The sequence below is a fragment of the Curtobacterium sp. PhB137 genome, from assembly GCF_003814955.1.
GTDB lineage: Bacteria > Actinomycetota > Actinomycetes > Actinomycetales > Microbacteriaceae > Curtobacterium.
Genome location: NZ_RKQO01000005.1, coordinates 345,560 through 403,230, shown reverse-complemented (window position 1 = coordinate 403,230; position 57,671 = coordinate 345,560). Strand labels below are relative to the sequence as shown.

The 57,671-nt window shown below is 70.3% G+C and carries 51 protein-coding genes (1 of these 51 cut by a window edge); 22 read left to right on the top strand and 29 right to left on the bottom strand.

The genetic code is table 11. The features are described 5' to 3' along the window. The 4 genes in view from EDF28_RS08470 to EDF28_RS08455 are tightly spaced (at most 50 nt apart) and all read right to left on the bottom strand, a layout consistent with a single transcriptional unit that may run on beyond the window. Positions 1–1,051, bottom strand: the 5' portion of a protein-coding gene (locus tag EDF28_RS08470; RefSeq protein ID WP_123937882.1) for a serine hydrolase. The gene continues 332 nt to the left of window position 1, outside the view; only the first 1,051 of its 1,383 coding nucleotides appear in the window; its start codon is at positions 1,049–1,051; its stop codon lies beyond the left edge, outside the window. Between the two features lie 50 nt (positions 1,052–1,101). Then, positions 1,102–2,331, bottom strand: a complete 1,230-nt coding sequence (locus EDF28_RS08465; protein WP_123294391.1) for a D-alanyl-D-alanine carboxypeptidase family protein — start codon at positions 2,329–2,331, stop codon at positions 1,102–1,104. Between the two features lie 25 nt (positions 2,332–2,356). Further along, positions 2,357–2,935: a DUF1097 domain-containing protein gene (locus EDF28_RS08460; protein ID WP_260154732.1), complete on the bottom strand. Its 579-nt coding sequence runs from the start codon at positions 2,933–2,935 to the stop codon at positions 2,357–2,359. After that, complete coding sequence (locus tag EDF28_RS08455; RefSeq protein ID WP_123937879.1) at positions 2,928–4,259, bottom strand: amidohydrolase family protein; 1,332 nt, start codon at positions 4,257–4,259, stop codon at positions 2,928–2,930. The genes EDF28_RS08460 and EDF28_RS08455 overlap by 8 nt, the downstream gene beginning before the upstream one ends. A 145-nt stretch (positions 4,260–4,404) precedes the next feature. Between EDF28_RS08455 and EDF28_RS08450 the strand changes: the two genes are divergently transcribed. Genes EDF28_RS08450 through EDF28_RS08440 form a run of 3 tightly spaced genes read left to right on the top strand, consistent with a single transcriptional unit; the run spans position 4,405 to position 7,780 of the window. Further along, positions 4,405–5,097: a FadR/GntR family transcriptional regulator gene (locus EDF28_RS08450; RefSeq protein WP_123937876.1), complete on the top strand. Its 693-nt coding sequence runs from the start codon at positions 4,405–4,407 to the stop codon at positions 5,095–5,097. Continuing rightward, positions 5,097–6,197, top strand: a complete 1,101-nt coding sequence (locus EDF28_RS08445) for an acetamidase/formamidase family protein (RefSeq protein ID WP_123937874.1) — start codon at positions 5,097–5,099, stop codon at positions 6,195–6,197. The genes EDF28_RS08450 and EDF28_RS08445 overlap by 1 nt, the downstream gene beginning before the upstream one ends. Next, the gene (locus EDF28_RS08440; protein ID WP_123937871.1) at positions 6,194–7,780 is read left to right on the top strand and encodes an AtzH-like domain-containing protein; all 1,587 of its coding nucleotides are present in this window, start codon (positions 6,194–6,196) and stop codon (positions 7,778–7,780) included. The genes EDF28_RS08445 and EDF28_RS08440 overlap by 4 nt, the downstream gene beginning before the upstream one ends. A gap of 35 nt (positions 7,781–7,815) precedes the next feature. Here the strand turns inward: EDF28_RS08440 and EDF28_RS08435 are convergent, their stop codons facing one another. Continuing rightward, positions 7,816–8,634 carry an RNA methyltransferase gene (locus EDF28_RS08435; protein WP_111083984.1) on the bottom strand — a complete coding sequence of 273 codons (819 nt, stop codon included), beginning with the start codon at positions 8,632–8,634 and terminating at the stop codon, positions 7,816–7,818. Positions 8,635–8,854: 220 nt separating this feature from the next. Between EDF28_RS08435 and EDF28_RS08430 the strand changes: the two genes are divergently transcribed. From EDF28_RS08430 to EDF28_RS08420, 3 genes are read left to right on the top strand one after another with little or no spacing between them, the layout of a single operon-like run. Beyond that, positions 8,855–9,700: a Sir2 family NAD-dependent protein deacetylase gene (locus EDF28_RS08430; protein ID WP_123938113.1), complete on the top strand. Its 846-nt coding sequence runs from the start codon at positions 8,855–8,857 to the stop codon at positions 9,698–9,700. Then, a complete protein-coding gene (locus EDF28_RS08425) occupies positions 9,697–10,335 on the top strand; it encodes a histidine phosphatase family protein (protein WP_123294384.1) in 639 nt (212 codons plus the stop codon). The genes EDF28_RS08430 and EDF28_RS08425 overlap by 4 nt, the downstream gene beginning before the upstream one ends. A gap of 57 nt (positions 10,336–10,392) precedes the next feature. Beyond that, entirely contained in the window at positions 10,393–11,133 is a 741-nt protein-coding gene (locus EDF28_RS08420) for a hypothetical protein (protein ID WP_123937868.1), read from the top strand. A gap of 104 nt (positions 11,134–11,237) precedes the next feature. Here EDF28_RS08420 and EDF28_RS08415 read toward each other — a convergent pair whose 3' ends face one another. Both EDF28_RS08415 and EDF28_RS08410 read right to left on the bottom strand, forming a co-directional pair. Continuing rightward, complete coding sequence (locus EDF28_RS08415; RefSeq protein ID WP_123938112.1) at positions 11,238–12,311, bottom strand: glycosyltransferase family 1 protein; 1,074 nt, start codon at positions 12,309–12,311, stop codon at positions 11,238–11,240. 5 nt (positions 12,312–12,316) lie between these two features. Beyond that, the gene (locus EDF28_RS08410) at positions 12,317–13,318 is read right to left on the bottom strand and encodes an alpha/beta fold hydrolase (RefSeq protein ID WP_260154730.1); all 1,002 of its coding nucleotides are present in this window, start codon (positions 13,316–13,318) and stop codon (positions 12,317–12,319) included. A 113-nt stretch (positions 13,319–13,431) separates the two neighbouring features. Here EDF28_RS08410 and treS point away from each other — a divergent pair, with 113 nt between their 5' ends. Continuing rightward, positions 13,432–15,141 carry a maltose alpha-D-glucosyltransferase gene (gene treS, locus EDF28_RS08405; RefSeq protein ID WP_111084171.1) on the top strand — a complete coding sequence of 570 codons (1,710 nt, stop codon included), beginning with the start codon at positions 13,432–13,434 and terminating at the stop codon, positions 15,139–15,141. 58 nt (positions 15,142–15,199) lie between these two features. Further along, the gene (locus EDF28_RS08400; protein WP_123339893.1) at positions 15,200–15,943 is read left to right on the top strand and encodes a 3'-5' exonuclease; all 744 of its coding nucleotides are present in this window, start codon (positions 15,200–15,202) and stop codon (positions 15,941–15,943) included. A 79-nt stretch (positions 15,944–16,022) separates the two neighbouring features. On the opposite strand, the gene EDF28_RS08395 is transcribed toward EDF28_RS08400, so the two are convergent. The 3 genes from EDF28_RS08395 to glgA form a co-directional block, all read right to left on the bottom strand. Beyond that, positions 16,023–16,271 carry a type B 50S ribosomal protein L31 gene (locus EDF28_RS08395; protein ID WP_017887280.1) on the bottom strand — a complete coding sequence of 83 codons (249 nt, stop codon included), beginning with the start codon at positions 16,269–16,271 and terminating at the stop codon, positions 16,023–16,025. 108 nt (positions 16,272–16,379) lie between these two features. Further along, positions 16,380–17,162, bottom strand: a complete 783-nt coding sequence (locus EDF28_RS08390) for an ABC transporter ATP-binding protein (protein ID WP_111083979.1) — start codon at positions 17,160–17,162, stop codon at positions 16,380–16,382. Positions 17,163–17,171: 9 nt separating this feature from the next. Beyond that, on the bottom strand, positions 17,172–18,371 hold the full coding sequence (gene glgA, locus EDF28_RS08385) for a glycogen synthase (protein WP_123937866.1): 1,200 nt from the start codon (positions 18,369–18,371) through the stop codon (positions 17,172–17,174). A gap of 47 nt (positions 18,372–18,418) precedes the next feature. Between glgA and glgC the strand changes: the two genes are divergently transcribed. Then, positions 18,419–19,660, top strand: coding sequence for a glucose-1-phosphate adenylyltransferase (gene glgC / locus EDF28_RS08380; RefSeq protein WP_123294454.1), 1,242 nt, complete (start codon positions 18,419–18,421; stop codon positions 19,658–19,660). Between the two features lie 89 nt (positions 19,661–19,749). Beyond that, the gene (gene serB, locus EDF28_RS08375) at positions 19,750–20,388 is read left to right on the top strand and encodes a phosphoserine phosphatase SerB (RefSeq protein ID WP_123937863.1); all 639 of its coding nucleotides are present in this window, start codon (positions 19,750–19,752) and stop codon (positions 20,386–20,388) included. Between the two features lie 92 nt (positions 20,389–20,480). Here the strand turns inward: serB and fabG are convergent, their stop codons facing one another. After that, the gene (gene fabG / locus EDF28_RS08370) at positions 20,481–21,194 is read right to left on the bottom strand and encodes a 3-oxoacyl-ACP reductase FabG (RefSeq protein ID WP_027465673.1); all 714 of its coding nucleotides are present in this window, start codon (positions 21,192–21,194) and stop codon (positions 20,481–20,483) included. A 165-nt stretch (positions 21,195–21,359) separates the two neighbouring features. On the opposite strand from fabG, the gene EDF28_RS08365 reads away from it, so the two are divergent. The 3 genes from EDF28_RS08365 to EDF28_RS08355 are packed head-to-tail and all read left to right on the top strand — an operon-like array spanning position 21,360 to position 23,067. Beyond that, on the top strand, positions 21,360–21,782 hold the full coding sequence (locus tag EDF28_RS08365; protein ID WP_123294380.1) for a DUF3099 domain-containing protein: 423 nt from the start codon (positions 21,360–21,362) through the stop codon (positions 21,780–21,782). After that, the gene (locus tag EDF28_RS08360) at positions 21,782–22,090 is read left to right on the top strand and encodes a hypothetical protein (protein WP_374114431.1); all 309 of its coding nucleotides are present in this window, start codon (positions 21,782–21,784) and stop codon (positions 22,088–22,090) included. Before EDF28_RS08365 ends, EDF28_RS08360 begins: the two co-directional genes overlap by 1 nt. Further along, on the top strand, positions 22,087–23,067 hold the full coding sequence (locus tag EDF28_RS08355; RefSeq protein ID WP_123937861.1) for an SURF1 family protein: 981 nt from the start codon (positions 22,087–22,089) through the stop codon (positions 23,065–23,067). The genes EDF28_RS08360 and EDF28_RS08355 overlap by 4 nt, the downstream gene beginning before the upstream one ends. Positions 23,068–23,396: 329 nt before the next feature. Here the strand turns inward: EDF28_RS08355 and EDF28_RS08350 are convergent, their stop codons facing one another. Then, positions 23,397–24,995: an ABC-F family ATP-binding cassette domain-containing protein gene (locus EDF28_RS08350; RefSeq protein WP_123294378.1), complete on the bottom strand. Its 1,599-nt coding sequence runs from the start codon at positions 24,993–24,995 to the stop codon at positions 23,397–23,399. Between the two features lie 115 nt (positions 24,996–25,110). On the opposite strand from EDF28_RS08350, the gene EDF28_RS08345 reads away from it, so the two are divergent. Beyond that, the gene (locus tag EDF28_RS08345; RefSeq protein WP_123937858.1) at positions 25,111–25,710 is read left to right on the top strand and encodes a biotin transporter BioY; all 600 of its coding nucleotides are present in this window, start codon (positions 25,111–25,113) and stop codon (positions 25,708–25,710) included. Between the two features lie 287 nt (positions 25,711–25,997). Here EDF28_RS08345 and EDF28_RS08340 read toward each other — a convergent pair whose 3' ends face one another. The 5 genes from EDF28_RS08340 to sufB all read right to left on the bottom strand — a co-directional run bounded on the left by EDF28_RS08340 (position 25,998) and on the right by sufB (position 30,191). Then, on the bottom strand, positions 25,998–26,327 hold the full coding sequence (locus EDF28_RS08340) for a metal-sulfur cluster assembly factor (protein WP_111083972.1): 330 nt from the start codon (positions 26,325–26,327) through the stop codon (positions 25,998–26,000). Continuing rightward, the gene (gene sufC / locus EDF28_RS08335; protein WP_111083971.1) at positions 26,327–27,109 is read right to left on the bottom strand and encodes a Fe-S cluster assembly ATPase SufC; all 783 of its coding nucleotides are present in this window, start codon (positions 27,107–27,109) and stop codon (positions 26,327–26,329) included. Before sufC ends, EDF28_RS08340 begins: the two co-directional genes overlap by 1 nt. Before the next feature lie 71 nt (positions 27,110–27,180). Then, a complete protein-coding gene (locus tag EDF28_RS08330) occupies positions 27,181–27,507 on the bottom strand; it encodes a non-heme iron oxygenase ferredoxin subunit (protein ID WP_123937855.1) in 327 nt (108 codons plus the stop codon). Continuing rightward, on the bottom strand, positions 27,507–28,772 hold the full coding sequence (gene sufD / locus EDF28_RS08325) for a Fe-S cluster assembly protein SufD (protein ID WP_123937853.1): 1,266 nt from the start codon (positions 28,770–28,772) through the stop codon (positions 27,507–27,509). Before sufD ends, EDF28_RS08330 begins: the two co-directional genes overlap by 1 nt. Further along, on the bottom strand, positions 28,773–30,191 hold the full coding sequence (sufB, locus tag EDF28_RS08320; protein WP_111083968.1) for a Fe-S cluster assembly protein SufB: 1,419 nt from the start codon (positions 30,189–30,191) through the stop codon (positions 28,773–28,775). A gap of 252 nt (positions 30,192–30,443) precedes the next feature. Here sufB and EDF28_RS08315 point away from each other — a divergent pair, with 252 nt between their 5' ends. Further along, positions 30,444–31,421, top strand: coding sequence for a heme A synthase (locus EDF28_RS08315; protein ID WP_111083967.1), 978 nt, complete (start codon positions 30,444–30,446; stop codon positions 31,419–31,421). Positions 31,422–31,781: 360 nt separating this feature from the next. Here EDF28_RS08315 and EDF28_RS08310 read toward each other — a convergent pair whose 3' ends face one another. Beyond that, the gene (locus tag EDF28_RS08310; protein WP_111083966.1) at positions 31,782–32,708 is read right to left on the bottom strand and encodes a heme o synthase; all 927 of its coding nucleotides are present in this window, start codon (positions 32,706–32,708) and stop codon (positions 31,782–31,784) included. 445 nt (positions 32,709–33,153) lie between these two features. Between EDF28_RS08310 and tkt the strand changes: the two genes are divergently transcribed. The 6 genes from tkt to pgl all read left to right on the top strand — a co-directional run bounded on the left by tkt (position 33,154) and on the right by pgl (position 41,456). Further along, positions 33,154–35,247: a transketolase gene (tkt, locus tag EDF28_RS08305; protein WP_123937851.1), complete on the top strand. Its 2,094-nt coding sequence runs from the start codon at positions 33,154–33,156 to the stop codon at positions 35,245–35,247. A 127-nt stretch (positions 35,248–35,374) separates the two neighbouring features. Continuing rightward, the gene (gene tal / locus EDF28_RS08300; RefSeq protein WP_123937848.1) at positions 35,375–36,487 is read left to right on the top strand and encodes a transaldolase; all 1,113 of its coding nucleotides are present in this window, start codon (positions 35,375–35,377) and stop codon (positions 36,485–36,487) included. Further along, the gene (locus EDF28_RS08295) at positions 36,487–38,085 is read left to right on the top strand and encodes a glucose-6-phosphate isomerase (protein ID WP_123937845.1); all 1,599 of its coding nucleotides are present in this window, start codon (positions 36,487–36,489) and stop codon (positions 38,083–38,085) included. Before tal ends, EDF28_RS08295 begins: the two co-directional genes overlap by 1 nt. A 22-nt stretch (positions 38,086–38,107) precedes the next feature. Then, a complete protein-coding gene (zwf, locus tag EDF28_RS08290; RefSeq protein ID WP_111083962.1) occupies positions 38,108–39,646 on the top strand; it encodes a glucose-6-phosphate dehydrogenase in 1,539 nt (512 codons plus the stop codon). Next, positions 39,643–40,587 carry a glucose-6-phosphate dehydrogenase assembly protein OpcA gene (locus tag EDF28_RS08285; protein ID WP_111083961.1) on the top strand — a complete coding sequence of 315 codons (945 nt, stop codon included), beginning with the start codon at positions 39,643–39,645 and terminating at the stop codon, positions 40,585–40,587. The genes zwf and EDF28_RS08285 overlap by 4 nt, the downstream gene beginning before the upstream one ends. Positions 40,588–40,685: 98 nt before the next feature. Further along, on the top strand, positions 40,686–41,456 hold the full coding sequence (gene pgl, locus EDF28_RS08280) for a 6-phosphogluconolactonase (RefSeq protein ID WP_111083960.1): 771 nt from the start codon (positions 40,686–40,688) through the stop codon (positions 41,454–41,456). Between the two features lie 444 nt (positions 41,457–41,900). On the opposite strand, the gene EDF28_RS08275 is transcribed toward pgl, so the two are convergent. The 11 genes from EDF28_RS08275 to uvrB all read right to left on the bottom strand — a co-directional run bounded on the left by EDF28_RS08275 (position 41,901) and on the right by uvrB (position 56,114). Continuing rightward, positions 41,901–42,269, bottom strand: coding sequence for an RNA polymerase-binding protein RbpA (locus tag EDF28_RS08275; protein ID WP_027465686.1), 369 nt, complete (start codon positions 42,267–42,269; stop codon positions 41,901–41,903). A 3-nt stretch (positions 42,270–42,272) separates the two neighbouring features. Beyond that, positions 42,273–42,524 carry a preprotein translocase subunit SecG gene (gene secG, locus EDF28_RS08270; RefSeq protein ID WP_017887256.1) on the bottom strand — a complete coding sequence of 84 codons (252 nt, stop codon included), beginning with the start codon at positions 42,522–42,524 and terminating at the stop codon, positions 42,273–42,275. A 108-nt stretch (positions 42,525–42,632) separates the two neighbouring features. Then, positions 42,633–43,412 (bottom strand): triose-phosphate isomerase, encoded by a 780-nt coding sequence (tpiA, locus tag EDF28_RS08265; RefSeq protein WP_123937842.1) that lies wholly within the window; start codon positions 43,410–43,412, stop codon positions 42,633–42,635. Then, the gene (locus EDF28_RS08260) at positions 43,409–44,626 is read right to left on the bottom strand and encodes a phosphoglycerate kinase (RefSeq protein ID WP_123294371.1); all 1,218 of its coding nucleotides are present in this window, start codon (positions 44,624–44,626) and stop codon (positions 43,409–43,411) included. The genes tpiA and EDF28_RS08260 overlap by 4 nt, the downstream gene beginning before the upstream one ends. Before the next feature lie 3 nt (positions 44,627–44,629). Next, on the bottom strand, positions 44,630–45,634 hold the full coding sequence (gene gap / locus EDF28_RS08255; protein ID WP_111083958.1) for a type I glyceraldehyde-3-phosphate dehydrogenase: 1,005 nt from the start codon (positions 45,632–45,634) through the stop codon (positions 44,630–44,632). A gap of 280 nt (positions 45,635–45,914) precedes the next feature. Next, positions 45,915–46,895 carry a DNA-binding protein WhiA gene (whiA, locus tag EDF28_RS08250; protein WP_123937839.1) on the bottom strand — a complete coding sequence of 327 codons (981 nt, stop codon included), beginning with the start codon at positions 46,893–46,895 and terminating at the stop codon, positions 45,915–45,917. A 75-nt stretch (positions 46,896–46,970) separates the two neighbouring features. Further along, the gene (gene rapZ / locus EDF28_RS08245; RefSeq protein ID WP_111083956.1) at positions 46,971–47,870 is read right to left on the bottom strand and encodes an RNase adapter RapZ; all 900 of its coding nucleotides are present in this window, start codon (positions 47,868–47,870) and stop codon (positions 46,971–46,973) included. Between the two features lie 103 nt (positions 47,871–47,973). Then, positions 47,974–50,058, bottom strand: coding sequence for an excinuclease ABC subunit UvrC (gene uvrC, locus EDF28_RS08240; RefSeq protein WP_123937836.1), 2,085 nt, complete (start codon positions 50,056–50,058; stop codon positions 47,974–47,976). Continuing rightward, complete coding sequence (gene uvrA / locus EDF28_RS08235; protein ID WP_228505224.1) at positions 50,059–53,085, bottom strand: excinuclease ABC subunit UvrA; 3,027 nt, start codon at positions 53,083–53,085, stop codon at positions 50,059–50,061. It abuts the gene before it with no gap. 49 nt (positions 53,086–53,134) lie between these two features. After that, positions 53,135–54,052, bottom strand: a complete 918-nt coding sequence (locus tag EDF28_RS08230; protein ID WP_123937834.1) for an SDR family NAD(P)-dependent oxidoreductase — start codon at positions 54,050–54,052, stop codon at positions 53,135–53,137. Continuing rightward, positions 54,042–56,114 carry an excinuclease ABC subunit UvrB gene (gene uvrB / locus EDF28_RS08225; protein ID WP_111084166.1) on the bottom strand — a complete coding sequence of 691 codons (2,073 nt, stop codon included), beginning with the start codon at positions 56,112–56,114 and terminating at the stop codon, positions 54,042–54,044. The genes EDF28_RS08230 and uvrB overlap by 11 nt, the downstream gene beginning before the upstream one ends. A 193-nt stretch (positions 56,115–56,307) precedes the next feature. Here uvrB and EDF28_RS08220 point away from each other — a divergent pair, with 193 nt between their 5' ends. Next, the gene (locus EDF28_RS08220; RefSeq protein ID WP_123937832.1) at positions 56,308–57,636 is read left to right on the top strand and encodes an MFS transporter; all 1,329 of its coding nucleotides are present in this window, start codon (positions 56,308–56,310) and stop codon (positions 57,634–57,636) included. Positions 57,637–57,671 lie beyond the last annotated feature (35 nt).

Genomic DNA, 57,671 nt, shown 5'->3' with positions numbered 1-57,671 from the left:
GCTCGGAGACCGCGGCGCCACTCACCGCGGGCAGCCCCAGGGAGGTGAGGCGGGCCTCCAGGGCGGTGTCCGAACCCGTGTCGGACGGCCGGTCGACGGCGGGCAGCAGGTGCTGCCAGGCCGCGTCGAGGACCGCCTGCATGTCGAGGCTCTGTCCGGTGATCGCGAGGACGACGTCGTGCTCCGGCAGGACGACGCAGAACTGGCCGTAGGCGCCGTCGCCGCGGAAGCCGTGGCGGGCCATCCAGAACTGGAAGCCGTAGCCCTGCGACCAGTCCGGGTTCTCCTCGTCGAGGTTGTCGATCTGCTTGCGCGTGGCGGCCGCGACCCAGTCCTCGTCGAGGATCCGCTCGCCCTCCCAGACGCCGCGCTGCAGGTACAGCTGCCCGAGCGCGGCGACCGCCGACGTCGTGGTGTAGCAGCCGCTGAAGCCGAGCTCACCGCCGGACTCGTCGCGGCGCCAGGCGAGGTCGTCGATGCCGAGCGGGTCGAGCAGCCGGGGACGCAGGTAGTCGACCAGCGAATCGCCGCTGACCCGCCGGACGATCGCGGCGAGCGTGTACGTGCACGGCTGGTTGTAGGTGAAGAGCGAGCCGGGTTCCTCGTCCGGCGGCAGGAGCAGGAAGCCACGCACGACGTCCATGCGGTCGGCCTCACGGGCCCGGTCGATGGCGTCCTCGCGGTGCCCGCTCGCCATCGCGAGCAGGTGCCGGACCCGGATGCGACGGCTGCGTTCGTCCGTGATCTCGTCGTCGAGTTCGGGGAAGTACGACAGCGCGGTCGCGTCGAGGTCGATCAGTCCCTCGCGCACGGCGATGCCGACCGCCGCTGCGGTGAAGCTCTTGCTGAGCGAGTAGAGCAGGTGCACCCGGTCGGCCGCGTACGGCTGCCACCACCCCTCGGCAGCGACCTGGCCGTGGCGGAGCAGCATCAGGCTGTGCGGCTCGACGCCGGGGGTCGACTCGAGGGCGTCGACGAACGCGAGCACACCGCGGGCGTCGATGTCGAGGGCGGAGGGGGTGGTCCGGGGGAACGTCTTCGTCGTCGTCACCCGTCCGACAGTACGGACTCCGGGTGGTGCGCGTCAGCGCACGAGCACCGTCAGCCCTGGAACGGGTTCGTCCAGCGCCACCAGACGCCGGGGTCGTCGATCGTCCGCTCGAGCACGAGCGGCACCGACACCGGGTCGTGGTTCGTGACCGTGAAGCGGACCTTCCCGACCCGCTCGCCCTTCGTCCCGAGGGTGACCTCGTCGAGGTGCGCCTTCGCCCGGACCTTCGTCTTCCCCCAGACCAGGACCTCGGCCGCCTTCGCGGTGACGGCGTCGGCTTCGTCCTGCCAGGGGGTGGAGAACGTGCCGAAGGTCTGGCCGGCGTGGGTCAGGGGCACGACCTGGAAGTTGTCCGCGACCGACCGGAGCAGCCGTTGCACGTCGACGTCGAGCGAGTCGTGGTCGACCCCGCCGAGCATCACGCCGATGACGGTGACGTCGCGGCCGCCGCGCTCGTAGGTCGCGGCGAACAGCAGGCAGGCGCCGGCCTCGTCGAGGGTGCCGGTCTTGATGCCCTCGATGCCGTCCAGGCCGAGCAGCTTGTTCGAGTTCTCGATCTCGCCGACCGTCGGGATCGTGACGTCCTTGGTGCCGACGATCTCCTTGACGACCGGGTTCGCGAGGGCGAGCTGCCCGAGGTCGACCAGGTCGGTCGCGGTCGAGGTGTTCTGCGGGTCGAGACCGGTCGGCTCGTGGATCGTGGTGTCGTCGAGGTCGTGCTCCTCGAGCCACTTCGTCGCCGCCTGCTCGTACTCGGCGATCGACCCGAAGGCCCAGATGGCGAGGGCGCCGGCGTAGTTGTTCGCCGACTTCATGAGCATCACCTGGAACGCCTGGTGCTCGGTGAGCTTCAGGCCGGCGGGCATCGGCGCGACCTCGCCGTTCATCGCCGCGTACTTGGCGTAGAGCGACTCCATCTTCGGCGTGAAGGTGATCGCCGGGCCGGACTCCCCCGCCGCCATCGGCTTCTCGTCGAGGACCACGAGCGCCGTGACGATCTTGGTGATGCTCGCGATGGACCGGGGCTTCGTGTCACCGCTGGTGCGCAGGCTCTCCGGGAAGTCGGTGGCCTCGACCGCGGTGGCGCCGTAGCCCGGGAAGCTCAGCGCCGGCACGCTCGACGTCGGGGCCGAGTACGTGGTGGTCGCGGCGCTCGCCGGACCGAACGGCACGACGGCGGCGGCCACGAGGTACCCGGCGACGAGCACCAGGACCGCGACGACGGAGATCGTCACGGGCCTCCGGACGGCGGAGCGGGGGCGACGGACGACTCGTGACACGGGAACCGAGCGTACCGGTCGGTGCCTAGACCCTGGCTGCGACCGGCTGCTCGACGGCGGGGGTCGTCGTGGGCGTGTCCGTCGTCGCGCCGGGCTGGGTCGGCCGCGCGAACGTCAGCCGCCGGGACAGGTACGCGAACACCGGACCGAGCGCGTTCATCACGACGACCGACGCCCATGCCGCCCACGCGTTGCCCGGATCGAACCCGAAGCCGCCGAAGCACGTGGCGAAGAAGGACGCGAACCCGAGGAACATGCCGGGCACGAGCCCGAACAGCCGCGTCCGACCCGTGTACATCAGCGCGCAGTTGACGACCAGGATGAGCAGCGCGAGCACGGTGTTCTGCGCGGCCTGCCCATCGCCGAGCACCGTGCCGAACCGCTGGTCGAGCAGCACGATCACGAGGCCGAAGGCCGACCCGATCGGCATCGCCGCCCAGAGCCGGGTGGCGTTCCGGAGCGTGGGCTTCGCCCCGAGCAGGAACATCCCCGCCCAGCTGATGAAGATCGCCCAGGTGGGCAGGTGCAGCGCGTTGCCGCCGATGAACGCCGTGGTGCCGGCGAGGACCGAGGCGACGATCTCGTGCGGGATCCGTTCACGCATGGGTGAGCTCCTTCGATCGAGTGGTGGGTCCGGTGGTGAGTCGGGTGGTCCTGGTGGTCTCCGCGACGACGCGGCCGCGCTTGACCACGAGGTTCCGGTCGGGGCGGTCGAGCAGGACGCCCGCGGGGTCGGTCGTCGACAGGACGACGAGGTCGGCGGCGGCTCCGGGCCGGATGCCGTGGGTGTCCGAGACCCCGACGACGCGGGCCGCGGACGACGTGGCCATCTCGAGCACGCGCCCGAGGTCGGCCGGGCCGGACAGGTGTCCCACCTGCGCGAGCAGCAACCCGATGTCGAGCAGGTCCGCGTTGCCGAACGGCGTGAACGCGTTGCGGACGTTGTTCGACGAGTAGGCGCTCGTGACGCCGGCGTCCCAGAGCTCGCGCACCGGGACGACCCCTCGGCGGACGTCTCGGTCGTCCGAGCGACCGCCGAGGTGCAGGTCCGTGGCGGGCAGCGGCACCACCGCGACACCCGCTGCGGCGAGTTTCGCGAGCACGGCGCTGCGCGAGACCGGCGGCAGACTGGCGAGCGAGGTCACGTGTCCGAGGGCGACCCGGTCCCGCAGCCCGCGAGCGGCGACACGGTCGGCGATGTGTCCGGCGAGGGCGAACCGCGGGTCGGACGTGTCGTCGGCGAAGTCGGCGTGCAGGTCGGCCGGCACGTCGAACTCCTCGGCGAGGTCGAGGACGGTCTCGACGTGCTCGTGGCAGGCGGCCAGGGTCGCCTCGTTGTAGGTGCAGCCACCGATCACGTCGGCCCCGGCGGCGAGCGCCTGGCGGAGCAGGGCGAGCGTGCCCGGCGCCTTCGCGATCCCCTCCTGCGGGAACGCGACGATCTGCAGGTCCAGGGCGTCGCGGTACTCGTCGCGCAGGGCGAGGAGCACCTCGACGCCGGTCAGTCCGACGACGGGGTCGACGTCGGGGTGCGCCCGGACGAGTGTGGTGCCGTTGGCGATCGCCTGGTCGAGCAGGGTCCGGGCGCGGTCGCGGACGGAGTCGTGGGTGAAGCCGCGTTTGAGCTCCCCCGTCACCGCGATCGCGCCGGCGAGGGTGCCGTCGGGGTTCGGTCGTTCGCGGTCGAGCAGTGCCTTGTCGACGTGCAGGTGGGACTCGATGAGCCCGGGGATCACGACGCGACCGGCACAGTCCACGACGCGCGCCGCCTCGGTCGGCTCGACCTCCGTGCCCGCTTCGGCGACCTCCGTGCCCGCTTCGGCGACCTCTGTGCCCGCCTCGGCGACCCGGACGATCGTGCCGTCGGCGACGTGGACGTCGACCAGGCGGCCGTCGGTCAGGCGGGCCGTGCGCAGGATCAGGTCCATGGTGGGGTCTTCCTCGGATCGGATGGATCGGACGTGACCCACCCTTCGCCCGCCGTGTTTCCGACTCGGACGCCACGTGTGACGAGCGTGTAAAAGTTGGTCGTACCAATGAACCAAGCGGACCAATGACCCTAGGCTCCTGTCCATGCAGAGAGGCCGCACCCTGAGCGCCGCGACCGCCGCGCACCTGGCCCGCCTGGTGCTCGAGGACCTGGCACCCGGCGACAAGCTCCCGCCGGAACGGGCCCTGGCCGAGGACCTCGCCGTGTCCCGCACCACGGTGCGTGAGGCCATGCAGGAGCTCGAGCGCCGCAGACTCGTCTCCCGGACACCCGGCCGTGGCACCGTCGTGCTGCCGCGCTCCGAGGAGGCGACCGCCCTGCTCGAACAGCAGACGGGCGCAGCGCACGGCGACGACCTGGCACGGCGGGCCGAGCACGTCGCCGAGTTCCGCACGGTGGTCGAACCCCGGGTCGCCGGTCTCGCCGCCGTCCGTGCCGGCGAAGCGGACCTGCTCGCCCTCGAACGCATCCTCGCCGCCACGCACGCGGGACTCAGTCCCGAGGAGTCGCTGGCACAGGACGTCGCCTTCCACGTGCAGGTCGCGCGCACCTCCGGCAACCCGTTGCTGGTGTCCCTGTGCGAGCTCAGCAGCGGGTGGGTGCAGGACGTCCGTGCCCGGTCGCACAGCACCAGCGAAGGTCGCCGCTCGTCGTTCGTCTGGCACGAACGGATCCTCGACTGCATCCGACGGCACGACGAGGACGGCGCCCGTGACGCGATGACCGCCCACCTCGCCGACGTCGCCCACCTCGTCGAACGGAAGGCCGACCGATGATGACCACACACACCCCCGCGATCCCGACCCTGCAGCCCGGCGCCGGCCCGATCCGGTCCGGCCACTACCTGCCCGTCGACCCGGACACGCTCCTGTGGGGTCGGCTGCCGAACGCCGACGACCGCCCGGTCATCACGATCGCGTCCGGTGAGGACGTCACGATCGACACCGTCAGCCACGAGGGGATCCTGCCCGACCAGGGCAGTGACCCCCGCGCGTACTTCGCGTCGCACGGCGTCGCCGGGGAGCACGTGCTGGACGACGCCGTCGCGATCGCCAGGAGCTGCCACCGGGACCCTGCCACCGACGGCCCGCACGTCGTCTCCGGTCCGATCGCCATCGCGGGCGCCGAGCCGGGCGACGTCCTGACCATGACGGTGCTCGAGACGCTGCCACGGGTGCACTACGGCGTCGTGTCGAACCGGCACGGCCGCGGCGCCCTGCACGGCGAGTACCCGGTCGACGGCACCACGGTGAGCGTCTTCGCCGACGTGGTCGAGACGGCCGCGGGTCAGCGGGGCCGCATCCCCCTGACCGGCGCCCGCGACCGCTTCGCGCACTTCCCGCTCGCCCCCTTCCTCGGGATCATGGGCGTCGCCACCCCCGGCGAACGGCTGCACTCGGTGCCGCCGGGCCGGCACGGCGGCAACGTCGACGTGAACCTGCTGCAGGTCGGCGCGCAGCTGCACCTGCCGGTCCTGGTCCCCGGGGCGCTCGCGTACGTCGGTGACCCGCACTTCGCGCAGGGGGACGGCGAGGTCGCACTCACCGCGATGGAGGCGTCGCTCCGCGCGACCGTCCGGTTCGACGTGACACCCGCCGCCGAGGCAGCGCAGCAGTTCGGCGACCTGGTCTGGCCGCTCGTCGAGACCCACGAGTTCCTCGTGCCGACGGGCATGGACCCGGACCTCGACGAGGCCGTCCGCGCCTGTGTCCGGCACGCGGTCGCGATCCTCGGTGCCCGCTGGGGCATGGAGCCGCACCTGGCGTACGCCTACCTGTCGGCGGCGACGGACTTCAACATCTCGCAGGTGGTCGACCTGGTCACCGGCGCGCACGCCCGCATCCGCAAGGCCGACTTCGAGGAGCCCGCACGATGAGCCCGCACGAGACGAGCACGCACGAGACGAGCACCGCGGCACCGGAGGGCTTGCTCGAGGCGCTCGACGCGTACGAGGCCGCCCTCGCCGCGAACGACCTCGATGCGCTCGACGCCGCATTCGTCGACGCCCCCGGCACGATGCGCGGTGACGACCGCGGCCTGCTCGTCGGGCACGACGCGATCAGCGCGTTCCGCGGGGCACGGGGTGGGGTCCAGGCCCGGTCGCTCACGCGCGTCGAGGTCCGCCCCCTGGCCGAGGGACTCGCCCTCGTCGTGTCGGTGTCCGCGTTCGCGGCGGGCGGGCAGGGCCTCCAGACGCAGCTGTGGCGACGCGACAGCAACAGCAACAGCGACCACGGCGACGCCGGTCCGCGCTGGCGCATCGAGGCAGCCCACGTCACCGGCCGCCCGAAGGCCTTCGACACCACCGTCTGGCGCGCCGTCGGCGACCCGCTCGTCGCCCCCACGGCGTCCGGACCGCTCGACGGGCTCACCGTCGCGGTGAAGGACCTGTACGCCGTCCCCGGCCAGCCCGTCGGCGCCGGCAACCCGACCTACCTGCGCGAGTCCCCCGTCCAGACGACGCCGGCAGCGGCCGTCGCGGCGCTCCTCGACGCCGGCGCCGCGATCCGCGGCATCGCGCGCACCGACGAGTTCGCCTACAACCTGACGGGACGCAACGAACACCACGGCACCCCGCCCAACGGGGCGGTTCCGACCCGACTGCCAGGAGGCTCGTCCAGCGGATCCGCATCGGCTGTCCGTCTCGGCACGGCCGAGATCGGGATCGGCACGGACACCGCGGGATCGGTGCGGGTCCCCGCCTCGTACCAGGGACTCTGGGGCCTCCGGACGACCCACGGCGCGGTCTCCCGCGAAGGGCTGCTCCCCCTCGCGCCGTCGTTCGACACGGTGGGGTGGCTCACCCGGAGCGCCGACGTCCTGCTCGCGGCGCTCGACGCCACGGTGCCGTCGGATCCGGTCGCTCCTGCGGAGCCGGAGCTCTTCGTCCCCGCCGAGCTCCTGGACCTCGTCGAGCCGGCCGTCGCCGAGGCCTTCGCCGCGTTCGTCGCAGGGCACGGCCACCCGATCGGCACCGTGCGGCTCGCCGACCTCGGGATCCCGCCCCTCGACGACCTGCGTGAACTGCTGCGCCTCGTGCAGGCCGCCGAGGCCGTCGCCGCCCACGGTGCCTGGATCGACGCCCACCCCGGCGGCCTGAGCGCCGTCGTCGGCGACCGGTTCGCCGCCGCCCGGGCGAACGACCCCGCAGCCACCGCCGACGCCGTCGCGCGACTCGACGGCGTCCGGGCGACGATCCGCACGGCCCTCGCCGGCCGGACCCTGCTGTTCCCGACGGTCCCCGGGCCGGCACCGCTCATCGCCGCCGACACGGCGGCACTCGAACGCACCCGGACCGCGACGACGGCGATGACGAGCCTCGCGAGCGTCGGCGGCCTGCCGGCGGTCAGCGCTCCCGCCCTCACCGTCGACGGCGCACCCGTCGGCGTGTGCCTGGTCGGGGAACCGGGCACCGACCGTGCCCTGGTGATCCGCGCCGGACGGATGCTGCAGCACTGAGGCGAGTCGGGCCTCCCGGTCCGCCCGTGGCGTGGCTAGGAAGCGAGCCGCTGGGCGTGCGTGACCGCCCACAGACCGACGGCGCTCGCCGCAGCGATGTTGAGCGAGTCGACGCCGTGCGCCATCGGGATCCGCACCGTGGTGTCGGCCGACGCGATCGCGGCGGGCGTCAGTCCCTGCCCCTCGGTGCCCATCACGAGCGCGACCTTGCCGGGGACGTCGCGGACGAACTCGGCGAGGTCGACCGACTCGTCGGTCAGCGCCATCGCGGCGAGGTGGAAGCCCTGCGCACGGAGCTCCTCGCCCGCTGCCGGCCAGTCACCGATCCGGGTCCACGGGACCTGCAGGACCGTGCCCATGCTCACCCGGACGCTCCGGCGGTACAGCGGGTCCGCGCAGCGCGGGCTGACCAGCACGGCGTCGGCGCCGAGACCGGCGACGCTACGGAAGACGGCGCCGACGTTGGTGTGGTCGACGATGTCCTCGAGCACGACGACGAGCTTCGCGTCACGGACCACCTCGGCGACGGTCGGCAGCTCGGGGCGCTGCACGGCGGCGATCGCGCCACGGTGCATGCGGAAGCCGGTGAGCTCCTCGAGCAGGGCGTCCGGGCCCACGAAGACCGGGCCGTCGTGCTCCGCGACCAGGGGCAGCACGCTGTCGAGCCACTTCTCCTGCACCAGGATGCTCCGCGGGGTGTGCCCGGCACGGACCGCGCGCTCGATGACCGTGTTCGACTCGGCGATGTACAGGCCGCCCTCCGGTTCGCTCACCCGGCGGAGCGCCACGTCGGTCAGACGAGCGAAGTCGTCGAGGCGGGGGTCGTCGAGGGAGTCGATGCGGACGGGGTGCACGGGGCTCGTTTCGGGGTCGTTCGTGGGCGCCGGTCGGTGTCGCGGCTGGCGTGCTGGCCGGTGTCGCGGCTGGCGTACCGGCCGGTGTCTCGCCGCGTCTCGCCGAAGGGGGAAGCGACCGGGACGGTCGGCTGTTGAGGGTACCGTGAACAGGGTGCTGGATGATGCTGCGTCGACGACCGGACCGCCCACCGGGGCGACGACCGGTCAGCCGACCGGTCTGCCGACCGCGGCGGACCTCGACCGCGTGCTCGAGGTGCTCGCCGGCAAGCGCGTCGCCGTGCTCTCCGGAGCCGGCCTGAGCACCGACTCCGGCATCCCCGACTACCGCGGCGCCGGGCGGGTCGTGCGCAAGCCGATGACCTTCCAGGAGTTCCGCGCCGACGCCGCCAAACGGCAGCGGTACTGGGCCGGCTCGCACCTCGGCTGGCGGAGCTTCGCCGCCGCCCGACCGAACGAGGGGCACCGGGCGCTCGCCGCCCTCGAGGACGCCGGTGTCGTCACGGGCGTCATCACGCAGAACGTCGACGGCCTGCACCTGCGCGCCGGGTCCCGCCGCGTGGTCGAGATCCACGGGTCGATGGACCGCGCCCTCTGCCTGACGTGCGGGCAGGTGTTCTCCCGCGCCGACCTCGCCACGACCATCGACCGCGCCAACCCGTGGATCGACGAGCCCGGCTCGGTGCAGCTGCAGCCCGACGGCGACGTCGAGATCACCGACGTCGAGCGCTTCGTGGTGCCGGACTGCTCGGTGTGCGGCGGGATGCTCAAGCCCGACGTCGTCTTCTTCGGCGAGTTCGTGCCCACCGAGAAGTTCCACGAGGCGGTGTCGATCGTCGCCGACGCCGAGGCGCTGCTCGTGGTGGGGTCGTCGCTGACGGTGAACTCCGGCGTGCGGCTCGTCGACCACGCTGCCCGCCGCAAGAACCCGGTGGTCATCGTGAACCGCGGTGCGACCCGCAGCGACCGCCGTGCCGCCGTGAAGCTCGACGGCGGGACGACCGAGACGCTGGTACACCTGGCCGAGCGGCTCGGTCCCGCGGCGTCTGGGATGATCGACGGGTGACGACGCTCCTGTACCTGGTCCGGCACGGTGAGACCGACTGGAACGCGCAGCGCCGCATCCAGGGTTCCACCGACATCCCGCTCAACGACACCGGACGGCGACAGGCCGCCGAGGCCGCCGAACTCCTCACCCGCCGGCAGTTCGACGCCGTCGTCGCCTCGCCGCTGTCCCGTGCCGCAGAGACCGGGACGATCATCGCCGACCGGCTCGGCCTCGCGGCACCCGTGACGTACGCCGGGCTGGCCGAACGCGCCTACGGCGAAGCCGAGGGGCTCACCGACACCGAGGTCACGGCGGAGTACCCGCACGACGACATCCCGGGCCGCGAGTCCCGGTCCGCGCTGCTCGCCCGCATCACCGAGACGCTCGGTGAGATCGCGGTGCGCTTCGACGGCGGGGTCGTGGTCGTCGCCACCCACGGCGCGGTGATCCGGAGCGTGGTGAACGAGGCGGCGCCCGGCACCGCCGACCGGCACGCCACCCCGATCCGCAACGGCTCGATCCACTCGTTCCGCTGGGACCCCGAACGCTTCCACGCGGAGCTCGTCCGGTTCGACGACCCGATCGACGACGTCTCGGACGGGCCCGGGCGGTACGCGTTCGACTACCAGAACCCGCTGGAACGCCGGGGCTGAGCGGGCGGCGCGGCCGTCCTGCGACTAGGCTCCGACGCACCCGAACCAGGGGGCGACATGGTGACCGACGGAACCGACCCGGGTGGCTGGCAAGCCACTGACCAGCAGGACGACGACCTCGACCGTGCCTTCGGCCCCGAGACCGCCAGCGTGCAGACCCGCACGATGGGGCAACGGGCACGCACCTGGCTCGTCATCGGCGGCAGCACCGTCGTGGTCGCCGGGGTGATCGCCCTCGTGCTCGGTACCATCATCGGCAGCGTGCAGACCGGCATCGGCGGCGTGTTCCCCCGGCCGGACCTGGCACTCGACCGCCTCGACGACCGGCTCGCCGACGTGCCGGGCGTCACCGAGGTCCGCCACCACCCGGCCGAGAAGACCGGCTTCGCGAGCTACGACGCCACCGCGACGATCACGGCCGACCCGTCGCTCGACCCTGCCGCGCGCACCGACCTGGTCGAGACGCTGAGCCGCGCGACCGACTCGGCCGGCGGCAACGGCGTCCGGGTCGTCGCGATCGCCGACCTCGGCACCCTCGAGGTGGGCGTTTCCGACTCGCGCACGGTGACCGCGAAGCGCCTGGTGCTGGCGGACACGCTCGACCACATCGGCGGGGTCACGGCCGTCCGCTGCTCGTGGGAACGCGGTGGCACGCCGTCGGACCGCGCCGCCGAGCAGTCGATCGTCGTCGAGACCCCGGGGCGAGGGGCCGCCGTCCCGCCGATCGTGGCGCGGGTGACCGAGGAGACGCACAAAGTGTTCCCCGGGGCGAGCGTCGAGGTGGTCGCGGCGAAGTAGCACGACCCGTGCGCGTTCTGCGTCAATCCACGAGTCGATCGACGCGTGGTCTGTCGCAAACCGCGTGCGCGCGCTCCGCCCCCGCGCCCCGCCCCCGCGCCCCGCTACCGCGCGCGCCGGTCGGCCACGGCCCGCTCGACCGCCCGCACGACCTGCTCCGCCGAGTCCTGCCACCGGAACCGCGCGGCCCGCTCGACCGACTGCGCCGAGGCCTCGTCCCACCGCTCCTCGACCCGCCGCACCGCAGCCGCCACCGCCGACGGCGACGCCGGGTCGAAGTACTCGGCCGCATCGCCCCCGATCTCGCGGAAGATCGGGATGTCGCTCACCACGACCGGGGTCCCGACGCCCATCGCCTCGACCAGCGGGATGCCGAAGCCCTCGTCGTACGACGCCGTCGCCAGGGCCGTGGCGGATCGGAGCACCGACAGGTACTCCTCGTCGGTCGCACCGTCGTGGAACACGATCGAGCCGGCCGGCGCGAGCCCCTCGATCCGTGCGCGGTCGGCGTCGGACACCCGCGACATGCAGTGCAGGGTCCAGTCCGCTCCGAGGAGCGGCAGCGCGGCCGCCAGCGTCTCGACGTTCTTGTACGGCATGAACGAGCCCATGTAGACGAGCGAACGCTCCCGCGGCGCACCCGCCGCACGCGGAGTCGCCGGGTCGGCAGCGTTGTACGCCACCGTCACCGGACGCTTCGTCAGCCGGTGCTCGGCGATGAGCCCCGCGGTGGTCTCGGACACCGTGACCACCCCGTCGGCGCCGTTCAGCAGGACGCGCTGCGGCACCCACGACAGGTGGAACGCGCGCCACCCGAGCCGGAGCGGCCACGAGAACTCGCGCGGAGGCGTCCGGTTCCGGTAGTAGATCAGGTCGTGCAGGGTGAGCACGAGTGCGTAGTCGCGCCCCCGCGAGCCCATCGTCTGCATCGGCGAGAACACCGCGTCGAGGCCGAGCCGGTTCACCCGCCGGGCGACGAGCGGTTCCCCCGCGTCGGTGGGCGCCGGCAGCAGCTCCCACGGCAGGTCGCGCGGCAGCGACTCGAGCTGGCGCTCGTCGTGGACGAGCAGCACGACGTCGTGCCGGTCGGGCAGGTTCCAGGCCACTCCGGCGGTGAAGCGGCTGATGCCGTCGTGCCGACCGATCCGCACGTACCGGCAGTCGATGCCGATCCGCAGGCGCGTCACGCGTCGGTCTCCTCGGTCGCGCTGGCCTTCGTCGCGGTCGTCCGGGAGGCCCGTCCCGCGCCCGACGATCGGCCCGCCTTGGTGCCGCGGCCCCGTCCAGGGCGCGTGGCCGTGTCCGCCATCCGGCGCAGCACCGCCGCCGCGGCCGGTGCCGGTGTCTCGTAGTGCACCAGGTGCCCGACCCCGGGGATGACCACGAGTTCGGCATCGCGCAGGCGGGCGGCCAGGGCGCGCTGCTCGGGGACGGCCGTGATGTCGTCGTGCTCGGCGGCGATCATCAGCACCGGCACGTCGATGCGGTCCGCGTACTCGGACACGTCGTGGGTGACCGAGGTCCGGAACGCCTCGAGCACGCTCGTGCGGTTCGCGAAGGCCGAGAAGTACCGGTCGTGCTGGTCGTGCACCCAGCGGCGCATCCCCCGGTCGTGCGACTTGAGCATCGCGATGCTCATCACCCGCACGATGGCGGCGTTCCGCAGGATCCCGAGCCCGATCGGCTTCGGCAGCACCGCGCCGGCCTTGTAGTAGCCGATCGCGATCCCGGTGCCCACCGCACGGGGCCCCTGCAGCGCCGGCGCGGCGATCGGGTTCACGAGGACGAGCAGTCGGGTGTCGAGCCCGGCGGCCACGGTGGCGGACACCACGATCGACCCGAACGAGTGGCCGAGGACGACGGCGTCGCGGCCGAGCCCGAGCGCCTCGTGGAACGCGCGCAGCCAGCCGACGTACGACTCGATGTCCGACACCGGCAACGGGTCGGACACGCCGAAGCCGGGCAGGTCGGGCACGATCACGCGGACGTCCTGCAGGTGCGCGGCGATCGTCTCGAGGCCGTGGTGGTCGCCGCGGAAGCCGTGCACCGCCAGGACGGTCTGCGTCGCGTCGGACGGCCCGTACTCCCAGTAGTGCGTGGTGCGGCCGTCGACCTGCACGGACCGGTGGACCACCGGGGTGGCGGCCATGAGCGACTGGTACGGGGAGAGCACGGGCGGTTGCATCGGCGCCAGTCTACGAAGACAACCGCACGAAACCCCGGACACCCGCAGCATCGCGCGCCTATCGTGTCCGGGGCGGGCCGTCGACGGGTCCGTCGATGACGACGAGGAGCACGGTGACCTTCACAGCCCCGATCCAGCTGCCCGGCCTGACGCTCGACCCGCAGTGGTACAAGCGCTCGGTCTTCTACGAGTGCATGATCCGCTCGTTCGTCGATTCGAACGGCGACGGGATCGGTGACCTGCAGGGCGTGATCGGCAAGCTGGACTACCTGCAGTGGCTCGGCGTCGACGCCCTGTGGCTGCCGCCGTTCTTCCAGTCGCCGATGCGCGACGGCGGGTACGACATCGCCGACTACAAGGCGATCCTGCCGGAGTTCGGCACGCTCGACGACTTCCGCGAGCTCGTCACGAAGTCGCACGAGCGCAACATGCGCATCGTCATCGACATGGTGATCAACCACACCAGCGACCAGCACGAGTGGTTCCAGCAGTCGCGCGAGGACCCCGACGGCCCCTTCGGTGACTTCTACGTCTGGCGGGACACCGACGAGGAGTACCCGAACATCCGGGTCATCTTCGTCGACACCGAGGAGTCGAACTGGACGTTCGACCCGGTCCGCCGGCAGTTCTTCTTCCACCGGTTCTTCTCGCACCAGCCCGACCTGAACTTCGAGAACCCCGCGGTGGTCGAGGCCGTGTACGACGTCGTGCGGCACTGGCTCGACCTCGGTGTCGACGGTCTGCGGCTCGACGCGATCCCGTACCTGTTCGAGTCCGAAGAGGGCAACGGCGAGGGCGAGCCGGAGACCCACGAGTTCATCAAGAAGATGCGCGCGATGGTGGACGACGAGTACCCCGGTCGTGTCCTGCTCGCCGAGGCGAACCAGTGGCCGCGCGAGACCGCCGCCTTCTTCGGCACCGACGAGGAGCCCGAGTGCCACATGGCGTTCGACTTCCCGGTGATGCCCCGCATCTTCTACTCGCTCCGTGCCCAGCACGCCAAGGAGCTGTCCGCAATCCTGTCGGAGACGCTCGACGTGCCGTCCGCTGCAGCCTGGGGCGTGTTCCTCCGCAACCACGACGAGCTCACGCTCGAGATGGTCAGCGAGGAGTACCGGCAGGCCATGTACGGCTGGTACGGCTACGACCCCCGGATGCGCTCGAACATCGGCATCCGGCGCCGGCTCGCTCCCCTGCTCGACAACTCGCGTGCCGAACTCGAACTCATCCACGCGCTGCTGTTCTCGCTGCCGGGCTCGCCGTTCCTGTACTACGGCGACGAGATCGGGATGGGCGACAACATCTGGCTCCCCGACCGCGATTCGTCCCGCACGCCGATGCAGTGGACCCCCGACCGCAACGCCGGGTTCTCCACGGCAGACCCGGGCAAGCTCTACCTGCCCGTGGTCCAGTCGCTCGTGTACAACTACGCGCAGGTCAACGTCGAGGCCCAGCTCGCCCAGTCCCGCTCCCTGCTGCACTGGGTGCGCAACGTCATCCACGTGCGGAAGGCCCACCCGGTGTTCGGGCTCGGGACCCTGCACGTGCAGGAGACCTCGAACGAGTCGGTGCTCGCGTTCGTGCGCTCGTGGGAGGGCTCCGGCCAGCAGTTCGGGCCGTCGGCGGAGGACGTGCTGTGCGTGTTCTCGTTCGCCACGAACCCGACGTCGGTCACGGTGTCGGCGCCGGAGTTCGCCGGTCGGCCGCTCTACGACCTGTTCGGCGGCGGTTCGTTCCCCGCGTTCGACGAGGACGGCACCGTCACGCTGACCCTCGGGACGCAGTCGTTCTACTGGCTGCACGTCGGCGCGCCGGTCGGGTAGCACCGGTCGTGTCGGTGCGTCCCGTTAGCCTGACCGCGTGACGTTCCCCACAGCACAGCTGGATCCGACAGCACAGCTCGACACGCCCGCCCCGGCGCAGGACCTCTCCGGACGCCCCTGGTGGCACGCCCTCGGCGTCTTCGACCTCGAGACCACCGGTGTCGACGTCGAGACGGCGCGGATCGTCACGGCGCACGTCGGCCTCATCGACATGACGGGTGCCTCCATCGCCGAGGGTGCGTGGATCGCCGACCCGGGCATCGCGATCCCCGAGGGCGCCGCGGCCGTGCACGGCTACACCACCGAGCGCGCCCAGGCCGAAGGGCGTCCCGCGGCCGAGGTCGTCGCCGAGATCATCGCCGCGATCGAGGCGGTGTTCGCCCGCGGCATCCCGCTGGTGATCTACAACGCCCCGTACGACCTGACGGTCCTCGACCGCGAGGCAAAGCGGCACGGGTTCGCCTCCCCCGTCATCGGCAACGTCGTCGACCCGCTCGTGATCGACAAGGCACTCGACACCTTCCGCAAGGGCAAGCGCACGCTCGAGGCGGCGTCCGAGCTGTACGGCGTCACCCTCGACGACGCGCACGACGCCGGTGCCGACGCCATCGCGGCCGGTCGCGTCGCCCAGGCCATCGCCGGCAAGTACCAGGACGAGCTCGGCATCTCGGCAGAAGAGCTCCACCGCAAGCAGGTCGGGTGGTGCGCCGAGCAGGCGACCTCGTTCCAGGAGTACATGCGCAAGAAGCGCGACCCGTCCTTCACCGCCGACGGTCGCTGGCCGCACCGCAACGGCGCCTGACCCGCGCACCGGCCGCACGACGCAGAACGGGCGGTCCTCCCGAAGGAGGACCGCCCGTTCCGACGTGCTGTGGGGCTGCTTACTTGGAGAAGCCCTTGAAGCGCTGGTTGAACTTCTCGACGCGACCGGCCGAGTCGAGGATGCGCTGCTTGCCCGTGTAGAACGGGTGCGAAGCGGACGAGATCTCGACGTCGATCACCGGGTAGGTGGCACCGTCGAGCTCGATCGTCTTGTCGCTGTTCGCGGTCGAACGCGTCAGGAAGGTCTCACCGGAGGCCAGGTCACGGAAGACGATGGCGCGGTACTCGGGGTGGGTGTCGGTCTTCATGGAGTTTCCTCGATAGCGGTAGCGGTGGTGGGATTGCGCGAGATGCGCGGGAAGTCATCGGCTTGCGCCAGCCGTCAACGTTACCAGACGGACGGCGCGATCGCAGCGCTAGGACGCGCGCGCCGTGTACCGGCCGGCGTCCTTCGTGACGGACAGCGCGATGCCGAACGCCTCGGTCAGGGTCTGGTCGGTCAGGACCTCGTCGATGGGCCCGGCGGCCTGCACGTGGCCGTCGGCGAGCACCAGCGCGTGGGTGAACCCGGCGGGGATCTCCTCGACGTGGTGGGTGACGATCACGATGGCCGGCGAGTCGGCACTCTGGGCGTAGCCGCCGAGGGTGCGGACGAGGCTCTCACGGGCGCCGAGGTCGAGCGAGGCGGCCGGTTCGTCCAGGAACAGGATCTCCGGGTCGGTCATGACCGCACGGGCGATCTGGACGCGCTTCTGCTCGCCGTCGCTCAGCTCGCCGAAGGTGCGGTCGGTGAACGACCCCAGGCCCCACTCCTCGAGCACGCGCTGGGCACGGCGGACGTCGAGCTCCTCGTATTCCTCGTTCCAGCGACCCGTGACCGAGTACGCGGCCGTCAGCACGACGTCGATGACCTTCTCGGTCACCGGGATGCGACGGGCCAGGGCGGTCGACGCGAAGCCGATGCGCGGGCGGAGCTCGAACAGGTCGGCGCCGCCCAGCTCGGTGCCGAGCACCTCGACGTCACCCGAGGTCGGGAACGTCTGGGCACCGGCGACCTGCAGCAGCGTGGTCTTGCCGGCGCCGTTCGCGCCGAGCACGACCCAGCGTTCGTCGTCCTGCACCCCCCACGAGATCGAGTCGAGGATGGTGGCCCCGTTGCGGACCACGGAGACGTCTGACAAGCGCACGACCGAGGGCATGCGACCAGCCTACGGGGTCCGGCCGAGCACCTCGTCGTAGACCTGCCGTGTCCTCGTGGCGATCGCGTCCCAGGTGAAATCGGACTCGACGCGCAGGCGTCCGGCGCGGCCCATGAGCTTCGCGAGACCCTCGTCGGCGAGCACCTCGTTGAGGGTCGCGGCCAGGTCCGCCACGTACTTGTCGGGGTCGGTCGGGGTGCCCGTGCCGTCCTGCGCCTGGTCGATCGGCACGATGCGACCGGTGAAGCCGTCCGCGACGACCTCGGGGATGCCCCCGGTCCGGGTACCGACGACGGGGATGCCGCACGCCATGGCCTCGAGGTTCACGATGCCGAGTGGTTCGTAGATCGACGGGCACACGAACACGGTGCCCGAGGACAGCACGTTCACGATCTCCTCGTGCGCGAGCATCCGGTCGATCCACACGACGCCCTCGCGCTGCTCGCGCAGGCCCTCGACCAGCCCGGTGACCTCGGCGAGGATCTCCGGGGTGTCCGGGGCACCGGCGCACAGCACGATCTGGACGTCCTCGGGGAGCGACGCCACGGCACGGAGCAGGTAGGGCAGGCCCTTCTGCCGGGTGATGCGACCGACGAAGACGACGCTGGGGCGCGACGGGTCGATGCCGAGGGCGCGGACGGCGTCCTCGTCGACCTGCGGCTTCCAGGCCTCGATGTCGATGCCGTTGTAGACGACGTGCACCTTCGACGGGTCGATCGACGGGTACGAGCGCAGGATGTCGGCGCGCATGGCCTTCGACACCGCGATGACGCCGTCGGCGTTCTCGAACGCCTCGCGTTCCATCCAGCTCGACAGGCGGTAGCCGCCGCCGAGCTGCTCGGCCTTCCACGGGCGGAGCGGCTCGAGGCTGTGCGCCGTGACGACGTGGGGGATCCCGTAGGTCAACTGCGCGATCCGGCCCGCCGAGTTCGCGTACCAGGTGTGCGAGTGCACGAGGTCGGCACCCTCGACGTCGGCGGCGATGGCCACGTCGGTGCCGAGCGCCTGCAGCGCGCCGTTCGCCTGCTCGAGGCCGGCCGGCGTGCGGTACCCCCAGACGTCGGCTTCGTCGCGGAAGGCCCCGAAGGCCCGGACCCGGACGTCGGTGTCGGTCCCCGACCGCAACGCAGCAGTCAGTTCGGCCACGTGGACACCCGCTCCGCCGTAGACCTCCGGCGGATACTCCCTGGTCAGTAGATCGACTCGCACGGGTTCAAGGTAACCGGTTCCCAGTGCTGACGCCTACTGTGAGCGGCATGGCACCAAAGAAGGTCTTCGGCATCGTGCTCGCTGGCGGCGAGGGGAAACGGCTCATGCCACTCACGGCCGACCGGGCGAAGCCCGCAGTCCCGTTCGGCGGGAACTTCCGTCTCATCGACTTCGCGCTGTCGAACCTGGTGAACTCCGGTCTGCAGAAGATCGTCGTCCTCACCCAGTACAAGTCGCACAGTCTCGACCGGCACGTCGCCGAGACCTGGCGCATGGAGGGCCTGCTCGGGTCCTACGTGGCGTCGGTCCCTGCGCAGCAGCGACTCGGCAAGCGCTGGTTCGCCGGTTCGGCCGACGCGATCCTGCAGTCGCTCAACCTGCTCCGCGACGAGCGTCCCGACATCGTCGTCGTGGTCGGCGCCGACCACGTGTACCGGATGGACTTCCACCAGATGGTCGAGGCGCACATCGCCTCGGGTCGCAGCGCCACCGTCGCGGCGATCCGTCAGCCCATCGAGCTCGCCGACCAGTTCGGCGTCATCCAGGTGGACGCCGACGACCCGACGAAGATCGACGCCTTCCTCGAGAAGCCGAAGAACCCGGTCGGGCTCGCCGACTCCCCCGGCGAGGTCCTCGCCTCGATGGGCAACTACGTGTTCAACGCGGATGCCCTCGTCGACGCGGTGCTCCGCGACGGCCAGGTCGAGTCGTCCGCGCACGACATGGGCGGCGACATCGTCCCCGACTTCGTGGACCGCGGCGACGCCGGGGTCTACGACCTGCAGCGCAACGAGGTCCCCGGGTCCACCGACCGTGACAAGTACTACTGGCGCGACGTGGGGACGATCGACTCGTTCTTCGACGCGCACATGGACCTCATCGCCCCGGTGCCGGTCTTCAACCTGTACAACCAGGACTGGCCGATCTTCAACCAGCAGACGAACCTGCCGCCGGCGAAGTTCGTGCGGGACGCCAACGGCAACACCGGCTCGACGGTCGACTCGCTCGTGTCGCTCGGCTGCCTGGTGTCGGGCGCACAGGTCGAACGCAGCATGATCGGCCCGTGGTGCGGGATCGACTCCGGCGCGAAGGTCCTCGACTCGATCGTGTTCGAGCGGGCGACGATCGGCGCCGGTTCGGTCGTGAACCGGGCGATCCTGGACAAGGACGTCGTCATCGCGCCGGGTGCGCAGGTCGGCATCGACCGTGAGGCCGACGAGGCCCGCGGCTTCACCGTGACCGAGTCGGGCATCACCGTGGTCGGCAAGGGCGTCCGCGTCGACGCGTAGCGTCGGCCGCACCGACGAACGGACGGACAGGAGGCACGGCTCGCGTCACGGACGCGGGCCGTGCCTCCGTCTGTCGGTACCGTTGGTCCGTGCCCCGCTTCCTCGTCGTCCTCGATGCCGATTCCACCCTCCTCGAGGACGAGGTGATCGAACTCCTCGCCGACACCGCCGGGACCCGGCCACAGGTCGCGGCGATCACGGAGCGCGCCATGCGCGGGGAGATCGACTTCGCCGAGAGCCTCCGGGAGCGTGTCGCGACCCTTGCGGGCCTCCCGGCCGACGTCTTCCGACGCGCACAGCAGGCGGTCCGCGTGACGCGGGGTGCCGACCAACTCGTCCGCGGCGTGCACGCCGCCGGTGGGACCGTCGGTGTCGTGTCCGGCGGGTTCCACGAGGTCCTCGACCCGTTCGCCGAGCAGCTCGGTCTCGACCACTGCCGGGCGAACCGACTCGAGGTGTCCGACGGCGTGCTGACCGGACGTGTGCTCGGCGACGTCGTGGACGCGCACGCCAAGGCCGTCGCCCTGCGCGAGTGGGCCGAGGCCGACGGCGTGGACGCGGTCCGCACCGTCGCGATCGGCGACGGGGCGAACGACCTCGAGATGATGCGCGTCGCCGCCCTGTCGGTGGCGTTCGACGCGAAGCCGCGCGTGCGGGAGCAGGCAGACGTCGCCGTCGTGGACCGCGACCTGTCCGCCGTGCTCGCGACGCTCGGCCTGCGCGGCTGAGCGGACCGTCCGGTTCCCCGCGCTCAGCGACACGTCACGCGCGCGAGCACCCGTGAACTGTCGCTGAGCACGAGACGACGCGCAGGCGCTGGCTAGTGGCCCATGCCGAGGCCGCCGTCGACCGGGATGATCGCGCCGGAGACGTAGCCGGCCCCGTCGCTCGCCAGGAACAGCGTGGCGTCGGCGACGTCGTCGACCGTGCCGTAGCGGGCCGCCGGGATCGCCTTCTTGAACTCGGCCTGCAGCTCGTCGGACAGCGCGGCCGTCATGTCGGTCTGGATGAACCCGGGCGCGACGACGTTGGCGGTGATGCCGCGCGAGCCGAGCTCACGGGTGATCGACCGGGCCATGCCGACCAGCGCGGCCTTCGACGACGCGTAGTTGACCTGGCCGATCTGGCCGTAGGCGCCGACGACGCTCGACATGAGCACGATGCGGCCGAACTTCGCCTTCATCATGCCCTTGGTGGCACGCTTCACGACCCGGAACGTGCCGGTCAGGTTGGTGTCGACGACGCTCGTGAAGTCGTCCTCGGACATGCGGAGCAGCAGCTGGTCGTTCGTGATGCCGGCGTTGGCCACGAGCACCTCGATCGGTCCGAGTTCGGCTTCGACCTGCGTGAAGGCGGCGTCCACCGAGGCCGTGTCGGTGATGTCGGCCTGCACGGTGAGGGCCCCTTCGGGTCCGCCCTGTCCGCTGCGCGACGTGACCGCGACGCGGTGCCCGGCGGCGACGAAACGCTCGGCGAGGGCGTGGCCGATGCCGCGGTTGCCGCCGGTGATCAGGACGGTACGGGGGGTGCTCATGGTCGCTCCGTTCGGTGGTGGTGTGCGGTCGTGTCGTGCCGACGGGTCGGCGGACACGCCCGGACGAGCGTAGCGGAGCCAGCACCGCAGCCCGTTCGCGCGCGGCGCACCCACGATCGGCCCCGGAGGCTTAGGCTGGACCACGGGTAGACGGAGACCATCTGTATGAAGAGCACGCACACCAGCATCACCACGCTCCCGGATTCGCCGGAGCTGGACCGGGCGCACCGCCTGTCCCGCTACGTGTGGCAGATGGCCATCCGCGTCGTCCTCTTCGTCGTGGCCGTGCTCGTCTACTCCATCTGGCACTCCTGGATCGCCGTCGTGCCGATCGTCCTCGCCGCCGTGATCCCCTGGGTCGCCGTGATCGTCGCGAACGCCGGCAGCCGGACCGAGAGCGACATGATCTCGCCCGCCGGTGCGATGCAGCTCTACGACGCCGTCGACCCCGGCCTCCGCGAGCAGCAGGAAGAGGACCGGGCCCAGGCCTACCGCGACGAGCAGGACCGCCTCCGGCAGCAGGCTCAGCACGCGCAGGACGAGTGGCAGCGCAACGGCGACCGCTCGAAGATGTGGGGACCCCGCTGATGGGCGCGACCTTCGACCTGCACACCGAACCGGGCTCGACCCCGGTCTGCTCCCGAGCCGGCTGCTCCAACACGGCAGCGTGGCGGGTGAACTGGCGCAACCCCCGGATCCACTCCGCCGACCGCGTGAAGATCTGGGCCGCGTGCGAGGAGCACCGCGACTTCCTCGCCGACTACCTGCGGTCCCGCACCTTCCCGGTGCGCGTCACCGGCATGCACGAGGACGTCGACCGGCTCGATGACGAACGCGACCCCGCCTCGTCGCCGAAGAACGACGTCGGGGTGCGCTCCACCGGCACCGGTCGATGACCGACGACTTCGACCCGCACTCCCGGTACGGCCGGAAGCACGCTGCCAAGCTGCAACGCGCCGCCGACCACGCCCGTCGCTCCGTGCTGGACGACGAACGCCCCACTCAGGACCCGGACGAGCCCTTCGTCGGCTGGCACTTCGTCCGCAGTCGCCGCTGGCTCGGGTACTTCGCGATCGCCGTCGCCTTCGCGATCGTGTGCGCGCTGTTCGGCATGTGGCAGTGGGACCGCCGCAACGAAGCGGTGCGCCAGAACGAGCAGGTCGCCCAGAACTACGACCACACCCCGGTCCCCCTCGACCAGGCGCTGCCGACGGCGTCGAGCTGGCAGGACGAGCAGGAGTGGCTCCGCGTCTCCGTGACCGGCCGCTACGACATCGACGCGCAGCTGCTCGTCCGCAACCGCGTGCACAACGGCCAGCCCGGCTTCGAGGTCCTCACCCCCCTGGTCACCGACGACGGCCGCGCGTTCATCGTCGACCGCGGCTGGGTCCCCACCGGCAACGCGCAGGACGCCCCCGACCACGTGCCCGCTCCCCCGTCGGGCGAGGTCACGGCGATCGTCCGGCTGCAGCAGAGCGAGCCCCGGATCCCCGGCCGTACCGACCCCGCGCACACGGACCAGGTGCAGTCGGTGACGCTGGCCGACGTCGCGAAGAAGGTCGACACCCCCATCTGGACGGGTGCGTACGGCGAGCTCGCCTCCGAGTCCCCCGCCCCGACCGAGGCACGCCCGCTCGGCTGGGAGCGTCCCACCGCCGACACCGGCCTGCACCTGAGCTACTTCATCCAGTGGTTCCTGTTCGCGGCCGGCGGCTTCGGGTTCCTGGCGTACGTCATGGTGCAGGAGTACCGGAACCTCAACCAGGACGACCCGGAGGAACGCGAGCGCGCCCAGGAGCGGCAGCGCCGCAAGGACGCCAAGCCGAAGACCGACGCCGAGATCGAGGACGACCTGATCGCGTCCCGCCGCTGACGCACTGCGCCGGGCCGCTCGCCGCGGGCGCGCCGCCGAGCGGTCACGAACCGTCGCCCGTCGACGCCGGTGACGACACTTGGTGACCACTCGGCGGACGTGAGCGGGTTGCCTTGACCGACGGGACAGCGGACGGGAGGCCCGTGGCGGCGTCGCCACGGGCCTCCCGTCCGTCCTACGGTCACGTCGACCACCGCACGCCGCCCGGCCGCTGGTCACGACGCGCTCGCACGCGTGCCGCCGAGCGGTCACGAACCGTCGCTCGCCGGCGACGGCGACGACACATGGTGACCACTCGGCGAACCTGAGCGGGGTGTCGTGACCGCCCGCTAGGCGAGCTCGATGAGCTCCGCGTAGTCCTTGTTCCAGTGGTCCTCGGTGCCGTCCGGCAGGAGCAGCACGCGCTCGGGGTTGAGCGCCTCGACGGCACCGGCGTCGTGCGACACCAGGACGACGGCGCCCTCGAACCCCGCGAGGGCGTTGAGGATCTCCTCGCGCGACGCCGGGTCCAGGTTGTTCGTCGGTTCGTCGAGCAGCAGCACGTTCGCGCCCGAGACGACGATCATCGCGAGCGACAGACGCGTCTTCTCACCGCCGGACAGGACCCCGGCCTTCTTGTAGCCGTCGTCCCCGGTGAACAGGAACGAACCGAGCACGCGACGGGCCTCGGTCTCGTTGAGGTCGGTCGACGCCGACACCATGTTCTCGATCACGGTGCGGTTGATGTCGATGTTCTCGTGCTCCTGCGCGTAGTACCCGATGCGCAGACCGTGGCCGGGCTGGATCTCACCGGTATCGGGCAGGTCGGCACCCGCGAGGATCCGGAGCAGCGTCGTCTTGCCGGCACCGTTGAACCCGAGGATGACAACGCGCGAACCGCGGTCGATCGCCAGGTCGACTCCCGCGAAAATCTCGAGCGATCCGTAGGACTTCGACAGCCCCTCGGCCATTAGTGGCGTGCGGCCGCAGGGGGCCGGCGTGGGGAAGCGGATCTTGGCGACCCGGTCGGCGACGCGTTCGTCCTCGAGGCCCGCGAGCAGCTTGTCGGCACGCGCGACCATCTGGTGCGCCGCGGCGGCCTTCGAGGCCTTCGCCCCGAACCGAGCGGCCTGGTCCTTCAACGTGGCGGCCTTCTTCTCGGCGCCGGCGCGCTCCTTGCGACGACGCTCCTCGTCGGCGACGCGCTGCCGCTGGTAGAGCTTCCAGCCCATGTTGTAGATGTCGATGGTCTGGCGGTTGGCGTCGAGGTAGAACACGCGGTTGACGACCTCTTCCACGAGCTCGACGTCGTGGGAGATGATGATGACGCCACCGGGGTAGGTCTTCAGGTGCTCGCGCAGCCACACGACCGAGTCGGCGTCGAGGTGGTTCGTGGGCTCGTCGAGGATCATCGTCTCGGCATCCGAGAACAAGATCCGCGCGAGCTCGATGCGACGACGCTGACCACCGGACAGGGTCTTGAGCTGCTGGTCGAGGATGCGGTCCGGCAGCTTGAGGTTCGACGCGATCGACGCCGCCTCGGCCTCGGCCGCGTAGCCGCCGAGCGCGTTGAACTGGTCGTCGAGTCGGCTGTACCGGCGCATCGCCTTCTCGGCGACGGCGGTGTCCTCGCTCGCCATGTCGAGCGTGGCGAGGCGGATGCCCTCCACGAGCTCACCGAGCCCGCGGGCGTCGAGGATGCGCTTGCGTGCGGTCTCCTCCGGGTCGCCGGAGCGCGGGTCCTGCGGCAGGTAGCCGATCTCACCACCGCGGTCGATCGTGCCGCCGTTCGGCTGCGTCTCGCCCGCGAGGGCCTTGGTCATCGTCGTCTTCCCCGCGCCGTTGCGGCCGACGAGTCCGATCTTCTCGCCCTTCTCGACACGGAAGGACACGTCTTCCATGAGGAGACGAGCTCCGACGCGGATCTCGAGTTCGTGCACGGCAAGCACAGTGGACGTCCAATCAGTTGGTGGGTTTGCACAACGACGTGTGCGTGAGGTGCACCGCTACGCTGACGGGACCGATGGTTCCGAACGGGACCAGCAGTCCATTCTAGGAGAATCCATGACGAACGCCACCGGGTTCGCTCCCCGCGCAGTCCTCGCCGACCGTCTGGAGACGCACGGGCTGGCCACGAACGCCGCCCTCGTCGCCGGCGGAGCCCTGTTCACCGCTGCGATGGCACAGCTCGAGGTCCCGATGTGGCCGGTCCCGATCACCGGGCAGACGCTCGCCGTCGTCCTCGTCGGCGCGACCCTGGGTGCCCGCCGCGGCATGCTCTCGCTGCTCGTCTACGCCGTCGCCGGCCTGGCGGGTGCGCCGTTCTTCGCCGACATGACCGGCGGCCTGCAGGCCCTGGCCGTGCCGAGCTTCGGCTACGTCATCGGGTTCATCCCCGCCGCGGGCGTCGTCGGTTGGCTGGCCCGCCGCAACTGGGACCGGCACTTCGGGCGCGCAGCCGTCGCGATGCTGCTCGCGAGCGCCATCCCGTTCGTGACCGGACTGCCGTACCTGGCGGTCGTGCTCGGGCAGCTCAGCGCACCGAACGACCTGCAGTCGGTGCTCGCCGCCGGCCTGTACCCGTTCATCGTCGGTGGGATCGCGAAGGCGCTCATCGCCGCGGGCATCGTGCCGCTCGCGTGGAAGGCGCTCGGCCGCCGCTGACGCTGCGCACGACAACGGCCCCGCACCGATCGGTGCGGGGCCGTTCTGCGTCCGCTGCGTGCGGGGCGGCGGGCCGTGGGTCGGTCACGACTCCCCTCCAGCCGGACGCCGAGTGGTCACCTTCCGTCGCCCGGAGCGCGGTCGGCCGACAGAACGTGACCACTCGGCGAACGTGAGCGGGCGGTCGCGACCGATCGGCGGCGCGCCCCGCGCGTGGCGCGACCACGGACAGACGGGAGGCCCGGTGCCAGCTGGCACCGGGCCTCCCGTCTGCGGTGTGGTCGCGACTAGATCGCGAACCCGAGCGCACGCATCATCTCGCGCCCGTCGTCGGTGATCCGCTCCGGACCCCACGGCGGCATCCAGACCCAGTTGATGCGGAAGGCGTCCACGATGCCGTCGAGGGCGTTCGCGGTGTCGCCCTCGATGACGTCGGTCAGCGGGCAGCCGGCACTCGTCAGCGTCATGCTGATCACGAGCGCCGAGGCCTCGTCGTCCCAGGCCAGGTCGTAGATCAGGCCGAGGTCGACGATGTTGACGCCGAGCTCCGGGTCTTGGACCTCCTTCAGGCCCTCGACGACCTCGTCGAACTTCTCCGGGGCGAGTGCCGCGATCATCAGGCCTGCGCCTCTGCGGCGGACGCCGCCGCGGCCTGCACGTAGCGGTCGTAGCCCTCGTTCTCGAGGCGGTCGGCGAGCTCGGGGCCACCCTGCTCGGCGACCTTGCCCGCGACGAACACGTGCACGAAGTCCGGCTTGATGTAGCGGAGGATGCGCGTGTAGTGCGTGATGAGCAGCACGCCCAGGCCGGTCGCGGCCTTGGCGCGGTTCACGCCCTCGGACACGATCTTCAGCGCGTCGACGTCGAGGCCGGAGTCGGTCTCGTCGAGCACGGCGAAGCGGGGCTTGAGGAGCTCGAGCTGCATGATCTCGTGGCGCTTCTTCTCGCCACCGGAGAAGCCCTCGTTGACGTTGCGCTCGGCGAACGACGAGTCCATCTTGAGGTCGGCCATCGACTGGCGGAGTTCCTTGATCCAGCCGCGCAGGGCCGGGGCCTCGCCGTCGATCGCCGTCTTGGCGGTGCGGAGGAAGTTCGACACCGTCACGCCGGGGATCTCGACCGGGTACTGCATCGCCAGGAACATGCCGGCACGGGCGCGCTCGTCGACGCTCATCGCGAGGACGTCCTCGCCGTCGAGGGTGATCGAGCCACCGACGACGTTGTACCGGGGGTGACCGGCGATCGTGTACGCCAGCGTGGACTTGCCGGAGCCGTTCGGCCCCATGATCGCGTGGATCTCGCCCTCGTTGATCGTGAGGTCGACACCCTTGAGGATCTCCTTGGTGCCCTGATCGGTGTCGATCGAGACCTGGAGGTCGCGGATTTCCAGAGTGGACATTGCGTGGGTTCCTTCGGTTTTCTGTCGTGTCGCGGACGGGCCGCGGAAAGTGTGGGGGCCGGGAGGCGGTGTCAGTCGACGGGCACGGGGTCGTGCACGTCGACGTAGACGTCGCCCTCGCGCACCTCGACCCGGAACACCGGGACGGGCTCGTACGCCGGGAAGTTCTGCGGCTTCCCCGTGGCGAGCGAGAAGCGGGAGCCGTGGGCCCAGCACTCGAGCGTTTCGCCCTCGATGAACCCCTCGGCCAGCGAGATGTCCCCGTGGGTGCACGTGTCGCCGATGGCGTGCACGGTGCCGGACGAGTCCTTCACGATGGCCACCGCGGTGCCGTCGACGACGGCGCGCATGGGGCTGTCCACCGCGATCTCGGACTCCGCGCAGACCTTCGTGGGCATCAGGCGTCGGCCTCCGCCGGCGCGACGATCACCGAGCGTCCCTCGGCGAGCTCCTGCTCGACCGCGCCGATGAGTCGTTCCTCGAGCTCGGGCGCACCGATCTTCTGGATGACCTCGACCAGGAAGCCGAGCACGACGAGCCGACGCGCTTCTTCCTCGGGGATGCCGCGGGCCTGCAGGTAGAACAGCTGCTCGTCGTCGAAGCGACCGGTCGCACTCGCGTGGCCGGCGCCCTCGATGTTGCCCGTCTCGATCTCGAGGTTCGGGATGCTGTCGGCACGGGTGCCGTCGGTCAGCACGAGGTTGCGGTTCTGCTCGTACGAGTCGGTGCCGTCACCGGCGCGACCGATGAGCACGTCACCGATCCACACGGTGTGCGCGCCCTTGCCCTGCAGCGCGCCCTTGTAGTTGACCCGACCGCGCGTGTTCGGCGCGTCGTGGTTCACGTAGACCTGCTGCTCGATGTACTGACCGGCGTCGGCGAAGTACACGCCGTACATCTCGGTGTCGGCGCCCTGCGCACCGAGGTGCGTCGAGGGGTTGACCCGGATGACGTCGCCGCCGAGCGAGACCACGACGTGCTTCAGGAAGGCGTCGCGGCCGACCTCGGCGAAGTGCGTCGAGACGTGCACCGCGTCGTCGTCCCAGTCCTGCAGGCTGACGACGGTCAGGCGTGCGCCGTCCTGTACGACGATCTCGATGTTCTCGCTGAGCAGTGCGCTCCCGCGGTTGTCGAGCACGACGATGCCCTGGGCGTGCGGCTCGGCCGTGATGACCGTGTGCGCCGCTCGGGGCTGCGTGCCGAAGTCGGAACGCGTGATGGTGATGAACTCGTGCGCCTCGGTTGCCTTGACGGTGACGGCGAGGACGGCGTCGCGCGCGGACCACGCAGCGGCCGCTGCACGGTCCTCGGGCAGACCGGCGGTCCCGACGCGGGGGTCGTCGCTGCGACCCCACTCGACGTCGGCACCGTCGGACTGGCGGGCGAGGAACCGGTAGGCGGATCCGTCGAGACCACCGTCGAGGAGCGGCTGGAGCTTCGCCAATGGCGCGAACTTCCAGTTCACCTCGCGCCCGGTGACGGTCGGGAACGCGTCGAGGTCGCCGGACTGGAACCGCTCGGAGCGGGTCTGGACCGGGATCTTCTTGTCCGGGGCGTCCCAGCCGCCGTCGGAGTGGGCTCCGGCGCCGTGCTGTTCGGCACCCTGGGCGGGTGCCGCGGGCTCGATCGGCTGGTCGATGTGGGGAGGGGTGGTGCTGGACATCTAGCCGACGGATCCTTCCATGCTCATCTCGATGAGCTTGTTGAGTTCGAGCGCGTACTCCATCGGGAGCTCGCGGGCGATCGGCTCGATGAAGCCACGGACGATCATCGCCATCGCTTCGTCCTCGGCCATGCCGCGGGACATCAGGTAGAAGAGCTGCTCCTCGCTCACGCGCGAGACCGTGGCCTCGTGCCCGAGCTGGACGTCGTCGACGCGGATGTCGATCGCCGGGTACGTGTCGCTCCGGCTGATCGTGTCGACGAGCAGCGCGTCACACCGCACGGTGTTCGCCGCGTGGTGCGCCGCCGGGTCCACCCGGACCTCGCCGCGGTACCCCGCGCGACCGCCGCCACGCGCGATCGACTTCGAGACGATCGACGACGTCGTGTACGGCGCCATGTGGATCATCTTCGCGCCGGCGTCCTGGTGCTGGCCGGGGCCGGCGAACGCGACGGACAGGGTCTCGCCCTTGGCGTGCTCACCGGCGAGGTAGATCGACGGGTACTTCATCGTCACCTTGGAGCCGATGTTGCCGTCGATCCACTCCATCGTGGCGCCCTCGTGCGCGATCGCACGCTTGGTCACGAGGTTGTAGACGTTGTTCGACCAGTTCTGGATCGTCGTGTACCGAACGCGGGCGTTCTTCTTCACGATGATCTCGACGACGGCCGAGTGCAGCGAGTCCGACTTGTAGATCGGGGCGGTGCAGCCCTCGATGTAGTGGACGTAGGAGTCCTCGTCCGCGATGATCAGCGTCCGCTCGAACTGGCCCATGTTCTCGGTGTTGATCCGGAAGTAGGCCTGCAGCGGGATCTCGACGTGGACGCCCTTGGGGACGTAGACGAACGAGCCGCCGGACCACACGGCCGTGTTCAGCGCGGCGAACTTGTTGTCGCCGGCCGGGATCACGGTGCCGAAGTACTCCTGGAAGAGCTCGGGGTGCTCGCGGAGCGCGGTGTCGGTGTCCATGAAGATGACACCCTGTTGCTCCAGGTCCTCGCGGATCTGGTGGTACACGACCTCGGACTCGTACTGCGCGGCGACACCGGCGACGAGGCGCTGGCGCTCGGCCTCGGGGATGCCGAGCTTCTCGTAGGTCGCGCGGATGTCCTCGGGGAGGTCCTCCCACGACTGCGCCTGCTTCTCTGTCGAGCGCACGAAGTACTTGATGTTGTCGAAGTCGATGCCCGTCAGGTCGGCACCCCACGTCGGCATCGGCTTGCGGCCGAAGAGCTGCAGGCCCTTGAGCCGGTTCTTGAGCATCCACTCGGGCTCGTGCTTGAGGTTCGAGATGTCGGTGACGACCTCGTCCGAGACCCCACGGCGGGCCGAGGCCCCGGCCGAGTCGGAGTCGGACCAGCCGAACTCGTATTGCCCGAGCCCTTCGAGCTCGGGACGGTCGATGAGCACGTCGGACATGGTCTCCTCGTTTCCTTCTCGCGGGGCAGCGTCTTCAGGTGTGAACCCGTGGCGTCTGGACGCCATTCCACCGCAGACCGCCGACAGGCGGACACGGTGCTGCTCCCTCGCAACGACAATGGTTCCACGCAGTCCCTGGATCGATCGGCGATCTCGGCCCATTCGGAGCCGGCGCCTGCCTAGACTTGACTGCTGCTGAACCCTCGAATCCTACAGGTTCACTGCACGGAACAACAGGAAGGCACCACCCTCGTGACTCGCGTCGGACCCCCCGTCGACCAGGATCTCCGGACCGCACGGTGGTGGTCGCTCCCCCGGGTCGTCGACCGCCGGGTCATCGCGCTGGCGTGGGCCTCGTTCGTGGTCGAGGTCGTGTTGATCGGCACCGGCGGCCTCGTCCGCCTGACCGCGTCGGGCCTCGGATGCCCCACCTGGCCCAAGTGCACGGCCGATTCGCTCGTCTCCACGCCCGAGATGGGCATCCACGGGATCATCGAGTTCGGCAACCGACTGCTCACCTTCGTGCTCGTCATCGTGGCGATCGCGATGTTCCTGGCCGTGGTCCGGATGCTCCGCACGCGCCCCGAACTGTTCTGGCTCGCGTTCGCTCAGGGCGTCGCGATCCCGGTCCAGGCCGTCATCGGCGGGCTCAGCGTGCTCACGAACCTCAACCCGTTCGTCGTCGGGCTGCACTTCGTCGTGTCCGCCGCCCTGACCTCGGTCACCGCGGCCCTGGTCTACCGGACGATGCACGGCCCCCGCACCAGCCACCGCCTCGTTCCCGGTTGGTACACCGGCGTCGTCCGCGGCACCGTCGCCGCCGTCGTGGTCACCGTGCTCGTCGGCATCCTGACGACCGGCAGCGGACCGCACGCCGGTGCCGACGAGGCCGTCGACGGCGGGATGCTGCACCGCACGGGCTTCGACCCCGCGGTCATGGAGCACGTGCACGCCTGGCCCGCGTACGCCCTGTTCGCGCTGACCCTCGTGCTCGTCGTCGGCGCCGTCCGACTGCGGATCTCGAGCAAGTGGGCGCTGTTGCTGCTCGTCGTCGAGTTCCTGCAGATCGCCGTCGGCCTGACCCAGGCCCGCACCGGCCTGCCCGTCGGACTGGTGGGCACGCACATGGTGCTCGCCGGGCTGCTCGTCGGGGCCACCACGGCGGTCGTGCTCGCCACGCGCGCCAGCGCCGGTCGCGAGGCCGTGCGCGAACCACTCGACGCCGCCTGACGCCCGGGCGCGTCGCACGCGCAACACCCGTTCTGCGACACCCCACGAGTCGATCGACTCGTGGGGTGTCGTTCGTTGCGCACGCATCAGGTGCGTGCGTCCGCCCTGCGGCCAGGGCTCGCACGCGGCGGCCGGGAGGCCCGTGGCCGTGTCCGCCACGGGCCTCCCGGCCGCCTGGTGGGCACGTCCACGGCCGCGCCAGATCGCGCACTGACCCGGAACGACGTCCTCGACGTCGTACGACGTCGAGGACGTCGCATCCCCGCGCGCGCAACCGTCGCGCACGCGCACCGACGACGAAGGCGACGTCGCACGACATCGAACTGGTCGTACGACGTCGCCAGCGGCAACGCTCAGCGCCTAGAAGGTGAAGACCTGCGGCAGCAGCGGGTCGATGCCCACGGCGATGAAGAGCAGCGTCAGGTACGTGATCGAGCTGTGGAACACACGCATCGGCTGCACGTGCTCGACGTGCTGGATCGCCCGCGAGTACAGCCGGTGCGACTCGACGACGAACCAGATGCCACCGGCCAGTGCGACCACGGTGTACAGCGGCCCCATGTGCGCAACGGGGATGAGCAGGAGCGAGCAGACGAGCGTCGCCCAGGCGTACAGCACGACCTGCAGGCCGACGACGGTGCGACCGCGGACCACGGCGAGCATCGGGACGTCGGCGGCGTCGTAGTCATCGCGGTACTTCATCGACAGCGGCCAGTAGTGCGGCGGCGTCCAGAGGAAGATCACCATGAAGAGGATGACCGGGGCCCAGGTGAGCGAGCCGGTGACGCCCGCCCAGCCGATGAGCACGGGCATGCAGCCGGCCGAGCCGCCCCACACGATGTTCTGCGGGGTGCGGCGCTTGAGCCACAGCGTGTAGACGAACACGTAGATGAGGATCGCGATGACGCTCAGGGCCGCGGCGAGCCAGTTCACCAGGAACCCGAGCACCGCCGTCGACAGGACGCCGAGGATCCACGAGAACACGAGGGCTTCGCGGTCCGAGAGCTCACCGGTCACCAGCGGGCGAGTGCTCGTCCGCTTCATCAGGCGGTCGATGTCACGGTCGATGTAGCAGTTGAAGGCCGACGCCGAGCCAGCGGACATCGCCCCGCCCAGCATCGTCCAGAACACGAGCCAGAGGTCCGGCACGCCACGCTCGGCCAGGAACATGGTCGGCGCGGTGGTCACGAGCAGCAGCTCCATGACCCGCGGCTTGGTCAACGAGACGTACGCACGGACCTTGCGGGACAGCGTCGATCGGGGTCGATCGGTGTCGGGCCTGGTCACGGTGGCAGTCGGCAAGGGAACCTCAGTCTGTTCGCATCAGCTCGCACACTCGGTGGACGACTGCGGCGGCGTCCGGGCATGCGCTGACCCGGAATGTCCACGGGTCGTCGACAGTTTACGTGATGGAAGCGCCGCGATGATGCCCCGCTCCCCCATCCCGTGCAGACATCCCGTGCAGAACGACGGGCCGCGGAGCACGACACGCCCGGCGGACGAGGGCCCGGGTGACCCGACTCGTGAACATCGGGCGTCACCTGAACCCCTTCTGAGTGGCTGGTCACTATGCTGGACCTGCCCTCCCGCAGTGCGCGCCCCGATGACGTCGGCCGCGATGAGCCGGTCGGCCGCCGCTAGACGGCGACACGACTCGGCCCCGGGATGGCCACATGTCCGTGCGATGGCACGAGCCCTCGCACATGTCGCATCAAGAAGGGTCAACATCCAAGTGGCTGAATTCACCTGGGACGCCATCGACCGGAAGGCCGTCGACACGGCCCGCGTTCTCGCCGCCGACTCGGTCGAGGCCGCCGGCAACGGTCACCCCGGCACCGCGATGAGCCTCGCGCCGCTCGCACACCTGCTCTTCCAGAAGGTGATGCGTCGCGACCCGAGCGACTCCACCTGGATCGGCCGCGACCGCTTCATCCTCTCCGCCGGTCACGCCTCGATCCTGCAGTACGTGCAGTTCTACCTGCACGGCTACGGCCTCGAGCTCGACGACCTGCAGCACCTGCGCAAGTGGGGCTCGAAGACCCCGGGTCACCCGGAGTACGGCCACACCGACGGTGTCGAGATCACGACCGGCCCGCTCGGCCAGGGCCTCGCGTCCTCGGTCGGCTTCGCCTACGCCCAGCGCTTCGAGCGCGGCCTGTTCGACCCGGAGACCCCGGCCGGCCAGTCGCCGTTCGACCACTTCACCTACGTGATCGCCGGTGACGGTGACATGCAGGAGGGCGTGACGAACGAGGCGGGCTCGCTCGCCGGCCGTCAGCAGCTCGGCAACCTGATCGCGTTCTACGACTCGAACCAGATCTCGATCGAGGACAACACCGACATCGCGTTCTCGGAGAGCGTCCCCGAGCGCTACGAGGCGCTCGGATGGCACGTCCAGATCGTCGACTGGAAGAAGACCGGCGAGTACTCCGAAGACGCCGTGGAGCTCCACGCCGCGATCGAGGCCGCCCAGCAGGTCACCGACAAGCCGTCGCTCATCGTCCTCAAGACGATCATCGGCTGGCCGTCGCCGACCAAGCAGAACTCCGGCAAGATCCACGGTTCGGCGCTCGGCGCCGACGAGATCAAGGGCCTCAAGGAGGTCCTCGGCTTCGACACCGCGAAGACCTTCGAGGTCGCCCCCGAGGTCCTCGAGTACACCCGCGGCGCCGTCGCCAAGGGCCAGGCGCAGCACGCCGAGTGGCAGAAGACCTTCGACGCGTGGGCTGCTGCCAACGCCGACAAGAAGGCGCTGTTCGACCGCGTCAACGCCAAGGGGCTCCCCGCGGACCTCGAGGCAGCACTGCCGGTCTTCCCGACCGACAAGGCCGTCTCGACCCGTGCCGCCTCCGGCAAGGTCATCAACGCCATCGCACCGCTGATGCCCGAGTTCTGGGGTGGCTCGGCCGACCTCGCCGAGTCGAACCTCACCACGATCGAGGGCGCCAAGTCCTTCGGTCCGGCCGAGGCCTCGACGTCGACGTGGAGCACCGACCCGTACGGCCGCGTGCTGCACTTCGGCATCCGCGAGCACGCCATGGGCTCGATCCTCAACGGCATCGTCCTGCACGGGAACACCCGCCCCTTCGGCGGCACGTTCCTGATCTTCAGCGACTACATGCGTCCGGCGGTCCGTCTCGCCGCGCTCATGGGCGCCCCGGCGATCTACGTCTGGACCCACGACTCCGTCGCCCTCGGCGAGGACGGCCCGACGCACCAGCCGATCGAGCAGGTCTCGTCGCTCCGTGCGATCCCGGGTCTCGACGTGGTCCGCCCCGCCGACGCCAACGAGGTCGCGTACGCCTGGCTCGAGATGCTCAAGCACACCGACCGCCCGGCCGGCATCGCGCTGAGCCGTCAGAACCTGCCGGTGTTCGAGCGTGGCGAGGGCGACGCCTCCGGTGAGGTCTTCGCCTCGGCGAAGAACGTCGCCAAGGGTGCGTACATCCTGGCCGAGGCGCCGAACGGCACCCCGGACGTGATCCTCATCGCGACCGGGTCCGAGGTCCAGATCGCCGTCGAGGCCCGTGAGCAGCTCAAGGGCGAGGGCATCAACGCCCGCGTCGTGAGCGCACCGTCCATCGAGTGGTTCCGCGCCCAGTCCGAGAACTACCAGGACCAGGTGCTCCCGAAGGACGTCACCGCTCGCGTGTCGGTCGAGGCCGGCATCGCCATGAGCTGGCGCGACATCGTCGGCGACAAGGGCCGCAGCGTCTCGATCGAGCACTTCGGTGCCTCGGCCGACTACCAGACGCTCTTCAAGGAGTTCGGCTTCACGACGGAACACGTCGTGGCCGCCGCGAAGGAATCCATCGCGGCTTCCTGACCCGCAGGGGCCGGGTCCGGTTCGCCGGATCCGGCCCTTCTGCCGGGAGGCGCGGTTCGGCTCCGCCACGCGCCCCCGGTCCCCCAGACCCCGGCCATCAGGCCGATGAAGGAAAGAAGAGAAACACATGGCTGAGAACACCCCCACTGCCGCCCTCTCCGCGGTCGGCGTGAGCATCTGGCTCGACGACCTGTCCCGCGAGCTCCTCGAGACCGGCAAGCTCACCGACCTCATCGCGCAGAAGAACGTCGTCGGCGTGACCACCAACCCGACGATCTTCGCGTCGGCCCTCGCCAAGGGCGAGCGCTACGACGCCCAGGTCAAGGAGCTGGCCGCCGCTGGCACCGACGTGACCGAGGCGATCTTCGAGATCACCACGCAGGACGTCGCCAACGCGTCCGACGTCTTCAAGCCGATCTACGACGAGAGCAAGGGCTTCGACGGCCGCGTCTCGATCGAGGTCGAGCCGGGCCTCGCCCACGAGACCGCCAAGACCATCGAGCAGGCCAAGTTCCTGTTCGAGAAGGTCGGCCGCGAGAACGTCCTCATCAAGATCCCCGCAACGGTCGAGGGTCTCGAGGCCATCACCGAGGTCATCGGCGCCGGCATCTCCGTCAACGTCACCCTGATCTTCTCGCTCGAGCGCTACCGCGCCGTCATCGACGCCTACCTCGGTGGGCTCGAGAAGGCCAAGGCCGCCGGCCACGACCTGTCGAAGATCCACTCGGTCGCCTCGTTCTTCGTGTCGCGCGTCGACTCGGAGATCGACAAGCGCCTGGACGCCGTCGGCACCGACGAGGCCAAGGCCCTGAAGTCGAAGGCCGGCATCGCCAACGCGCAGCTCGCCTACCAGGTCTGGACCGAGGCGTTCGCCTCCGAGCGCGCCCTCGGCCTGCTCGAGGCCGGTGCGAACACGCAGCGTCCGCTCTGGGCCTCGACCGGTGTCAAGGACCCGTCGCTGCCCGACACGCTCTACGTGACCGAGCTCGCCGCCCCGAACACCGTGAACACGATGCCGGGCAAGACGCTCGACGCCACGTTCGACCACGGTGAGATCCACGGCGACGCCATCGCCGGCACCTTCGACGCCGCGCAGCAGGTCCTCGACCAGCTCGCCGCGCAGGGCATCGACTACGACGACGTCGTGGCGCTGCTCGAGAAGGAGGGCGTGGACAAGTTCAACGTCTCGTGGGGCGAGCTCGTCGACACCGTGAAGACCGCGCTCGAGGGCGCCAAGTAGTGACGGTTTCCATCGCTGCCAGCGGCGATGCCGCGCGGGCCATCGACTCGGTGGTCCCGCGGCTCGTCGCTGACCTGGTGGCCTCGGGCATCACCGCCCAGGACCCCGAGCTGTGGGGACCGGACGCCGAGGCCGAGGCGTCCAAGCGCCTCGGCTGGGTGGAGGCCGTCTCGGTCTCCCGCCCGCTCGTCGCCCAGATCACCGCGCTGCGCGAGTCGCTCCGTGCCGAAGGGGTCGACCGCGTCGTCCTCGCCGGCATGGGCGGCTCGTCGCTCGCGCCGGAGGTCATCACGCGCACCGCCGGCGTCCCGCTGACGGTGCTCGACTCGACCGACCCCGCGCAGGTCCGCGCAGCCGTCACGACGGACCTCGAGCGCACCGTGCTCGTCGTCTCGTCGAAGTCCGGCTCCACGCTCGAGACCGACTCCCAGCGCCGCGCCTACGAGCAGGCGTTCCGCGACGCGGGCATCGACCCCACCGGCCGCATCGTCGTCGTCACCGACCCGGGCTCCGCGCTCGAGGCCGCCGCGATCGACGCCGGCTACCGGGTCTTCACCGCCGACCCGACCGTCGGCGGCCGCTACTCCGCGCTCACCGCGTTCGGTCTGGTGCCCTCCGGTCTCGCCGGAGCGGACATCGCCGAGCTGCTGGACGAGGCCGACGCCATCTCCGCGCTGCTGTCGGTCGACCTCGACGAGAACCCCGGGCTCGTGCTCGGTGCGGTCCTCGCCGGCACCGACCCGCTGCGCGACAAGATCGCGATCGTGCCGGACGGCACCCACATCGTCGGGTTCGGCGACTGGGTGGAGCAGCTGATCGCGGAGTCGACCGGCAAGAGCGGACGCGGCCTGCTGCCCGTCGTGCTGCACGCCGACTCCCCCGAGGTCTCCGCAGCCCTGGCGGACGTCCAGGTCATCCGCCTGGTCGGTTCGCGCGAGGACGAGCGCCACGTCGCCGAGGGCGAGGTCGAGATCACCGGGACGCTCGGTGGTCAGATCCTCGTCTGGGAGTACGCCGTCGCGGTCGCCGGGCGGCTGCTCGGCATCGACCCGTTCGACCAGCCCGACGTCGAGGCCGCCAAGGTCGCGACCCGTGCGCTGCTCGACGACCGTCCCGCGCCTGCGGAACCCGCGTTCACCGAGGACGGCATCGCCGTCTCCGCGACGCCGGGACTGCCGGTCGGGACGACGCTCGCAGAAGCCGTGACGGGCCTCCTGTCCGAACTGGACGCCACCGGCTACGTGGCGGTGCAGGCGTACGTCGACCGCACCACGAACCGTGACCTCGAGACGCTCCGCGACGCCCTGGCGGCGCGCACGCGTCGGCCGGTCACCTTCGGGTACGGCCCGCGGTTCCTGCACTCGACCGGGCAGTACCACAAGGGCGGACCCGCCACAGGAGTGTTCCTGCAGATCGTGGCGGACGAACCGGACGACCTGGCGATCCCGGGTCGGCCGTTCACGTTCGGCCAGCTCCTCCAGGCCCAGGCAGCCGGTGACGCGAGTGTCCTCGCACAGCACGGCCGCCCGGTCCTCACCCTCACGACGTCGGACGTGCGCGCCGCCACCGCGGCCATCGCCTCCGCCGTCTCCCACTGACTCGTAAGGAGTTCACCGACTCATGTCACCGGTGGCAATCACCCCGGAGCACAACCCGCTCCGGCTGCCGACGGATCGTCGACTGAACCGGATCGCGGGACCGAGCACGCTCATCATCTTCGGCGTGACGGGCGACCTGTCACGCAAGAAGCTGATGCCGGCGGTCTACGACCTGGCCAACCGGGGGCTCCTGCCCCCGGGGTTCGCGCTCGTCGGCTTCGCCCGTCGCGACTGGGAGGACCAAGACTTCTCCCAGCTCGTGCACGACGCCGTCAAGGAGCACTCCCGCACCCCGTTCGACGAGGACGTCTGGCGTCAGCTCGAACAGGGCATCCGCTTCGTCCAGGGCTCGTTCGACGACCCCGAGGCGTTCCTGCAGCTCAAGCAGACCGTCGACGACCTGGACGCCGAGCGCGGAACGCTGGGCAACCACGCGTTCTACCTGTCCATCCCGCCGAAGATGTTCCCGGTGGTGACCGAGCAGCTGAAGCTGTCCGGCCTCACCGCGAAGCGCGAGGGCTCGTGGAGCCGCGTGGTCGTCGAGAAGCCGTTCGGCTCCGACCTCCGCACCGCGCGCGAGCTGAACGCGATCGTCGAGAGCGTCTTCGCGCCCGACGACGTGTTCCGCATCGACCACTACCTCGGCAAGGAGACCGTCCAGAACCTGCTGACGCTCCGGTTCGCGAACCAGATGTACGAACCCATCTGGAACTCGAACTACGTCGACCACGTGCAGATCACGATGGCCGAGGACATCGGCGTCGCCGGACGTGCCGCGTACTACGACGGCATCGGCGCTGCGCGCGACGTCATCCAGAACCACCTGCTGCAGCTCCTCGCGCTCACCGCGATGGAGGAGCCCGTCTCGTTCAAGGCCGCCGACCTGCGCGCCGAGAAGGAGAAGGTGCTGTCCGCCGTGCGGCTGCCCGAGGACCTGTCGACCGCCACGGCGCGTGGACAGTACGCCGGCGGCTGGCAGGGCGGCGAGAAGGTGCTCGGCTTCCTCGACGAGGCCGGGATGAACCCCGAGTCCGGCACCGAGACGTACGCCGCGATCAAGCTCGACATCGCGACCCGTCGCTGGCAGGGCGTCCCGTTCTACCTGCGCGCCGGCAAGCGGCTCGGGCGCCGGGTGACCGAGATCGCGATCGTCTTCAAGCGCGTCCCCGAGGACGTCTACGGCAACTCGCAGTCCCCCCTCGGTCAGAACGCGCTCGTCATCCGCGTCCAGCCGGACGAGGGCGTCACGCTCCGGTTCGGCTCGAAGGTCCCCGGCGTCGGCACCCAGGTGCGCGACGTGACGATGGACTTCGGTTACGGCCACGCCTTCACCGAGGCATCCCCCGAGGCGTACGAGCGACTCATCCTCGACGTGCTGCTCGGTGACCCGCCGCTGTTCCCGCGGCACCAGGAGGTCGAGCTGTCCTGGAAGATCCTCGACCCGATCGAGGAGTTCTGGGCCACGCAGGGCCAGCCCGAGCAGTACCGTCCCGGCACGTGGGGTCCGGCGTCCGCCGATGCCCTGCTCGCCCGCGACGGCCGGACCTGGAGGCGTCCATGAAGATCGACCTGCCGAACACCACGGTCTCGAAGATCCAGAAGAAGCTCGTCCACATCCGCGAAGAGGGCGGCGCCGTCGCCCTCGGTCGTGTCCTCACGCTGATCATCTCGACGGCCCTCGGCCACGAGGAAGAAGCGATCGAGGCCGCGAACGAGGCGTCCCGCGAGCACCCGATGCGCGTGATCATCGTGTCGAAGAACGACGGCGACACGAAGTCGCCCGGCCGTCTCGACGCGCAGATCCGCGTGGGCAGCGACGCGGGTGCCAGCGAGGTCATCGTCCTCCGCGCCTACGGCGAGACCGCGACCGACGAGGAGAGCCTGGTCACGGGCCTGCTCCTGCCGGACGCCCCGGTCGTGGCCTGGTGGCCGCAGACCGCGCCGTCGCAGCCGTCGGCCTCGGCACTGGGCCGCATCGCCCAGCGCCGGATCACCGACGCCGCCGCGCAGAAGGACCCGAACGGCGCGATCGAGGCCCTCGGTGCCTCGTACGTTCCGGGCGACACCGACTTCGCGTGGACCCGACTGACCCTGTGGCGGAACCAGCTCGCCGCGGCGCTCGACCAGCCGCCGTACGAGCCCATCACGGGCGTCGAGGTGACGGGCGCGTCGGACAGCCCGTCGACGATCCTGCTCGCCGCGTGGCTGCAGCTCCAGCTCGAGGTGCCGGTGACGGTCACCACGTCGCCGCGTGCAACCGGGTCGAGCGGCATCCACGGCGTCAAGCTCGTGCGCGAGTCGGGCACCATCGATCTCGAGCGTTCCCTGGTGGACGTCGCGACGCTCTCGATGCCCGGTCAGCCCACGCACGACCTGTCGCTGCCACGCCGCAACCTGCGTGACTGCCTGGCCGAGGAACTCCGTAGACTCGACCCGGACGTCCTCTTCGGAGACGTCGTCAAGCACGGGGTTCCCCAGCTGCGCGAGACCATCGCCCGCTGAGCACCCCACAACGGTCGGGCCGCCTGTCTGGTGCAGGCGGCCCGACCGGACCGAAGGCGGTCGTACGACCGGTCGGCCGCCACGAACACGGGAGTCACGTGACCAACGAACGGCGGGTGCTCGTGCACCCGGACAAGCAGGCCCTCGGCGCTTCGGTCGCCGCACGCTTCATCACCAAGATCATCGACGTGCTCGACGAGCAGGAGCGCGCCGACATCGCGATCAGCGGTGGCTCGGTGTCGTCCCTCGTCCTCGCCGCGATCGGCCAGTCGCCGGCGCGCGAGAGCGTCGACTGGTCGAAGGTCCACGTCTGGTGGGTCGACGAGCGCTGGGTGCCGGCCGGTGACGCCGACCGCAACACCACGGGGACGCAGACCGACTTCTTCGACCACGTCGACATCCCGGAGTCGAACATCCACCCGATGCCCGCGTCCGACGCCGGCATCGACATCGAAGCGGCCGCGCTGCAGTACGAGCGCGAGCTGCAGGACGCCGCGTACGAGGGTGCAGTCGCTCCGCGCTTCGACATCACGCTGCTCGGTGTCGGCCCCGACGGGCACACCGCGTCGCTCTTCCCCGAGTTCCCGCAGCTCACGGTCACCGACCGCGCCGTCGTTTCGGTCGACGACTCCCCCAAGCCGCCGCCGCAGCGTCTGACGGTCACCTACCCGGTGATCAACGCCTCGCAGCGCGTGTGGGTCATCCTGTCCGGTGCCGAGAAGGCGTCGGTCCTCGGGCTCGCCCTGGCGGGCGCCTCCGTCGAGGACGTCCCCGTCGGCGGCGTCCAGGGCCGCAAGCGCACCGTGTTCTTCGTGGACCAGGACGCCGCGCGCGACGTCCCCGAGAACCTCATCGCGTCGACGTACTAGACGCGCGTCCTGCCTGACGGGAGGCCCGGTGCCAGCTGGCACCGGGCCTCCCGTCCGTCTGTGGTCGCGCCCACCGCCGCCCCACACCCGCTCGCCGGCGCCGAGCGGTCAAGAAGTGTCGCCTGAACGCGGGCCCGGGCGCCAGAACCCGCCGCCGCAGCGAACCGCACGCGGCATGTCGTGACCAATCGGCGAGCCGGCTCTCCGCGCGGCAATCGGCAACCGAACGATTGCGACACCCCGCCGACACGACGCCGAGCGGTCAAGAACTGTCGGCTGCGGGCGCCGCAAGCGACAGAACGTGCCACCACCGCGAGCCGCACACGGCGCGTCGTGACCACTCGGCGAGTAAGCCCCCGCGCGGTGAGCACTGCCAACCGCGCCCACGACGCACGAAGGCCCCCACACCATCACGGTGCGGGGGCCTTCGTCAGTGTGTGGGCGCTACGCCTTCTTGGCCGCGGTACCGCGACGCTCGCGGAGTTGCTGGAGCGCGTCCTCGAGGAGCTGCGCTGCCTCTTCCTCAGTCCGACGCTCCTTCACGTACGCGAGGTGCGTCTTGTAGGGCTCCGTCTTGGAGACCACGGGAGGGTTCTCCTTGTCGCGCCCGGCGGGGAGCCCGCTCGACGGCGAATCGACCGTCTCGGGGATCTCTTCGTCCGGGAGGTTCGCGGCGAAGTACCGCACGACCTCGTTGCCGAGGGCGTCCCAGTACGAGATCGCCACACGCTCGGCCTGGACCCCACGGTCCTGTTCGCCCATCGGTCCGGCGCCGACGCGGGAACCTCGGATTGCACTGCCTCCGCTAGCCATGGATCAGACCCCCGCCGTGAACTTGTTGATGAGACCGAGCACGATGATGGAGACGATCCAGACCAGACCGAGGATCACCGTGATGCGGTTGAGGTTGCGCTCGGCGACGCCGGACGCCCCGAGGTTGCTCGTCACGCCGCCACCGAACATGTCGGAGAGGCCGCCACCGCGGCCCTTGTGCAGGAGGATGAGGAGCGTGAGCAGGAGGCTCGTGATTGCGAGCAGGACCTGCAGCACGACGGAGAGTATCGCCACGACGTACCTTTCGTGTCAGTCAGCCGTACCAGTGTACCGGCCGCGCGGGGCACGGCCGGTACACGGACGGGAGTGGTGCGGACTACAGCCCGACGACAGCCGGTGTGGCTACAGCCCGACGTGCTGGCGGAACCGGGCGATCGCCGCGAACTCCTGCACGTCGAGGGATGCGCCGCCGACGAGGGCGCCGTCGATGTCGGGCTCACGGAGGAACCCGGCGATGTTGCCGGACTTGACCGAACCGCCGTACAGGACGCGCGTGTCGGCAGCGGCCTGGTCGCCCCAGGCAGCAGCGATGCCGCGACGGATCGCGGCGCACTCGTCCTGCGCCTGCTCGGCCGTGGCCGCCTGGCCGGAACCGATCGCCCAGACGGGCTCGTAGGCGACGACGATGTCGGACGGCTGCACGGCGTCGAGCACGACGCGGAGCTGCTCGACCGGCACGACGCCGGCGCCGCGCTCTTCGCGCTGCTCACCGGTCTCGCCGACGCAGACGACCGGCACGAGGCCGTGCTTGACGGCTGCGGCGGTCTTGGCCGCGACGACCTCGTCGGTCTCACCGTGCAGCGTGCGCCGCTCGGAGTGTCCGACGATGACGTACTGCGCGTCGAGCGCCGACAGGAACGCGCCGGAGACGTCGCCGGTGTAGGCACCGGAGTCGTACTGCGACAGGTCCTGCGCACCGAAGTGGATCGGCAGCTTGTCGGCCGAGATGAGCGTCTGCACGCTCCGCAGGTCGGTGAAGGGCGGGAACACCGCGACCTCGACGTCGTCGAAGTCGTGGCGGGCGTCCTTCAGGGTCCAGGCGAGCTTCTGGACCGTGGCGATGGCCTGGAGGTGGTCCAGGTTCATCTTCCAGTTGCCGGCGATCAACGGCGTACGGGTCATGCGGACCACCCCAGTGCTTCGAGACCGGGAAGCGACTTGCCCTCGAGGAACTCGAGGCTCGCACCGCCACCGGTCGAGATGTGCCCGAACTGGTCGTCCGAGAAGCCGAGCGAGCGGACCGCAGCAGCGGAGTCGCCACCACCGACCACACCGAGGCCGTCGACCTCGGTCAGGGCCTTGGCGACGGTCTTCGTGCCGGCGGCGAAGGCCGGGAACTCGAACACGCCCATCGGACCGTTCCAGAACACCGTCTTCGAACCGGACACCGCCGACGCGAACCGCGCCGCCGTCTCCGGACCGATGTCGAGGCCGATGCCGTCGGTGCCGAACGACGACGACTCGATCGCGTCGGCCGCCACCGTCTCGTGCGCCGCGTCGGCGGAGAACCCGGAGGCCACCACGACGTCGGTCGGCAGGTCGATCGTCACGCCGAGCTCCTTCGCCCTCGAGAGGTACTCGCGGACGACGTCGAGCTGGTCGGCTTCGAGCAGCGACTTCGCCACCCCGTGGCCCTGGGCCGCGAGGAAGGTGAAGAGCATGCCGCCGCCGATGCACAGCGTGTCGACCTTGGGCAGGATGTGGTCGATGACGCCGAGCTTGTCGCTGACCTTCGAGCCACCGAGCACGACCGTGTACGGCCGTTCCGGCGAGGAGGTCAGGCGCTCGAGCACCCGCAGTTCGGTCTCGATGAGCGAACCGGCTGCGCTGGGCAGCGCGGACGCGAGTTCGTAGACCGAGGCCTGCTTGCGGTGCACGACACCGAAGCCGTCGGAGACGAAGGCGTCACCGAGTGCCGCGATGCGGTCCGCGAACGCGGAGCGCGCGGCAGCGTCCTTCGAGGTCTCCTCCGGGTTGAACCGGAGGTTCTCGAGCAGCAGGACGTCACCGTCCTCGAGGGCCTCGGCGGCTGCGGTCGCCTCGTCGCCGACGGTCTCGCCGACGAACGTGACCTCTTTGCCGAGCAGCTCGGAGAGCCGCTGGCCGACCGGCGCGAGCGAGAACTCCGGCTTGGGTTCCCCGTCGGGGCGGCCCAGGTGGGAGATCACGATGACGCGCGCGCCGGCGGTGATGAGGGTGTTGAGGGTCGTCAGGGACGCCCGCACGCGGCCGTCGTCCGTGATCGTGCCGTCCTTGAGCGGGACGTTCAGGTCACAACGGACGACGACGCGCTTGCCGGCGAGGTCGCCGAGGTCCTCGAGGGTGCGGAGGGCCATGTGTTACAGACGCTCGCCGACGTACTCGGTCAGGTCGACGAGACGGTTCGAGTAGCCCCACTCGTTGTCGTACCACGAGGTGATCTTCACGAGACCGCCGATGACCTTGGTCAAGCCGGAGTCGTAGATCGAGGAGTGCGGGTCCGTCGTGATGTCGGTCGACACCAGCGGGTCCTCGCTGTAGAGCAGGATGCCCTTGAGCGGGCCCTCTGCGGCCTCCTTGTACGCGGCGTTGATCTCGTCGACGGTGACCTCGGACTTGGTCTCGAGGGTGAGGTCGGTGATCGAGCCGGTCGGGACCGGGACGCGGAGCGCGAAGCCGTCGAGCTTGCCGGCGAGCTCCGGCATGACCTGGCCGATGGCCTTGGCGGCACCGGTCGAGGTCGGGACGATGTTCAGCGCGGCCGCACGGGCACGACGGGGGTCCTTGTGCGGGCCGTCCTGCAGGTTCTGGTCGGCGGTGTAGGCGTGGATCGTGGTCATGAGGCCACGCTCGATGCCGAACTTGTCGTTGAACACCTTGGCGAGCGGCGCGAGGCTGTTCGTGGTGCAGGACGCGTTCGAGATGATGTTGTGGTTCGCCGGGTCGTACTGGTCCTCGTTCACGCCGAGGACGATGGTGACGTCGTCACCGGTGGCCGGGGCGGAGATGATGACCTTCTTGGCGCCGGCGTCGATGTGCTTCTGCGCATCGGCGGCCTTGGTGAAGAAGCCGGTCGACTCGATGACGATGTCGACGCCCAGCTCGCCCCAGGGGAGGTTGGCGGGGTCGCGCTCCGCGAGGACCTTGATGGCCTTGCCGTCGACGACGATGTTGTCGCCGTCGAGCTCGACGGAGACGCCGAGACGACCCGTGATGGAGTCGAACTTCAGCAGGTTCGCCAGCGCGGCGTTGTCGGTGAGGTCGTTCACCGCCACGATCTCGAGGTCGGAGCCCTTCGCGAGGGCGGCCCGGAAGAAGTTGCGGCCGATACGGCCGAAGCCGTTGATACCGATCTTGACGGTCAATGGATCTCCTGGTGGGTGTGGAGCGCCCGAGGGGCGCTGCTTTCGGAGGGCGCTGGCCCTGTCGGGCCCGCGTGTGGTGGACGATACGCCCCGTAACGTCGCCGTAACGACCCTAGCAGTCGGACCCTGCCAGGCAGTGCGGTGTGACGGTCCGTCCGGACGGTCGTCCGCAACGTCCGGAACGACGTCGGTGCGGCCCGTGGGCGCCCCCACAGAACGGACGGGAGGCGCGGTGCCAGCTGGCACCGCGCCTCCCGTCACGCAGGTCGGACGACCCGTCTCAGACGCCCTCGAGCTCCTCGGGGACGCTCGCTTCCGTCCCGGGGATGCCGACGTCGGACGCGCGCTTGTCGGCCATGGCGAGGAGTCGGCGGATGCGACCGGCGATGGCGTCCTTCGTCATGGGCGGGTCGGCGTGCTGGCCGAGCTCGTCGAGCGACGCGTCGCGGTGCTGCAGGCGCAGCGCGCCGGCGTACTGCAGGTGGTCGGGGACCTCGTCGCCGAGGATCTCGAGCGCGCGCTCGACGCGGGCGCAGGCGGCGACGGCGGCCTGCGCCGAACGGCGGAGGTTGGCGTCGTCGAAGTTGACGAGGCGGTTCGCGGTCGCACGGACCTCGCGACGCTGCCGCATCTCCTCCCAGTCGGCGGTGGTGCGGGCGGCGCCCATCACCGTGAGCATCTGGCCGATGGCCTCGCCGTCGCGGATGACGACGCGGTGGACGCCACGGACCTCGCGGCCCTTCGCGGCGACGCCGAGACGCGACGCGGCGCCGACGAGGGCCATGGCGGCCTCGTTGCCGGGGCACGTGACCTCGAGCGCTGCGGCCCGGCCCGGGTCGGTCAGGGTGCCGGAGGCGAGGAACGCACCGCGCCAGATCGCGGCGAGGTCCTCGCGGTTGCCCGTGGTGAGCCGGTTCGGCAGCCCGCGGACGGGGCGACGACGGGCGTCCATCAGACCGGTCTGGCGTGCGAGGGTCTCCCCCGCCTCGAGCACGCGGACCAGGTAGCGGGTGCCACGACGGGACGACGCGGACGAGCCCACCGACGCCTCGCTGCGGACGCCGTACAGCTCGGCGAGGTCCTTGCGGACCCGGTGCACGATGATCCGGGTGTCGAGCTCCACCTCGACCGCGATGCGGCCCGAGATGACGTGCAGGCCACCCGCGAACCGGAGGATCGTGGCCAGTTCGGCGGCGCGGACCGTGTTGCGGTTCACGGCGACCCTGGCCAGTTCGTCCTTGACCTCGGCAGTCAACGGCACAGCATCATTCCTAACGTTCATCTGGTGGTCCCGCGATTCCGGCGGCACGTACGTGGGGAGCGGCCGGAGGGACGGTCACTCCCGGCCGAGATCTCGGTTCTTCACACGCACGGCGACGCCAGGCATCCCGCGGAGGAGGTTCGCCAACTCGGCGACGATGGCGACCGAGCGGTGCTTCCCGCCGGTACAGCCGATGGCGATCGTAGCGTGTCTTTTGTTCTCGCGCTGGTACCCCTCGAGCACCGGCTCGAGCACGGACACGTACCGATCGACGAACGGACGGGCTCCGGCCTGGGCCAGGACGTAGTCCGAGACGGGCTGGTCGAGGCCCGTGTGGGCCCGGAGTTCCGGGACCCAGTAGGGGTTCGGCAGGAACCGGACGTCGGCCACCATGTCGGCGTCGGCGGGCAGTCCGTACTTGAACCCGAAGCTCATGAGCGTCACCTGAACACCCACGAAGTGATCGTCAGCGAACTGCTCGGTGACGGTGTTCGCGAGCTGGTGGATGTTGAGGTCCGAGGTGTCGATCACCATGTCGGATGCCTCGCGCAGACCGGCCAACCGGGTCCGCTCGCGCGCGATGCCGTCGAGCAGGGTGTCCTCGCCCTGGAGCGGGTGGGGTCGTCGGACCTGCTCGAAGCGCCGCACCAGGACGGCGTCGGTGGCTTCGAGGAACAGCACCCGGACCCGTGCGGACGTGGTCGACCGCACCTGTTCGACCGCGTGCTCCGGGTCCGTGAAGAACCGTCCGCCGCGGACGTCGACGACCGTGGCGATCTTCGGGATCTTCTCGCCGGCGCGGTCGGCCAGCTCGGTGAGCGGTGCCAGCATCTGCGTCGGCAGGTTGTCGACGACGTACCAGCCGAGGTCTTCGAGGGCCTTGCCGACCGTCGAACGCCCGGCCCCGGACATGCCGGTGACGATGAGGATGTCGTGCTGCGACGCGTGCGCGGTCGCTGTGGCGCTGTCGGTCATCTGGGAGTGGACTCCGTCGTGGCGGCCCGGGCGCGTCGCCCGGGGAGGTCTCGGCTGCGGGACCAGGGTATCGCCCGACAGGTGTCGGGAGGCACGGGATGCGTCACGTGGGCAGCTGCGGACCGTCGTGGGTCACGTCGGGGACCCGCACCGGGCCCCCTGGGAGCGGCGCAGCGTCCGCAGGGTCCGCGGGGTCCGCGGTGTCCGTGAGGTCCGTCTCGGCGTCCGGCGCGCTCGTCGGGCTCGCCGCACTGGTGGCCGGCGCGCTCGTCGGGGTCTGCTGCAGCTTCGTGACGACCGCCGCGGCGGTCGCCGGACCGACACCGTTGACCTCGCTGATCTCGTCGGCCGTGGCCTCGCGCAGCCGTGCCACGGATCCGAAGTGCTTGAGCAGCGCGTTCACCCGCGACGGCCCGAGCCCGGGGATCTCCGACAGCCGGGACCGCACGTCGCGCTTGCGGCGGGTGCGCTGGTGCGTGATCGCGAACCGGTGCGCCTCGTCGCGGATGCGCTGGATGAGGAAGAGCGCCTCGGAGTTGCGCGGCATGATCACCGGGAAGTCGTCGTCGGGCAGCCAGAGCTCCTCGAGACGCTTCGCGATGCCGACCAGCGCGATGTCACGCACCCCGGCTTCGTCCAGCGCACGCTTGGCGGCCTGCACCTGGGGCTGTCCACCGTCGACGATGAGCAGTTGCGGGCGGTAGGCGAACCGCTTCGAGGGCTTGGAGCCCTCGACCACCTCGGCGCTCGTCACGTCGGGGACGTCCGGCAGGTCGGCGTCCTCGTCGAGGCGCGCCAGGCGCCGGGTGAGCACCTGGTACATGCTGTCGGTGTCGTCGGTGGTCTCGGCGATCGTGTAGCGGCGGTACTGGTCCTTGCGGGGCAGGCCGTCCTCGAACACCACCATCGACGCCACGACGTTCGTGCCCTGCAGGTGCGAGATGTCGTAGCACTCCATGCGGAGCGGGGCCTCGGTCATGCCGAGGGCGTCCTGGATGTCGGCGAGGGCCGCGGAGCGCGTCGTGTAGTCGGCGGACCGCTTCGTCTTGTAGAGCATCAGCGCCTGGGCGGCGTTCTGCGCGGCCGTGCGGGCCAGGCCGGCACGGTCACCGCGTTGCGCCGTGCTGAGCTTCGTGCCGCGGCCGCCCCGTCGTTCGCTGAGCCACTGCTGCAGCGCGTCGGCGTCCTCGGGCAGGGTCGGCACCACGACCTCGCGCGGGGGTTCCTCGGCGACGGCGGCCGGTGTGAGCTCGTTGTCGGCGTAGACGCCCTGCACGATCTGCTCGACCAGCTCACCGGTCGAGATGTCGAGCTCCTTGTCGACGACCCATCCGCGGACACCGCGGATGCGCCCGCCACGGACCGAGAACAGCTGGACGGCGGCGGCGAGTTCGTCCTCGGCGATGCCGAACAGGTCGAGGTCGACCGAATCGCGGAGCACCACGGCGGACTTCTCGAGCACGGCCTCGAGCGCCTCGACCTGGTCGCGGAACTTCGCGGCCTGTTCGTACTGCATGGCGTCGGCCGAGGCGCCCATGCGCTGACGCAGCTCGGTGATCACCCGGCGGTCGTAGCTGTTCATGAACCGCACGAACTCCTCGACGAGCGCACGGTGCTCCTCGATGGTGACGCGCTGCGAGCAGGGGCCTCCGCACTTGCCGATCTGCCCGGGGAAGCAGGGCTTTCCCGTCTGCATCGCGCGCTTGTACGACGAGTCCGAGCAGGTGCGGATCGGGAACACCTTGATCATCAGGTCGATGGTGTAGTGCACCGCCCAGATCTTCGGGTACGGCCCGAAGTACTTCGCACCCTTGATCTTCCGGTTCCGCGTGACCATCACCCGTGGGGCCTCGTCCGCCATGGTGATCGCCATGTACGGGTACGACTTGTCGTCACGGAACTTGACGTTGAACGGCGGGTCGAACTCCTTGATCCAGGTGTACTCGAGCTGCAGTGCCTCGATCTCGGAGCCGACCGTCGTCCACTCCACGCTGCGGGCCGTCAGCACCATGCGCCGGGTGCGTTCGTGCAGCGTCGGCAGTGGTGCGAAGTAGTTGCTCAGCCGGGCGCGGAGGTTCTTCGCCTTGCCGACGTAGAGCACCCGGCCGGCCTCGTCACGCCAGCGGTAGACGCCCGGGTCGGTCGGGATCTCCCCCGCCTTCGGGCGCCACGGAACGGTGTCCGCCACCTACCGTGCACCCGCCTTCTGCTTGGTCGACTTGCCCGGTCGGCTCGCCGTGCGGGCCTCCACCGCCTGCTGCTTGCCGACCCGAGCGTCCTGTGCGTCGAAGATCTCCCGCAGGAAGACGCCCGTGAAGCTCTCCGGCACGTCGGCCACGTGCTCCGGGGTGCCGGTGGCGAGCACCGTACCGCCGCCGGCGCCACCCTCTGGGCCCATGTCGATGACCCAGTCGGCTGACTTGATCACGTCGAGGTTGTGCTCGATCGTGATGACGGTGTTGCCCTTGTCGACCAGGCTCTGCAGCACGATGAGCAGCTTGCGGACGTCCTCGAAGTGCAGACCCGTCGTCGGCTCGTCGAGCACGTACACGGTGCGGCCGTTCGAGCGGCGCTGCAGCTCGGTGGCGAGCTTGACGCGCTGTGCCTCGCCGCCGGAGAGCGTGGTCGCGCTCTGGCCGAGACGGACGTACCCGAGGCCCACGTCGACGAGCGTCGCCATGTACCGGTGGATCGCGGAGATCGGCTCGAAGAACTCGGCCGCCTCGCTGATCGGCATGTCCAGGACCTCGGAGATGCTCTTGCCCTTGTAGTGGACCTGGAGCGTCTCGCGGTTGTAGCGCGCGCCGCCGCAGACCTCGCACGCGACGTAGACGTCGGGCAGGAAGTTCATCTCGATCTTGATCGTGCCGTCGCCGGAGCAGTTCTCGCACCGGCCGCCCTTGACGTTGAAGCTGAACCGACCGGGCTGGTAGCCACGGGTCTTCGCCTCGGGTGTCTCGGCGAACAGCTGACGGATCCGGTCGAACACGCCCGTGTAGGTCGCCGGGTTCGACCGCGGCGTGCGGCCGATCGGTGCCTGGTCGACGTGCACGACCTTGTCCAGCTGGTCGAGGCCCTTGACACGGGTGTGCTTGCCGGCGATGTGCCGGGCGCCGTTGAGCTGGTTCGCGAGCACCTTGTACAGGATGTCGTTGACCAGGGTGGACTTGCCCGACCCGCTCACGCCGGTGACCGCGGTGAACACCCCGAGCGGGAAGTCGGCGTCGATCGTCTTGAGGTTGTTCGCCCGCGCGCCCTGCACGCTGATGGTGCGCTTCAGGTTGACCTTGCGACGCTCGGCCGGGACCTCGATCGCACGACGGCCGGCGAGGTAGTCCCCCGTCACCGACTCGCGGTTCGCGATGATGCCCTCGTACGAGCCCGAGTGCACGACGTTGCCGCCGTTGACGCCGGCCCCGGGGCCGATGTCGACGACCCAGTCGGCCGTGCGGATGGTGTCCTCGTCGTGCTCGACGACGATCAGCGTGTTGCCGAGGTCCTTGAGCTTGACCAGGGTGTCGATGAGACGGCGGTTGTCGCGCTGGTGCAGCCCGATGCTCGGCTCGTCGAGCACGTACAGCACGCCGGTCAGGCCGGAGCCGATCTGCGTCGCGAGGCGGATGCGCTGTGCTTCGCCACCGGACAGCCCACCGGCGCCGCGCGCCAGGGTCAGGTAGTTCAGGCCGACCTCGAGCAGGAACTCGAGGCGCGCCCGGATCTCGCGCAGGACCGCCGCGGCGATGTGCGCTTCGCGGTCGGTGAGCGTCAGGGTGTCCATGAACGCGTACGCGTTGTCGAGGGACATGTCGGTGACGTCGGCGATGCTGCGGCCGTCGACCGTGACCGCCAGGACCTCGGGCTTGAGGCGTGTGCCCTCGCACACCGGGCACGGGACCTCGCGCAGGTAGCCCTGGAAGCGCTGGCGCTGCGAGTCCGACTCGGCCTCGGCGAACTTGCGCTCGATGTAGGGCATGACGCCCTCGAACCCGCTGGTGTAGCGCATCTCGCGGCCGAAGCGGTTGCGCCAGGACACCGACACCTGGAAGTCCTTGCCCGTCAGGATCGCGGCCTGCACCGAGGCGTCGAGCTGGCTCCACGGGGTGTCGAGCGTGAACCCGAGGTCCTTGCCGAGGCCGGCCAGGAGCTTCTCGAAGTACGAGTACAGCCCGCTCGCGCCGGTCCAGGGCAGCAGGACGCCGTCGCGCAGCGAGGCATCGGGGTCGCCGAGCACCAGGTCCGGGTCCACCGACATGCGCGTGCCGAGCCCGGAGCACTCCGGGCAGGCACCGAACGGCGCGTTGAACGAGAACGTGCGGGGCTCGATCTCGGTCAGCGCGAGCGGGTGGTTGTTCGGACACGACAGGTTCTCAGAGTAGGTGCGCACGGCGCCGGGTCCGTCGTGGTCGACCAGGTCGATGCCGACGGTGCCACCGGTCAGGCGCAGTGCCGTCTCGAGCGAGTCGGTGAGCCGACCGAGGATGTCCTCGTTCGACACGAGACGGTCGACGATCACCGAGATGTCGTGCTTGACCTGCTTCTTGAGCTTCGGCGGGTCGCTGAGCTGGATGCGCTCACCGTCGACGATCGCGCGGGCGTAGCCGGACGCCGCGAGTTCCTGGAAGAGGTCGACGAACTCGCCCTTCTTCTTGGAGATGACCGGGGCGAGCACCTGGAAACGTGTGCCGGACTCGAACTCCATGAGCTGGTCGGCGATCTGCTGCACGGTCTGCTTGCTGATGACCTCGCCGCACGTCGGGCAGTGCGGCACCCCGATGCGCGCCCAGAGCAGACGCATGTAGTCGTAGACCTCGGTGATCGTGCCCACCGTCGACCGCGGGTTCCGGTTCGTCGACTTCTGGTCGATCGACACCGCGGGCGACAGCCCTTCGATGAAGTCGACGTCGGGCCGGTCGACCTGGCCGAGGAACTGCCTGGCGTACGCGGACAGGGACTCGACGTAGCGTCGCTGGCCCTCGGCGAAGATCGTGTCGAAGGCCAGTGACGACTTGCCGGATCCGGACAGGCCGGTGAACACCACGAGGGAGTCACGGGGGATCTCGAGGTCGACGTTCCGGAGGTTGTGCACCCGGGCCCCGCGGACGCTGAGCGTCGAGGAGCCGGTCGGGACGGTCACGCCGGGGAGGTGGGGGTCGGTCGGCTCGCCGAAGGCGTTCCGGCCCGAGGTCGCGGTGCCGCGGTCAGAGGTGATTGTCATCGCCGTCGATTCTACGAAAGGGGTCCGACATCCGCCCGCGAGTCGGTGGTCAGCCGAGTGCGTCGAGAGCGAACGCGACCCCGGAACGACGCTCGCTGGCCGTCCAGAGCCGAGCGGCGGCGGTCCGGTCGTGGGCGCGCGGCTCGGCACGGACCACGGCTGCGGGTCCGCGCAGCTGCATCCACCCGACCGGGCCCCAGTACTCCCCCGAGCGCACGTCCGCGGCGACCGCAGCGTGCACGAGGGGTTCGGCACCGGCGTCCTTGCCCTGGGCGTACAGCCGCTGCGCCGGCCGGGTCCACGCGGGTTCCGGGCGCGACGGTGCGACGTCCGGGCGCTCCGGCGAGAGCGCGTCGAGCGACAGCCCGGGGTGCGCGACCACGCTGGCGACGGACGAACCCGCATCCGCCAACCGCTGGGCGAGTTCGAAGCCGAACAGCATCACCGCGAGCTTGCTGCGGCCGTACTGCCGGTAGCTGGAGTAGTGGCCGACGCGGAACGGGTCGCCCGTGTCGAGGCTGGCCCACCGGTGTGCGATCGACCCGAGGTGCACGACGCGACCGCCACGCTGTTCGAGCAGCGGCATCGTCAGCGCCGTCCAGGCGAAGTGCCCCAGGTGGTTCGTGCCGATCTGCAGCTCGGTGCCCTGTGCGGTGGTGCTCGGGGTCGAGGCCCCGACGACGCCGGCGTTGTTCACGACCGCGTCGACGCCGTCCGGTTCGAGGGCCGCGAGCTCGTCGGCGGCGGCACGGACGGAGTCGAGATCGGCGAGGTCGAGCTGCACGTGCGCCAACGAGGCCCCGTCCACGTGCCGCCGGATGCTCTGTTCCGCCGCTGCGGCCCGACCCCGGTCGCGGGTGGCGAGCACGACCCGGTGCCCCGACGCGGCGAGCTGCTCGGCCGCGTGGTACCCGAGGCCCGCGCTCGCCCCGGTGACGACGACCGTGCGGCGATCTTCAGCTGACATGCCCGGCCGACTCCATCTGCCGCAGCGCCTTCTTCAGGTCCTGCACCTCGTCGCGGAGTCGCGCGGCGAGTTCAAACTTCAGCTCCGCTGCCGCCTGCAGCATCTGGTCGTTGAGGTCGCCGATCGTCGCCTCGAGCTGGGTCGCACCCTCGCCCGCGATGCCGCCGCGCTTCAGGTTGGGCGTGGGCGAGCGGCGACCGTCGGCGCCGGGACGACCCTGCAGCAGCGCCTTGGTGTCGTCGTTCTCGCGCTGCAGCACCTCGGTGATGTCGGCGATCTTCTTGCGGAGCGGCTGCGGGTCGATGCCGCGCTCCAGGTTGTACGCGACCTGCTTCTCGCGACGACGATCGGTCTCCTCGATCGCGGTCTTCATCGAGTCGGTCATCTTGTCGGCGTACATGAGCACCTGGCCCGACACGTTGCGGGCCGCGCGACCGATCGTCTGGATGAGCGACGTGGACGACCGCAGGAAGCCTTCCTTGTCGGCGTCGAGGATGGCCACCAGGGACACCTCGGGCAGGTCGAGGCCTTCTCGCAGCAGGTTGATGCCGACGAGCACGTCGTAGACGCCCTGTCGCAGTTCGGTCAGGAGCTCGACGCGCTTGAGCGTGTCGACGTCGGAGTGCAGGTACCGCACCCGCACACCGGCGTTGCCGAGGAAGTCGGTCAGCTCTTCCGCCATGCGCTTCGTCAGGGTCGTGACGAGCACGCGCTCGTCCTTGTCGACGCGCTGCTTGATCTCCTCGAGCAGGTCGTCGATCTGGCCGTCGCTCGGCTTCACCACGATCTCGGGGTCGACGAGGCCGGTCGGGCGGATGATCTGCTCGACGACGCTGTCCGTGATGCCGAGCTCGTACCGACCGGGCGTCGCCGACAGGAAGACCTTCTGCCCGACGCGGTCGAGGAACTCCTCGAACCGCAGCGGACGGTTGTCGAGGGCGCTCGGCAGCCGGAACCCGTGGTCGACGAGGGTGCGCTTGCGCGAGGCGTCGCCTTCGTACATCGCGCCGATCTGCGGCACGGTGACGTGCGACTCGTCGATGACGATGAGGAAGTCGTCGGGGAAGTAGTCGATGAGGCAGTGCGGTGCCTCGCCCGCGACGCGGCCGTCCATGTGCCGCGAGTAGTTCTCGATGCCGGAGCAGAAGCCGATCTGCTCCATCATCTCGATGTCGAACGTGGTGCGCATGCGGAGCCGCTGGGCCTCGAGCAGCTTGCCCTGTCCCTCGAGCTCGGCCAGGCGCTCGGCGAGCTCCGCCTTGATGTCGACGATGGCGCGGTGCATGACGTCGGTGTCGGCGACGTAGTGCGACGCCGGGAAGATCGACACGGCGGGCAGGTCGTTGATCACGTTGCCGGTCAGCGGGTGCAGGGAGGAGAGCGCTTCGACCTCGTCGCCGAACATCTCGATCCGGATGGCGTGCTCTTCGTACATCGGGATGATCTCGATGGTGTCGCCGCGCACGCGGAAGGTACCGCGAGCGAAGTCGACGTCGTTGCGCTGGTACTGCATCGAGACGAACTTGCGCACGAGCTGGTCGCGCGAGATCGTCTGCCCGACGTGCAGTGCCACCGAGGCGTTCATGTACTGCTCGGGTGTGCCGAGGCCGTAGATGCAGGACACCGTCGACACGACGACGACGTCGCGCCGGCTGAGCAGCGAGTTGGTCGTCGAGTGCCGGAGCCGCTCGACCTCGGCGTTGACCGAGGAGTCCTTCTCGATGAAGGTGTCCGTCTGCGGGACGTACGCCTCGGGCTGGTAGTAGTCGTAGTACGACACGAAGTACTCGACCGCGTTGTTCGGCATCAGACTGCGGAACTCGTTCGCCAACTGCGCGGCGAGGGTCTTGTTGTGCGCGAGCACGAGTGTCGGCCGCTGCACCTGTTCGATGAGCCACGCGGTCGTCGCCGATTTGCCCGTACCGGTCGCACCGAGCAGCACGACGTCGGTCTCACCGGCGTTGATGCGCCCGGCGAGCTCGGCGATGGCCGCAGGCTGGTCGCCACTCGGCGTGTACTCGCTGATGACCTCGAACGGACGTACCGCTCGGGTCGGTTCGATCGCAACACCCATGGGATCAACGGTAGTCGGCACCCCTGACACCGGCGCCCCTGCTCGCCCTGGGCGTATCGTCCTCGCCAAGCAGCCTCCAAGTCCGCTGATAACCAGCGGGCATAGCGTCCGGTCCGTTCAGCAACCCGATCGCTCCGCACGTCCCCGACGAGCCAGCACGAGCCACACCCGAAGAGGCCCCATGACGACGGCGACCCCCGCCGCACCGACGAAGGGCACCCCGTTCCGCGGACGCATCCGCGGACGAGTGCTCCTCCTGCTCTGCTGCATGTACGCGATCTCGTACATCGACCGGACGAACATCTCGACGGCGCTGCCGCACATCACCGAGGAGTTCGGCTTCAACGAGGCCACCGCGGGCCTGATCGTGTCCGCGTTCTCGCTGCCGTACGCGCTGCTGCAGGTGTTCGGCGGCACGATCAGCGAGAAGTTCGGGCCGCGCAAGGCCCTCTTCGTCATCACCGTGGTGTGGGGCGTCGCGACACTGTGGACCGGCTTCGCGGTCGGCTTCTGGACCCTGTTCGCGGCCCGGGCGCTCCTCGGGCTCAGCGAGGCCGCGGCGTTCCCGACCGCGACCCAGGCCATGACCCGCTGGATCCCCCGCGACCGCAACGGCTTCGCGCAGGGCGTCGTGCACTCCGCGGCCCGGCTCGGCAACGCGCTGGCCCCGCTGCTCGTCGCCTGGGTGATCGGTTCGACGGGCAGCTGGCGGTGGGCGTTCTTCGCCACAGCGGTCCTGTCCTTCGCCTGGGGCATCGTCTGGTTCGTCTGGTTCCGCGACAAGCCCGAGTCCACGAAGGGCATCACGCAGGTCGAGATCGACGAGCTCCCGCCCGTCGAGACGCGTGCGACCCGTCCGCCGGTGCCGTGGCGGCAGATGGCGCGGCAGATCCTGCCGGTGACCTTCGTCGACTTCGGCTACGGCTGGACCCTCTGGGTGTTCCTCACGTGGCTGCCGACGTTCCTCAGCTCGACCTACGGGCTCGAGATCGGCGACTTCGCGCTGTTCACCACGCTCATCCTGCTCGCCGGCGTCGTCGGGGACACGGTCGGCGGCATGCTCAGCGACCGGATCATCCACCGCGGCGGCAACACCCGGAACGCCCGACGGACCGTCCTGGTGATCGGACTCGGCGGGTCGCTCGTCTGCCTCATCCCGCTCGTCATCGGGCAGGGCCTGCTCGTCGCGACGATCTCGCTCGCGCTGTCGTTCTTCTTCCTGGAGCTCTGCAACGCGAACCTCTGGGCGATCCCGATGGACGTCGCCCCGCAGTGGTCCGGCACCGCGTCCGGCTTCATGAACACCGGCTTCGGCATCGCCGGCGTGGTCTCCCCCATTGTCTTCGGGCTGCTCATCGACGCGTCCGACTGGCAGCTGCCGTTCGCCCTGTCGTGCGTGCTGCTCGGCGCCGCGGCGGTCGTCGCGTGGTTCATGAAGCCGCAGCGGCTCACGTCGACGAACGGCGTCCTCGAGGTCGGCACCCCCGCCGCCGAGCAGCGCGCCGCCTGACCCGCGACTCGCGCTGTCAGCGGCACGCCGCGCCG

Coding starts and splice junctions, on each gene's coding strand:
- sufB (WP_111083968.1), bottom strand. CDS start 30,191: ATGTCCGACGTGCTCATCGACCGTCCCGAGCTCGAAGGGCTCGGGCAA.
- EDF28_RS08260 (WP_123294371.1), bottom strand. CDS start 44,626: ATGGCCCTCCGCACCCTCGAGGACCTCGGCGACCTCGCCGGCAAGCGC.
- EDF28_RS08455 (WP_123937879.1), bottom strand. CDS start 4,259: ATGGACCTGATCCTGCGCACGGCCCGCCTGACCGACGGCCGCCTGGTC.
- sufD (WP_123937853.1), bottom strand. CDS start 28,772: ATGTCCAGCACCACCCCTCCCCACATCGACCAGCCGATCGAGCCCGCG.
- EDF28_RS08395 (WP_017887280.1), bottom strand. CDS start 16,271: ATGAAGACCGACACCCACCCCGAGTACCGCGCCATCGTCTTCCGTGAC.
- tal (WP_123937848.1), top strand. CDS start 35,375: ATGGCTGAGAACACCCCCACTGCCGCCCTCTCCGCGGTCGGCGTGAGC.
- fabG (WP_027465673.1), bottom strand. CDS start 21,194: ATGAGCACCCCCCGTACCGTCCTGATCACCGGCGGCAACCGCGGCATC.
- EDF28_RS08355 (WP_123937861.1), top strand. CDS start 22,087: ATGACCGACGACTTCGACCCGCACTCCCGGTACGGCCGGAAGCACGCT.
- EDF28_RS08275 (WP_027465686.1), bottom strand. CDS start 42,269: ATGGCTAGCGGAGGCAGTGCAATCCGAGGTTCCCGCGTCGGCGCCGGA.
- EDF28_RS08450 (WP_123937876.1), top strand. CDS start 4,405: ATGCAGAGAGGCCGCACCCTGAGCGCCGCGACCGCCGCGCACCTGGCC.
- EDF28_RS08330 (WP_123937855.1), bottom strand. CDS start 27,507: ATGCCCACGAAGGTCTGCGCGGAGTCCGAGATCGCGGTGGACAGCCCC.
- EDF28_RS08360 (WP_374114431.1), top strand. CDS start 21,782: ATGGGCGCGACCTTCGACCTGCACACCGAACCGGGCTCGACCCCGGTC.
- EDF28_RS08285 (WP_111083961.1), top strand. CDS start 39,643: ATGAAGATCGACCTGCCGAACACCACGGTCTCGAAGATCCAGAAGAAG.
- EDF28_RS08460 (WP_260154732.1), bottom strand. CDS start 2,935: ATGCGTGAACGGATCCCGCACGAGATCGTCGCCTCGGTCCTCGCCGGC.
- rapZ (WP_111083956.1), bottom strand. CDS start 47,870: ATGACCGACAGCGCCACAGCGACCGCGCACGCGTCGCAGCACGACATC.
- EDF28_RS08340 (WP_111083972.1), bottom strand. CDS start 26,327: ATGATCGCGGCACTCGCCCCGGAGAAGTTCGACGAGGTCGTCGAGGGC.
- zwf (WP_111083962.1), top strand. CDS start 38,108: ATGTCACCGGTGGCAATCACCCCGGAGCACAACCCGCTCCGGCTGCCG.
- uvrA (WP_228505224.1), bottom strand. CDS start 53,085: ATGACAATCACCTCTGACCGCGGCACCGCGACCTCGGGCCGGAACGCC.
- EDF28_RS08220 (WP_123937832.1), top strand. CDS start 56,308: ATGACGACGGCGACCCCCGCCGCACCGACGAAGGGCACCCCGTTCCGC.
- EDF28_RS08390 (WP_111083979.1), bottom strand. CDS start 17,162: ATGCCCTCGGTCGTGCGCTTGTCAGACGTCTCCGTGGTCCGCAACGGG.
- EDF28_RS08345 (WP_123937858.1), top strand. CDS start 25,111: ATGACGAACGCCACCGGGTTCGCTCCCCGCGCAGTCCTCGCCGACCGT.
- sufC (WP_111083971.1), bottom strand. CDS start 27,109: ATGTCCACTCTGGAAATCCGCGACCTCCAGGTCTCGATCGACACCGAT.
- EDF28_RS08445 (WP_123937874.1), top strand. CDS start 5,097: ATGACCACACACACCCCCGCGATCCCGACCCTGCAGCCCGGCGCCGGC.
- glgC (WP_123294454.1), top strand. CDS start 18,419: ATGGCACCAAAGAAGGTCTTCGGCATCGTGCTCGCTGGCGGCGAGGGG.
- EDF28_RS08420 (WP_123937868.1), top strand. CDS start 10,393: ATGGTGACCGACGGAACCGACCCGGGTGGCTGGCAAGCCACTGACCAG.
- tpiA (WP_123937842.1), bottom strand. CDS start 43,412: ATGACCCGTACGCCGTTGATCGCCGGCAACTGGAAGATGAACCTGGAC.
- EDF28_RS08230 (WP_123937834.1), bottom strand. CDS start 54,052: ATGTCAGCTGAAGATCGCCGCACGGTCGTCGTCACCGGGGCGAGCGCG.
- EDF28_RS08410 (WP_260154730.1), bottom strand. CDS start 13,318: ATGCAACCGCCCGTGCTCTCCCCGTACCAGTCGCTCATGGCCGCCACC.
- EDF28_RS08440 (WP_123937871.1), top strand. CDS start 6,194: ATGAGCCCGCACGAGACGAGCACGCACGAGACGAGCACCGCGGCACCG.
- EDF28_RS08365 (WP_123294380.1), top strand. CDS start 21,360: ATGAAGAGCACGCACACCAGCATCACCACGCTCCCGGATTCGCCGGAG.